Source organism: Oceanisphaera sp. W20_SRM_FM3, from assembly GCF_052119705.1.
In the GTDB taxonomy this organism is placed as follows: domain Bacteria; phylum Pseudomonadota; class Gammaproteobacteria; order Enterobacterales; family Aeromonadaceae; genus Oceanimonas.
Genome location: NZ_JBGQOP010000014.1, coordinates 1 through 57,671 on the forward strand (window position 1 = coordinate 1; position 57,671 = coordinate 57,671).

Genomic DNA, 57,671 nt, shown 5'->3' on the forward strand with positions numbered 1-57,671 from the left:
TGACCGTGTCTCAGGTCGGGATGCGTATTCTACGCAATCCGTAGTGTTCGTCAAGTGTTTGTTTCAAACTTAATTTCTGTTTTCTCAAACCTTTGTGACCGTAAGCGCCTTGCTCCGTGTCAGTGGGGTGGAGTATAGAGATCTCAGCTTTTGGCGCAAGTCGTTTATGGCAATAAAATTACAATTCACGACTGACCGCTCAAACACCCAGCAAGCGCACAACTTACTCACAGAGTTATGCACATTAAGGCCGTGAGGAGTGAAGTGTAAGGGGGTGATGAGAACGAGATTTAAGTGCGTTCAACTAGGGTCAATAGTCATTTTTGTAGATCCAAGCTTAAATTACGGGGGGAGATTCACAGCTCAACGCGGACAACTGTGCTTCTTATGTAGAAGCCGCTAATCTTAGCTATCACTTTACGACGGGTATTAATGATGACGGCATTGAAAAGCTATAAGGGTATTAGCCCACAGCTTGCAAAAGGTGTGTTTGTGGAAGCGTCGGCGGTTTTGTATGGCGATATTAAGGTAGGTGAAGATTCCAGTATCTGGCCATTGGTGGTGGCGCGCGGAGATGTGCATAAGATCCGCATTGGCGCGCGCACTAATATTCAAGATGGTTGCGTGTTGCATGTGTCACGGCCAAGCTCAACATTACCGACTGGCCTGCCTTTACTAATAGGTGATGATGTTACCGTAGGCCATAAGGCCATGTTGCATGCCTGCACTATTGGTAATCGAGTGTTGATCGGTATGGGCGTGATTGTATTAGATGGGGCTAATATAGACGATGAGGTGCTGGTGGGTGCCGGCAGTTTGGTGCCGCCTGGTAAGCAATTAGCATCCGGCTACTTATATATGGGCAGCCCCGCCAAACAAGTGCGGCCGTTAACGGCTGCAGAAAAAGCCTTATTCTCTGAGTCCGCCGCTAACTATGTGCGCCTGAAGGATGAGTATCTGGCGGCCTTATAAAACGAGACATGAGATGTAAGGCTATTACGCCTCACGTTTTACTCTTCACTTATTTACAGCGTCAGACTGCCATCTGGACCAAAGGCTTCTTGGCCGACCAGCTCGCTCACCTGCTCTTCTATATCAAAGCGCACCGACTCAAAGGCCAATATGATATTGGCCTCATCCACTAATGCTTGGCCGCTAAGATGCTCGAGCCGAGATAAACTGAGGTAACAAATCACTTGGCCACCAAACCACTGGGCGCTAAACGCCAGCCGCTGTTGCTCTGGCTGCCAATTAAGGTCGTCGTTAACGATCACATCCTGATTCATGTTAATACCTGCGAAGGGTGAGGAGTGAAGTGTGAGGAGTAAGGGCTGAGATAAAAATCCCCCCCCTCTTACTCCACACTGCATGTTATTTTACAGCCACTAACTGCTCACGCAACGCTTCGAGCACAGGCATCACTTGGGGCCGAACGCCACGCCAAACATAAAAACTTTCGGCGGCCTGGCCGACCAACATACCTAAGCCGTCATATCTGTGTTCAAGCCCTTGCTCTCTGGCCCACGCCAGAAACGGCGTTTCTGTGGCACCATACATCATGTCGTAAACTCGCGTATCGGGGTTGCACACCTGATCGCCGAGTGACAGCGTCTCGCCCTGCAAGCTGGCGGAAGTGCTATTGATAATAATATCGAAAGGCTGATCTAAGGTTTCGAGCGGTGCACTCACAATATTGCCTAAATGCGCAAAGTGCTGAGCCAACTCGTCTGCGCGAGCCGGCGTGCGATTAGCCACCACCAATTTTGCAGGCTGCTCCGCTAATAACAGCGCCAAGGCGCCACGTGCCGCCCCTCCTGCACCTAATAATAGGATATTGGCGCCCATTAAGGTGCAGCCGAGGCGTTTGAGATCCATCACCAGCCCTGCGCCATCCGTGTTATCCCCAAGCCATCGACCGTCGGCTAATAAATGTAGCGTATTCACAGCACCCGCCAATTCGGCTCTCGGAGTCAACTCATCGGCTATGTCCAAGGCTTGAGTCTTGAACGGGACCGTAATATTGCAACCTTTGCCGCCCTCGGCTGCAAAATGACGCAAACTATCGGCAAAACCATCTAACGGTGCCAGCAGACGTTGATAATCAAGCAACTGTCCCATTTGCTCGGCAAATTGCTGATGAATAAAAGGAGATTGGCTATGTTTGATGGGATGCCCGATAACGGCATATCTGTCCATGATGTTTGCTCTCGCTGACGATTTGACGACTGAAATAAGTACTATTGAGTCTTAAGTAGACGGTAAATGCACTGATATTGCCAGTACATACATTTTTTGGTTGCAAAAATTACTAAAACGAATAGATTTTGCGCTAACGAACAAAAATATTGTGGCTGCCTTGGATACTGAACTATTAAAAACCTTTCTAGAAGTTTCGCGTACTCGCCATTTTGGCAAGGCTGCGGAGCATCTGTACCTGACGCCGTCGGCGGTCAGTTTTCGCATTCGCCAGTTAGAAAGCCAGCTGGGCGTGACGCTCTTTACGCGGCTGCGCAATAATATCCAGCTGACGTCTTCGGGTGATGCGCTTATTCCGCATGCCGAGTCCATGCTGTTGGCGTGGGCACGGGCACAGCACGAAGTGGCGTTAAGCGAACGACAAACCCAGCAACTGGCGGTGGCCGGCACGGCCAACTTGTGGGACGCTTACTTGCAAGAGGGCTTACATCGCCTGTATTGCGAACTGCCGGCGTTGTCGTTGCGCGCCGATATTCGCACGCCCGAGCAAATGACTCGCGCACTGCTGAGTCGCACCTTGGATTTGGCTTTTTTAACGGATCCGGCGCGCATCGAAGGCGTACACCACGTGGCTATTCACACCATGGAGCTGCAACTGGTGTCGTCTCATCAGCATTTGGATACCGCTAAGGCGATGGCGGAAGATTATATCCGCATCGACTGGGGTACGGCATTTAATACTCAGCATGCCAAACTGTTTAATGCCAGCACGCCGCCCATCTTGCACACCGGGTCGGTGCGCATTGCGCTTGAGTATTTATTGCATCATGGCGGCAGCACTTTCTTGCCCAGCTCCATGATCAATACCTACCAACAGCAAGAACAGCTGTTTGTGGTGGCCGATACGCCGTCCATTAGCCGCAAAGTGTATGCGGCCTATTTACCCGGTGGGGAGCGCCAAGACATAATCGATCAGGTGATCTCCTTGTTTGCCCCCCAAGCTATTGCGGATTAAATCCAGACTCTGGGCACTAAGAAGTCATATAATTTGGCCTCATTAGTGCCCGGCTCGGGTTGCCAGTCATATTCCCAACGCGCCAGCGGTGGCATCGACATTAAAATAGACTCGGTACGACCGCCGGTTTGCAGACCAAATAGCGTGCCTCGGTCGTAGACCAAGTTAAACTCCACATAACGACCGCGACGATACAGCTGGAACTGGCGCTCTTGCTCGGTGAAAGGCGTATTTTTACGCTTTTCGATAATCGGCAGGTAGGCATCTAAGTAACCCTCGCCCACCGCTTGCATAAACGCGAAGCAGCGATCAAACGGCCACTGATTTAAGTCATCGAAGAACAAGCCGCCTACGCCACGGGTTTCATCTCTGTGTTTGAGATAGAAGTACTCATCGCACCATTTTTTATATTCCGCATATACCTGGTCGCCAAAGGGTGCGCACAGGTCATGAGACACTTGATGCCAATGCTGGCAGTCTTCTTCTACCGGGTAAAAAGGCGTTAAGTCAAAACCACCGCCAAACCACCACACGGGATCGGCTCCTTCTTTTTCGGCGATAAAAAAGCGTACGTTGGCATGGCTGGTAGGCACATGCGGATTGTGCGGGTGGATCACTAGCGACACGCCCATGGCTTCAAACGAGCGACCGGCTAGCTCAGGCCTATGCGCCGTAGCAGAGGCGGGCATCGCATCGCCGTGTACATGAGAAAAGTTAACGCCACCTTGCTCAATCACGCTACCGTTGCGCATCACGCGGCTACGACCACCACCGCCTTCGGCGCGGTCCCAACTGTCTTCAATAAATTGACCAGTACCGTCGGCCGCCGCTAAACCGGCACAAATATTATCTTGCAGCTGCAGTAAAAAGGCTTTTACGGCCTGAATATCGGGTTGTGTGCTCATTGCTTTCTCTCTTAATAAAATTTACGCGGGACGCAACTTAAGTCGCAAGCAACTTAAGCGGGGCGCAATACGGCACCGGTGCCGCCATCGCGGATCAAGGAAGGGTTAGCGAGACCTTGAGTGTTGCCGGGTAGAATATAATCCAGCTTATGACCTAACTGTTGTTCAAGCTCCACGGCACTGCGCGCTGGCGGCTGACCGGCGATATTGGCACTGCTGGACACTAAGGGTTTACCCAAGGCCAAGCACAGATCGCGCACCTGCGGATGCGCCGTTACGCGCACCGCCAGTGAGTCGAAGCGCCCTTTAAGCCAAGTGGGTACTTCAGGCTTGGCAGGAATGACCCACGTATTGGGCCCAGGCCAAGTATTGAGGATCTCACTTAAACGCCCTTCTGGTAACTTGCTCAAGTCTAAATAAGGCATCAATTGGCTAATATCGGCCGCCACCAAGACTAAGCCCTTCTCAATAGGGCGCTGCTTGATGTCGAGCAAGCGCTGCACCGCTGCACCGTTATCGGGGTCACAGCCCAAGCCGAAGACAGCCTCGGTGGCATAGCCAATCACGCCGCCTTGGCGCAGTTGTGTTAGGGCTAACTGCAGGATGTTCGCGTTCATCTTTATGAATTCCTTGGCCTTATGCGGGATCAGAGCGTTTCAACAAACGGTAATTTACGATAACCACAGCCTTTCTTCGGGCAATGCAGTTGGCCTTTGCGCTCCACTAAAATGGCAAAGCCACAGTCGGGGCAGGTCTCTGCCACCGGCTTATCATTACTGATAAAGCGGCATTGCGGATAGTGATTGCAGGCATAAAAGCGTTTGCCATAACGGGAGGTTCTGGCCACCAGCAGCCCTTTCTTGCACAGGGGGCAGCTGGGTTCGGCGTCACCTTGATCGTTAATATCGGCAATGTGATGACATTCGGGGTAATGAGTGCAGCCGATGAAGAGGCCGAAGCGGCCTTTTTTAAGCGCTAAAGGGTGCTGGCACAATGGGCATTCGCTGCCCTCCAGCACTTTTTCAATGTCTTGATCCGGTTCTACCACCTTTAAGGGGCGCAGGTAATCACAGGCAGGATAAGTGGCGCAACCAAGAAAGGCGCCATGTTTGCCATGGCGTAATTCAAGAGCAGCACCGCATTGCGGACAGGGAGTGTGCTCCCATTCAGGGGCCATTTCTTTGGTACTAAATAGACTGGAATCAATTTTCGACATACCGCGCCTCCGAATGCATTACTGCGATTCTATCAGCGCGGCGCCTGTCAGTGAACCACCCCTTCTGGCTGCTCAAAAATAAGCTCTTCCAGTTGGTGATAAGCGGACTCGCCACCGGGCACATTAAACAGCACCATCATGGCCACCCATTTGAGATCTTCTAACTCAATTTCCGGTGGATCCAGCTCCATGAGTCGCTCAATTACGATTTCACGGGTTTCTGCGTTCAGTATTTGGATCTGTTCTAAGAACAACAGAAAACCTCGGCCTTCTGCATCGATTTTATACGTTTCTTCAGCGGTGTAGATGCGAAATGAACTGGGTTCAGATTTAGCCCAAGCAGGTGTTTCTTCTGCTTCTTGTAAATCAGCCAAACGTTCTAGCCAAGCTAGCGCCTTGAGGATCTCTTGCTTATGAAAGCCCGCTTGGGTTAATTCATCGGCGAGAGCATCCTGTTCTACCATGGTCTCTACATCGGTGTGGATGTAGCTTTCGAATAAGTACATGAGTACCTCGAACATGATCATCCCCTCCTCGCTCTGACATAACCCCCGGGTACAGATGCCACCCAGCCAGCCAACTCCAGCTCGACCAACCGAATAAGCACATCCTGCACCGGCTGCTGACAACGACTGGCAATCACATCTAACGCCGTTGTCTCTATTCCTACGTTATCCAACAACTCAGGATAAGGCAATAATTCGTCTGAATTTGCAGCAAGAACTTTGAGCTCGGCCACTGAAAAGGCTCTGAGCTCTTCTAATATGTCATTGGCATCCAACACTAATTTAGCACCTTGCTGGATCAGCTGATTACAGCCCTTTGCTAGCGGATTTTGCCAAGCACCAGGAATAGCGAACACCTCGCGCCCTTGCTCAAGCGCGTAGCGTGCCGTGATAAGCGAACCACTGCGCTCGGCCGCTTCCATTACTAATACTCCTAAACTTAAGCCGCTGATGATGCGATTACGTCGTGGAAAATGATGAGCCAGTGGCCCCACCCAAGGGTAACATTCGGAAATTAAAGCGCCGCCCGATTCTATAAGATCAAAGGCCAAGTTCAGATGCCGTTTCGGGTAAATTTTGTCTAATCCAGAACCCAGCACGCCTAAACTAATACCGCCCGCGTCTAAGGCGGCTCTGTGGCTGAGTCCATCTATGCCCAACGCCAAGCCAGAAGTAATAACCGCACCCGCCGCCACTAAAGCCGGGATCAGATTTTTAGTATTTTCTTTGCCCACATAAGAGGGATGCCGACTACCCACCACGGCTATTTGCGACTGGATTAGCGCATCGAGCTCACCTTCAACAAACAAAATGAGCGGTGCCGCCGGTGTGGCTTTCAATTGCGTTGGATAATCAGGGCTATCCCAACTCAGCACATGCCGATGAGCTGCGCCTTGCTGCCACGCCAGTATGGGTTCGAGCAGATCAAGGTGTGCGGTTTGTAATTGGTTTAACTGCTCGGCGCTCACTTTCGTGCGCTGCAGATTTTCCGGCAGATACCAGTGCTCACCTAGAGTGTGGTAGAGCTTGAGGGCACGCACCGGCCCTATACCTTGGGTGTGTTGCAAGGCCAACCAAGGTAACAAAGGGTGTTGAGCCAGTGCTACTGCCATCTGCCACCTCTCCATAAGTCTGGTCATATTAATACAACAAAAAAGCTAAGATTAGCGCCATTCTGGCCCTTGTTTGTCCGCTTGTGGTGGCTTGCGTTAACTCTTGCTGTTTTTTGTGCGCCGACATGGTTAAAATACTACCAATATCGATAGATAAAAGAGCTAACCTGTTATGGCAAAAGTATTACCCGTATTACGTTTTCCCGATGAACGCCTGCGTACCATCGCCCAGCCCATCACCGAATTCACCCCTGAATTACAGCAAATTGTAGATGATATGTTTGAAACCATGTACGCAGAAGAAGGCATAGGCCTAGCTGCGACTCAGGTGGATATTCATCAACGTTTGATCGTCATGGACGTGTCGGAAGACAGAGCCGAGCAATTGGTGCTGATCAATCCGGAAATTTTAGAGCAAAGCGGCAGCACAGGTATCGAAGAAGGTTGCTTGTCGGTGCCGGGCGCCCGCGCCTTGGTAGAAAGATCCGAGTTTGTGACGGTGCGCGCCCAAAACGTCAAAGGCGAGACCTTTGAATTTGAAGCCGACGAGCTGCTAGCCATCTGTATTCAGCATGAGATGGATCACTTGATTGGTAAGTTGTTTGTGGATTATTTATCGCCACTGAAGCGCCAGCGTATTCGCCAGAAAATGGAAAAGCTGACCAAGCAAGAAGCCCAAGATCTGCAATCGTAAGGACGCCTTTTGAGCTCACTCAATATTATTTTTGCCGGTACGCCGGATTTTGCTGCCCGCCATTTGCAGGCTTTGCTAGGTTCTGAACATAAGGTAGTGGCCGTTTACACCCAACCGGATCGCCCTGCGGGCCGCGGTAAAAAATTAACGCCCAGCGCCGTAAAAGTGGCGGCTGAGCAGGCTGGCATTCCGGTGTTACAGCCGCCAAGCTTGCGCGATGAAACCGCACAGCAAGCCTTAGCCGCACTGAATGCGGATATCATGGTAGTGGTGGCCTACGGTTTGATCTTGCCCCAAGTGGTACTAGATGCGCCGCGCTTAGGCTGCATTAATGTGCATGGCTCCTTATTACCACGTTGGCGCGGTGCCGCGCCCATTCAACGAGCCATTTGGGCCGGTGACGAGGAGACAGGCGTTACTATCATGCAGATGGATAAGGGCTTAGATACCGGCGATATGCTGCACATCGCTCGTCTGCCCATCGAAAATACCGACACTTCGGCCACTCTGTATGAAAAGCTAGCCGAAATTGGCCCGCAAGCACTGCTGGAAAGTCTGAGCGTGATTGCCAATGGCCAAGCACAACCTGTGGTACAAGACGATGCGTTGGCGAACTACGCCGAAAAGCTGTCTAAAGAAGAAGCCCTCATCGACTGGCAACAGTCGGCGGCGCACCTTGAGCGTTGCGTGCGTGCCTTTAATCCCTGGCCGTTTAGCTACTTCTTAGTGGGCGAGCACAATATTAAGGTCTGGCAGAGCCAAGTGCTGGCGGAGCAGGAGTGTGAATCCTCGAACGCCACGCCCGGTACTATTATTAACGCCAGCAAGGCGGGCATTGATGTGGCCACCGGTAATGGCGTGTTGCGCCTGCTGAGTTTGCAGCCGCCCGGCAAAAAAGCCATGAGCTGCCAAGATTTGCTCAATGCGCGTAAAGACTGGTTTCAAGTAGGCGCCATTTTAAACTAGCCATTGTTTTAAGCTGGGCATAGTTCTTAGCTAGGCTGGACCTAGCTAAGAACATTTCCCGCCTAAGCTAGTTCTCAGCTAAATACGACTCTCGCCTAAACATCCTTAATCTTAATGGTAATTCTATGAAAACCCGTGCCGCCGCCGCCAATATCATTCATCAGGTGCTTAACCAAGGTCAGTCCTTGTCTGGCTTACTGCCTCGCTATCAGCAAGAAGTGGCACCTAAAGATCGCGCTCTGCTGCAAGAGCTGTGTTTTGGCACCTTGCGTTGGTATAGCCGACTCGATGCCATCGCCAAGCAACTGGTAGAAAAACCGCTCACCGGCAAATACAAGGTGGTGCATAGCCTGCTGTTGGTGGGTATTTATCAGTTGTTGTATACCCGCATTCCCGCTCACGCGGCACTGGCCGAAACCGTGGCCGCTTGTAAACTAGTAAAGGCCGAACCGTTTAAAGGCATGGTGAACGGCATCTTGCGCAACGTACAACGTCAGCAAGACGAGCTCACCGCCAAGGTAGATGCCTTGCCACAATTGCGCTTGGCGCACCCTAATTGGCTGGTGAAGCGCATTCAAAAAGCGTATCCCGAGCTGTGGCAAGACATTCTCACCGCCAATAACCAGCATCCGCCAATGTGGATCCGGGTGAATCAAAGCCAACATACCTGCGAAGCGTATTTGGCGTTATTGGCCGCCGCCGAGATTGAGGCAACGCCAGATACGATGGCAGACAGCGCGCTGTGCTTAGGCCGGCCATTAGACGTAGCGCTCTTGCCAGATTTTGAGCACGGGGCAAGCTCGGTGCAGGACGCCTCGGCGCAGTTGGCCGCTCAATTGTTAGATGCCCAAGCCGGTGAGCTGGTGTTGGATGCCTGTGCGGCACCGGGCGGCAAGACGGCGCATATTTTAGAGCGCCAGCCCAATCTAAAACAATTAGTGGCGGTGGACATGGACGGCGAGCGCCTAAAGCGAGTGCATCAAAACTTAGAGCGCATCAATCTTCAGGCCACCGTTATCGAAGCCGATGCGGCAGAGCCTGACACTTGGTGGCAGGGTGATGATTTTGATCGCATCTTGCTCGATGCGCCTTGCTCCGCCACCGGCGTTATTCGTCGTCATCCGGACATTAAATGGCTGCGCCGCGCAGAAGACATAGCGCAGCTGGCCAAGTTGCAAGCACAGATCTTAGATGCACTTTGGCTAAAGTTAGCGCCCGGCGGCACGCTTTTGTATGCCACTTGCTCGATTTTGCCTGATGAAAACAGCGAGCAAATCATCAATTTCTTAGGCCGTACCCCAGATGCTCAACACATCCCACTGCATGGTGACGATACCCCAGCCATGCCAGGCTGGCAGATTTTGCCCGCGGCGGAGCAAGGCGATGGCTTTTATTATGCAAAGCTCACTAAAAAAACAAGTAAACTAGCATGAAGATCATCATCTTAGGCGCGGGGCAAGTCGGCGGCACGCTAGCGGAAATTCTCGTTAGCGAGAATAACGACATTACCGTAGTCGATACCAATGCCGAGCGACTACGAGAGTTGCAGGATAGGTTCGACTTGCGGGTCATTAACGGCCACGGCTCTTATCCTAACGTGCTGCGCGATGCCGGTGCTCAAGATGCGGATTTGCTGGTGGCGGTGACCAGCAGCGATGAAACCAACATGATTGCCTGCCAAGTCGCCTACTCCTTATTTAACACGCCCAATAAGATAGCGCGTATTCGCTCACCGGAGTTTTTGGCGGAGCGCGAGCGCTTATTTCTTAATGAAGCGCTGCCGGTAGACAACTTAATAGCGCCCGAGCAACTGGTCACCGAATATATTTATCGCCTGATCCAGTACCCGGGTGCACTGCAAGTAGTGGACTTTGCTCAAGGTAAAGTGGGCTTAGTGGCCATTAAAGCCTATTACGGCGGCCCATTAGTGGGCAATGCGTTGTCTAGCTTGCGCGATCATATGCCCGGCATAGACACCCGAGTAGCAGCCATTTTTCGCCAAGACAGACCAATACGCCCACAGGGCACCACCATCATTGAAGCGGACGACGAGGTGTTCTTCGTGGCTGCTAGCGGCCATATCCGGGCCGTAATGTCGGAGCTGCAGCGGGTAGAAAGTGACTATAAACGCATCATGATTGTGGGCGGCGGCCATGTGGGCGCAGGATTGGCCAAACGCTTAGAAAAAAACTATTCGGTGAAGCTGATTGAGCACAATCTCAAACGCGCCGAGCAATTATCGGAATTGCTAGAGCACACCATCGTCTTTTGTGGCGACGCGGCGGATCAAGAATTATTGATTGAAGAGCATATCGAGCAAATCGATGTCTTTATTGCGGTCACCAACCAAGACGAAGCCAATATCATGTCGGCTATGTTGGCGAAGAAACTGGGCGCCAAGAAGACCATGGTGCTTATTCAGCGCAGTGCCTACGTCGACTTAGTACAAGGTGGCAGCATAGATGTGGCCATTTCACCGCAGCAAGCCACCATATCGGCGCTGTTAACTCATGTGCGTAAAGCCGATATCGTCAATGTGCATTCATTGCGTCGCGGTGCCGCCGAAGCCATTGAAGCCATAGCCCACGGCGATAGTGCTACCTCTAAGGTGGTAGGCCGCCAAGTGGGCGAGCTAAAACTACCGCCGGGCACCACTATCGGCGCTATCGTGCGCGGCGACGAGGTGATCATCGGCCACAACCAAACCGTAATCGAGCAAAATGACCACGTGATCTTGTTCTTAGTCGATAAGAAGTTCATTCCCGAAGTAGAGCGGTTATTCCAACCTAGTCCCTTCTTCCTCTAATATTCTTCCTTTAACATACGGCCCTAAGAGCGGAGCTTGCGATGTTTAGCATCAGACCCATCGCTTTAATTTTAGGCTTAGTGCTCTCTAAATTAGCGCTCTTTATGTGGCTGCCCACACTACTAGCGCTATTCACTGGCGGCGCTAGCTTTCAAGAGTTTTTATTAGCCACCTTAATTACCCATATCACGGCAGCTTTACTCTGGCTGCTTGGCCGCGGCGCAAAAGTGAAGCTCAGGGTGAAAGAGATGTTTTTGCTCACCACGCTGGTGTGGCTGAGCGTGTGTGTGTTTGGCGCCCTGCCGTTTGTCTTTATTAGTCATATCAGCTTTACCGACGCCTTCTTCGAGACCATGTCCGGCGTCACCACCACAGGCTCCACCGTGCTCACCGATTTAGCCCACACCCCGCCCCCCATACTGTTATGGCGTTCCATCTTGCAATGGCTGGGCGGTGTGGGCTTTATTGTGGCGGCAGTGGCAATTTTGCCCAACCTGAACGTGGGCGGCATGAAGCTTTTCCAAACCGAATCCTCCGACTGGTCAGACAAAGCTGCGCCGCGCGCCGCCACTATGGCCAAGCGCATCGTCGTGCTCTACGTGACGCTTACCTTCGCCTGTGTGTTGAGTTATTACGTGTTATCCAACATGAGCGGCTTTGAGGCCATTAACCATGCCATGACCACCTTAAGTACTGGCGGCTATTCCACCTCAGATAAGTCGATGAATCACTTTTCGGTCGGCGCCCACTGGGTGGCCATCGTCTTTATGTTTATTGGCGGCCTGCCTTTTTTATTGATGGTGTACAGCCTGCAACAGCGCAATTTTCATCTCTTTAAAGACGCTCAAGTACGGGGATTTTTCATACTGGTGTTAGTGGCGTGCGCTATCTTGAGCCTCTACTTATCACTCACCGAACGTTATCCCTGGCCAGACGCCATTCGCATCAGTTTGTTTAATTTAGTGTCTGTGATCACCACCACCGGCTTTGGCTTAGAAGATTTTGGCAGTTGGGGGCCATTTCCCTTGCTGTTGTTCGGCTTACTGATGGCCTGCGGCGCCTGCTCAGGCTCCACGGCGGGGGGCTTTAAGATCTTTCGCTTTCAGGTGGGTATGGCGTTATTTAAGAGGCAGCTGTATTTGTTAATTCATCCCAGAGCCATGGTGGGTCAGCGCTATAACGGCCGTCACTTAGACGATGAAATCGTGCGCTCACTAATCACCTTTATCTTCGGCTACTTCGCTACCATAGTGCTGTTGGCGTTATTACTCGCGCTCATCTCGCTGCCGCCACAAGTGGCTATTTCCGCGGCCATTACTGCAGTGGCCAACGTGGGCCCCGGCATAGGCGACATTATTGGCCCTAACGGTAACTTTGCCAGCTTGCCCGCATCTGCCAAATGGCTATTAGCCATCGGCATGTTGATGGGTAGGCTGGAGATCATGACGGTGATGGTGCTGTTTTTTCCGAGGTTTTGGCGAAGCTAGTCAAAAAAAGCGCTACGTCTTACGCTGTACGCCATAAGTTAAAGATCAAGACTCAAAATTTATTTGTCACGGAAAAATAAAGATAAGAGCGATCACGACCTGAGAGACGATTTTATAAAAAACTTTATACATCAAACGGCAAATGCTTTTCTCTTTTCGTTATTGAACTAGCTCTTGTCTGTGGCTTCAGTGGCAAGAAAGTCTTGAGCTTTAAAGGCTTCTGCAGATAGACGCTCGGTACTGGCTCTTTCACGTAGGTGTTCGGGCAGCGGCTTAGTGACTTCTACGCCTAATTCACGAAAGGCTTCTGCTTGGCGGATCAGGTTGCCTCGGCCGGTGCTGAGCTTCTTCATGGCGCGCTGATAATGGTCTTCTGCCTTATGCAAAGATTGGCCCACGGCTTCCATATCTTCGGTAAAAGAGCGCAGTTTTTCATAGATTTTACCCGCCGATTCGGCAATCTTGCGCGCGTTCTGATTTTGCCGCTCGACCCGCCATAAGTTTTCTATGGTGCGCAACGCCACCAATAAGTTGGTAGGGCTGACCAGCAGGATATTATTATCTAAGGCGTATTTGATTAAGGCAGGCTCGGCTTCTACCGCCACCAAAAATGCCGGCTCCACCGCCACAAACATCAGCACATAATCGAGGGTGCGCACCCCTTGCAGCTGCTGATAATCTTTACGGCCTAATTCGCGAATATGGCCGCGCACCGAGTTTACATGCTCGCGCAAGGCTTGTTCACGCGCCTGCGCATCCTCGCCATTGTAGTAACGCTCATAGGCGGTGAGCGAAACTTTGGCATCGATAATAATGTCTTTCTCTTGCGGCAGATGCACCACTACGTCCGGCTGATAACGCTTACCTTCGGCATTATTCAAACTGAGCTGGGTGCTGTATTCATGGCCTTCGCGTAAGCCGGATTCTGATAATACCCGCGACAACACTACTTCGCCCCAGTTGCCTTGTTGCTTACTGTCGCCTTTTAAGGCCCGAGTGAGTGCCGAGGTATCTGCGCTCATCTGCTGATGCAACTCGGCTAGGCGCTCAATTTCAAATTTCAGGCTGTGTCGTTGGCGACTTTCATCGGCGTAGGTTTCTTGAATATTGCGCCGAAAGCCGTCCAGTTGTTCGCGCAGCGGCGTCAGTAAACCGTCCAGGCTATGCTGATTAAGCTCTCGAAAATTATGAGTTTTTTGCTCAAAAATACGCTGCGCTAAGTTTTCAAACTGTTGGGCAACCCGCGCTTCGCTGGCCTCAAACTCAATTTGCTTGTCGGCGGTAACTTGCCGCTCTTGACGCAACAGGGTTTCGTATTCTTTGAGTCGGCCATTCATTTTTAATAACAGTTGTTGTTGCTGATCCAACTTTTGCCGAGTGTCTTGCAGCTCTTGGTGTTTATCTTGCAGCGCGGTTTGCCCATGTTGCACTTGTTGGGCTAACAGCTGCAAGCGGGTGCCCAACTTTAAGCGCGTAAATCCCCAGCCCAACAGCAAGCTAACACTCGCCGCTAACGCATAAGGCCAAACAAGGGTGAGGGGCAACATATTAGCGCCTGCGCTGTTCAAGGAGGGCTTTAACGTAGCGATTTACGCGAAACCACACCAAGACGTAAAGCAGATAGATTAATACAATCAGCCACTTATGTTGATTAACGCCATTATCGAAGTCAGAAAAAACCACGCCTATCACCTCTACGTAGAGTACTAATAGCAGCGGAAACATAAAAAATACCGACCAACGCCAGCACTGGCCGAGCAAGGAGATAATGACACTATTATTTAAGGCACTGTTATTCAGAGGCATGATTACTCAAGGTATAAGTTCAGGGTGCTATCAGCCTGTAGCTTAACAGCGCAGGCCACAACATTCAGCCCTCAACCGCATTAAGCTCTCAGATAGTATGCAGGTAATGTTTGAGCCGCTCACTGGGGATAGAGCTACTGGACGATAAGGTATAAGCCGCCCATTGGCTGGCTTGTGCCAGTGCGCTGGCCATGGGCAACCTTGCGAGCAAGGCATTGATCAGACCGCCAGCAAAAGCATCGCCGGCACCGGTCGCATCCACCACTGACACCACGGGCGCCGGCACTTGAATATGCTGAGTCGCAGAAAACGCCTCGGCGCCCTGCTCCCCATTAGTGACCACCAACCATTGCAAGCTATCACCGGCCAACTGCTGGGCATGCTGCCAAAGAGGGTCTCGATGGGCAGATAGTTCGACTCCCAAGCCGACGGCTAAGTCTGCGTAAGAGGCGATCATTATCTGACAGGGCCTTGGCCAGCGGCCCCCTTTAGGATATTGACTCACCACTAAGGTTTGCCCCAGCGCCGCCGCCATATACGTCGCCGCATCCGCGCCATCGTAATTTACATACAAACAATCCACGCTTGAGCTGGGTAGCTCGTTGGGCAGTGCAGGTAAGCTGTGTTGACGCAAAATGGTGCGCTCGCCAGCCCCATCCACCAACACTAATAGCTCGCCGGTTTCACCCACAAACTGCTCCACTTCGCTAATGTCGAGACCGAGCCGAGTGGCAGATTGCAGCAGCCAAGCACCCGTTTCGTCATTGCCCACCCGCGACAAAATACGCACGTTGTGGCCCGCCCACAGTAAACCTATGCCGGTATTAGCACCACCGCCGCCTAGGCGTCTGCCTTGATCTCGATACTGCAAGCGGCTGCCGGCAGTCAGCGGTTCATCTAATGCCAATACATGATCGCAGTTTAAGTTGGCCAGTAACCGTATGTTTGCCATTAAGTACCTTGTGCCCTGTAGGTGTAATATCCGGCTCCGATGCCACGCCTATTTATTAAGGTGAAACTGCATATTAACCAACCGCAGCGGCAGGTGCCAGAGCCGCAAAACCCTTTCTCTTAGGCCTTGGCTTAGACCGTAAATATTTACATCTATTACCATGATCTTTATCAATAAACATACATATTTAACTGTATATCTTACCTATGAGCACTGCTAATCTGGGTTTCGGTTGACTCTAATTGTCAGCCGCACAATATAACAATAAGCACGGGACGCTTAACCTGATGAATGGAATATCAACATAACCTTGTTTATGCCGATGTCATTTCTGATCACAGACAACCTTCTGTCCACAGCTTCAATACCACATCACTAATGGCAATATATTGCCTAGTCGGGAAGGATGGACATGCAATTACTAAATAACCTCAGTCTGCGCTATAAATTACTGGCCATGGTCGCCAGCTTATTTATCGGTATTGTGCTGGTACAAGGCTCGGCCTTGATAGGGCTGCGCCATGAGCTCATGGAAGCACGCAAAGAAAGTGTGCGCGAACAGGTAGAAACCGCCGTTTCCTTGGTCGAGCATTATTATGTACAAAGCCCACGACTAGGCGTAGAAGAAAGCCAGCGCCTCGCCAAAGTGGCGCTGGGTACGCTGCGCTATGGTAATGGTGGCTACATGTGGATCAACGACATGGAGCATCGACTGATCTTGCACCCCATAAAACCCGAGTCTGAGGGCAAAGACATGACTCAGGTGACCGATGCCGATGGTCAATATCACTGGCAAGCCATGGTGCAAACCGTAAAACAACAGGAGGCGGGCTTTGTCGAATACAGCTATATGGCTCCTCAAGCTAGCTCCTCACAACAAAAAGCCTCTTATGTACAAGGCTTTGCTCCTTGGGGCTGGGTAATTGGCAGTGGCATTTATTTAAGCGATGTAAATACCCTGTTCTGGCAACAAGCCACCAAATCACTGCTGTTAACCGGATTGGTGATGATACTGGCCCTGATCATAGTGGTGCTAATTAGCCGTTCACTCACTTTTTCGGTGGCGCGGGTGCAAGAAGTGGTAGAACAATTTGGTAAAGGCGATCTCAGTGCGCGCACCAAGGCCACCCGCACCGACGAAATAGGCCAACTTTCTCGTGGCGTCGACAGCATGGGCGAGCAGCTGTGTCAGTTACTGTTAAAGGTGCGCCATGCCTCCAGCACCTTGGATGGCGAAGCAGAAGGGCTGAGCGTAAAAAGCCAGCAGACCCGCGCCAGCATGCAAGCTCAGTTCTCTGAGGTTGATCAGGTGGCCACCGCCATGAATGAAATGAATGCCACCGTGCAAGAAGTGGCACGCTATGCCAATGATGCCTCACAAGCCGCCGATCACGCCAACAACGAAGCACGTATGGGCAACGAGGATGTGGCGCGCAGCATAGAGTGTATGCTGCAATTGGCAGAGTCGGTGTCTAAAGCGGATCAGGCTATGCGTGAGCTAGAAACGCAAACGCAGCAAATTGGCTCTGTGGTCGAGGTGATTAGCAATATTTCCGAGCAAACCAACTTACTGGCTCTAAATGCGGCCATTGAAGCGGCACGAGCCGGTGACTCCGGTCGCGGTTTTGCCGTGGTCGCCGACGAAGTACGATCTTTGGCGCAACGCACGCAGGAGTCGACCGGTGAAATTCAGCGCATGATCCAGCAACTACAAAACCATGCCAGCACAGTAGTAGAACATATGCATATCAGCCAAAAGCAGGCAGGAAGCAGCGTCGAGGTGGTGCGCGCCGCGGGGCAGGATTTAGAAAGAATTTTGGAAGAGGTACAGCGCATTAATGATATGAATGCCCAAATAGCGACCGCCTCGGAAGAGCAGTCCGCCGTGGCCGAAGAGATTAACCGTAACCTCACACAAATCAATAAAGGCTCACAAGAAGCCGTCCAAGTTAGCGATCTCATTTCACAAACCAGCCATCGAGTGCTGGGGGCGTCTCGAGATCTCAGCGTACAAATAACCCACTTTAAGCTACAAGCCGCCGACGTACAGCACACGCCGGAACCCATCAAGGGCAAAACCCAAATCGCCTAATATCAAAAAGCCGCCCGAAAAGGCGGCTTTACTATAACGACGGCTTACGCCACCTCAACGCATTTTAACCTTGTAGCACTTGATCCAGCGCTTGCTCAAAGGTAGCAACAGTAGCGGCCACATCTTGCAGCTTTTCTAGCCCAAACAGGCCAACGCGAAAGGTCTGAAAATCCGCAGGCTCGTCGCACTGTAATGGCACGCCGGCGGCAATTTGCAGGCCTTGAGCCATAAACTTAGCGCCACTTTTAATGGCCGCATCTTGGGTGTAACAAACAATCACGCTGGGGGCGGCAAAACCGTCGGCGGCCAGGCTCTTAATACCACGCTTGGCCAGAGCGGCGCGCACTCGCTCGCCCAATTGCTGTTGGCGTAATTTCATTTCCTCAAAGCCTAAACCCGCAGTCTCGGTAATCGTATCGCGAAACTGCACCAAGGCATCGGTGGGCAAAGTGGTGTAATAAGCATGACCGCCTTGCTCGTAGGCTTCCATCACTTTTAACCACTGCTTTAAGTCACAAGCAAAGCTGGTGCTTTGGGTTTGCTCGGCGCGTTGACGGGCGCGAGCACTCAACATCACCAAACCGCAGCAAGGTGCGCTGCTCCAGCCTTTTTGTGGCGCGCTAAGCAACACATCTATGCCACAGGCTTTCATATCCACCCAAGTGGCACCGGAGGCGATGCAATCCAGCACAAATAAGCCGCCCACTTCATGAGTGGCTTGGCTAACCGCTTTGAGGTAATCATCCGGTAGTATCATGCCGGCGGCAGTTTCTACGTGTGCGGCAATCACCACACCGGGTTTATTGGCCAAAATGCTGGCGACCACCTCTTCAATGGGTGCCGGTGCAAAGGCCGCCTGAGAGCCGGCTTCGATGGCGCGCGCCTTGAGCACGGTTTCGGAGGCGGGAATATTGCCGGCGGCAAAAATTTGGCTCCAACGATAGCTAAACCAACCATTGCGAATAATCAGGCAATCTTGGTCTGTGGCAAATTGGCGAGCAACCGCCTCCATGCCAAAGGTACCACTGCCAGGGATCACCGCCACTGCGTCAGCTTGATACACCTCTTTTAAGGCGCCAGAGATATCACGCATCACCTGTTGAAAGCGTTGTGACATATGGTTAAGCGCACGATCGGTATAAACCACTGAAAATTCCCGCAGACCTTCAGGGTCCACATGGGGCAACAATCCGGACATAAGCACCTCTAATTTCTAAAAACTAATGTAACAAGCTCGCGGCATTAAGGATAATAATCAGCCCGTAGCTTGGTTCCGATATCCAGACTTACAGCCGACAACGGTGAACATTTAGCCCATGCCGACCTATGAATAAAGGTAAGCAACAAGAGAAATGGCGAAGTCAGCTAAACCGAAGGGCGATTGATGAGTCTGCGCTGACCTACATCTTAGGCGATAAGCTAAGAATAGGTTAAGCGTGAGTCCGTTAATAATGCCTAATCTGCGGGTAAATAACAAAGATCTAATACACAAATCTTCTCTACTAACCTCTGCCAGCAGACCCTTGGTAGGTGTTACTATAAATACCCTATTTTAAACTGGCACGTTAACTCGCATACGTAAGGCAAAACTCGATGAAAGAAACATTTAGCTTAGAAGGTAATCCCTTTATTCCGCTGCACAACTTACTCAAGGTGCTGGGCTGGTGTGAGTCTGGCGCCATGGCCAAGGATGTGATTGATGTGGGCTTAGTAACGGTAGATGGCCAAGTAGAACTGCGTAAACGCTGCAAAATACTCGCAGGCCAAGTGGTGCGTTTTCAAAAGCAAGAAGTCGCAGTAACGGCTTAACGCGCAGGGTAAGCGGTGAGGAATAAGCCGTGAAAAAAATCTCACGTGCAGCCTCAAAACTGCGCCTCACGCTTCAAATATCACCCTCAAGCCCTGCGCTCGCCTAAGGTTCGCGCAGCGGTTTAGTGCCAACACCTCCCAAAAATTACGTCGGTTTTTATAGCGTGCAGGCTGGGTTTAGTGACTATTATGCTAATGACTTAGCTTTGCTCTTGAAAAGTAAGCCGTTGCTGTTCACTATTCTTACATCATCGGATCCGATAATGCCTAATAACAGACCGCCATGGTCATCGGTTTCGAATAATAACAATATTAAAGGATCCATTATGAGAATTGCTATCTTAAGTGCCAGCGCCCTGTTATTGACCGCCTGCAGTAGCGGCCCCGCTGAGGTCGTTAACTCAGAGCTGCAGCATCATCACTGGACCTTAAGCGCCATTGATGGTGTGGCCATCTCCTCTGACATTAAGTCGGATTTAGAAGTTGCTGAACACTTGACCATTAACGGTTTAGCGGGTTGTAACCGCTTCTTTGGCAGTGCCAGTATTGAAAAAAATCGCCTGATTGCCGAGCCATTAGCCACCACTATGATGGCCTGTTCACCGGCAGAGCAAGTCGTCGAGCAGGCGGTATTAGAGACCTTGGGTAAAGGGGCGACCATCAATAATCAAGGTACAGAGCTGACGCTGACTGGCGACAAACATACTCTGACGTACACCTTAGCCGACTGGATGTAAGCCGACGAAGATATTGGCTATTAGAGTGATACTGGACTGAGAGTGAGACTGAGTGATGACTGCATCCGCTATCTTGATTTGCCCCGCCTGTCAGGCTAAAAACCGAGTACCCGAAGCGCGCTTAGTTGAGGAGCCACAATGTGGCAAGTGTCAGACGCTGCTATTACCCGCCGAGCCACTGACGTTAAACGCCAGCTTGCTCAATCGTTTGTTGACGCACGAAACGCTGCCTTTAGTCGTGGACTTTTGGGCGCCTTGGTGTGGCCCCTGCCAACAAATGGCTCCCACCTTTGCCGCAGCCGTGGACAAGGTTCAAGGTCGGCTACGTTTGGCTAAGTTAGATACCGAAGCGCATTCGGCAGTCGCCGCCCAGTGGGCGATTCGTTCTATTCCCACCTTGATTGCGTTTCATCAAGGTAAAGAAATTGCTCGTCAGTCCGGTGCGCTTTCCGCCGGCCAATTGCAACAATGGCTGCAAAGCTTGGCGAGATAATGCCTCCACTGCAGGTTTATTTGCTAAGCAAAATGGCCGTAAGGCCCCAACAACTTAACATCATATAATGCGAACAGTAGGCAAGCTCAGGGCTTCCTTTCTCTAATGGCGCTAGCCGTGTCTTGGGCACGCACAGCCGATAACTTTCGGTCATGAAACGGGCCGGCAACTTGATATAGCGAGATTTTATAACTGTGGAATACATAATGAACCAAGCCGAACAAACGCGCTTAGCACGTATTTTAGAGCAGACTCGTAGCATAGCGCTGGTGGGTGCCTCTAATCGCCCAGAACGGGCCAGTTATCAAGTGATGGACTACCTATTGCAACAGGGTTTTATTGTGCATCCGGTTAATCCGCAATTAGCGGGTGCGGTTATATTGGGACAAACCTGTGTGGCCGAGCTGGATGAGCTAGCACAGCCGGTGCAATTGATTAATGTATTTCGTCGCGGCGAGTTTGCCGCTCAGCTTGCCGAACAAGCCATAGAGCAAGATGCCCAATGTTTGTGGTTACAAGAAGGCGTGGTTTGTGAAGCGGCGGCAGAGCTAGCCCGTGAAGCCGATATGGATTATGTAGAAGATATCTGCATCAAGAAAGTACATCAGCAATTGGCAAAGCATTCTTAAATATCCGTGACGACGGCATAAAAAAGGGCTCATAATGAGCCCTTTTTATTGGCTAATACATCGCCAACTATTATCTAACTGCCATCTGCTTAATGGCTGTGATGATCGCCTTGATCAGCATTGCCATGGCCAGCATGATCATGTGATGTTGCATCTACCGCCTGCTCCGCATCTACCGCCACTTCAACTTCGACTTTACCGGCTTGTTTAAAATGCAAGGTCACTGGAAACTTAGTATCGACGGCGGGCACTTCTTTAAGACCCATCAACATTAAATGTAAGCCACCGGGTGCCAGTTTCTGCTCTCCGTGTGCCGGAATGACTAAGTCCTCAACTTGGCGCATCTTCATCACATCACCCTCTTTAAGGTGGGTATGTATTTCTACCTTATCGGCAATCGGGCTCTCGGCACTGAGCAGCACGTCATCGGTATCGCCTTTATTGGTCACGGTAAAATAAGCCACGCCGACCTTAGCAACAGGCGGTAAAGGTCGCGCCCAAGGATGAGCAATGTCGAGCTCACCCGCATGATATTCGTGCGCCATCACCACGCTTGAGCCGAGCACACTTGAACCCAGTACCAATGCCGAAGCCAATAACATTTTTAAATTTTTCATTAGTCATCCTCTATTAATGGTGGCCAAGCCTGAGTGTTCAGCCCTAGCGTCCACAATTAAAAATCTGCAAGCCCGTCATTTTATACAAGGCAGATTTGCAACATACAAGCGCTAAACAAGACGTCGTCTTTCACGTTCGCGGGCTGAATCACAGAGTTTGATGGCTAAGCGAACGCTAAACCGACATTAGACTCGCCGCTTAAGTTAAACTGGCCACTTACTCATGAGTCATACCAGCCTTGAGCAAGGCAAAGAAATCACTTACCGGCATGGGCCTGTGGTATTTAAAACCTTGTAGATAATGACAGCCTTGCTGTTGCAACCATTGTTCTTGATCAATATTTTCGACGCCCTCCGCGACCACGGCCAAGCCTAAACCACGAGCCATACCCAAAATCGACAAAGTAAGGGCACAATCATCAATATCATGGGGTAGGTCTTGAATAAAGGAACGATCAATTTTTAACTTGGTGAAAGGCAAATTTTTCAGCCGCAACAAAGATGAATAACCGGTGCCAAAATCATCAATCGACAACTTAATGCCCATGCGCACCAGTTGCGCTAAAGTATCAGACAAAGTGCTGGAGTCACCTTTAATGGCGTCTTCGATCATTTCCAGCTCTAGCTGGCCGCCCTGAATTTGATAATGCTCAAGCAAATTAAACACCTTATCCGCCAATAAAGGATCCATCACGGTATCGGCAGATAAATTCACGGCCACGGTTGGCATACACAAGCCCTGAGTCCGTGCCTGTTTAATGTCTTGGCACACGCGTTCTAGCACCCAAAGGTCTAGTTCCGTCATTAAACCGGCTTCGTAGGCTAAGGGTAAAAACTCGGCGGGTGATAAGAAACCGGCGCGGGGATGAGACCAACGCACTAAGGCTTCACAGCTTACTAGCGTCTGAAGATCCGCAGACATAATCGGCTGATAAAACACACTCAAGCCATTATTGGCGAGGGCATCGATTAATTGGCTCTCTAATAAAAACCGGGCCTTAGCAGAGACAGAAACAGCTTGATTATAAAATTGCGCCTGGCGGCGTCCGCAAGCCTTGGCGTGATACATGGCCGACTCACTGCAGCGCAATAAACTATTAATATCATCCGTATCTCTAGGGTAAAGCGCCACCCCTACGCTGGTCGTCACGACCAACTTTTGCTGACCGATATAAATCGGTTGGTGAAGCGTATCCATAATAGACGCCACCGTTGCGGCAAGCTCAGAGTCATCGTCGGGCCAAGCATACAGCATGGCAAACTCATCCCCGCCCACTCGCGCCACCATGTCTTTGCCCGGCAGTAACAGACCCCGTAATCGGGCTGCCACTTCACTGACCACAGCATCGCCCACTTGATCCCCTAGGCCATTATTAATGGTATTCAGTCGGTCAATATCAAACCACAACAAGGCAAAGTGATTAGGGACATCTTTTTGGATCAGCTGCTGCAGGCGATGCTCCAAGGAATGGCGGTTTTGTAGGCCGGTAAAATCGTCGTGGTGAGTGATGTAGTCCAGCTCTTTGCGGCTGTTGAGCCAAGCTTGATGGGTGTTGGTCAAACTGACGGTATCGGCGAAAGCGGTGGCACAAGCAATATCCGGTAAACTCCAGTGCCGTTGCGCTGCACTTTCTAAACATAAAACGCCATAGAGACGGTTACCATCATAAATAGGCACATCCAGCATAGCCGCCACGTCCGAGCCGTGCCCCACATAAGTGCCTCTCAGTGACTGAGTGCGCGGGTCTTGAGTCGCATCGTGAGTGACTAATATTTCCGCCTCTTCTAATACTTTGAAGTACAAAGCATGTTCCGCCCGCGTCAGTGTATAAGGAAGATAATGATGACCAGACTGCGGCTGGTAATAAAACTCCCGATTGAGGCTAGCGCCACAGGAACTCATACTCCAAATAGACACACTGTCGGTCTTGAGTAAATCACCACACAACGTCAGCAAGGCTTCCAGTTTTGTACGCTGGCTAAGCGCGCTGAAGCCGGCACTGTGCAGCAATTGCATCAAGGCCTTGTGATAGCTAAAAAATGTCTTCACATGTTCCACAGATAATCCATTAACTGCTGAGTGTCCAAGGCATAATGTCAAACTCATTTGAAGCTGTCCAACCTAATAAACACCGTTTAGAGAATGCCGAATCTCCGCTGTTGATTTACTCTTCGCGGGCGATCACGACCTGACTAAAACCTAACTTAACAAAGTATTCTTCCCGAAAATCTTTCATGGTTTTACGGTCGTTGCGGCAGACATTGGCCAGCTGATTTTCCATGCGATGAAATTCCGCTAAATCTACGCCCTCTGCTAAGGCGATAGCGTCATACACGCTGTGGTGTTTGTCGTTCGCATACCCGATTTCTTTTTGTAGGTTGCGATAGAGGTAAGTAATACGATAAGCCATGGGAAAACCTTTGAGCAAAACACTATTGTCCCTGCATCCGCGAAGCGACTCAAGCATTGCTTAAGCGAGCGGCGCCATTGTACTCACCACCTAAGGCTCAGCATTAGCTTGAGCGAGCTCACAACTGAGCCAAGGGATTTGTATCTGGCCAAGATATGGCATACTAAAATACGTTAACCTACTGTCATTATTAATTTTTGTGGAGTAAGCCGCCTGTGATCAGCGTTGAGCGTAAAGATGGTTTTTCTCTCAAAATATCCCGTATTCTGCGCGAGGCTACCGAGCACAAATTTGATATTTATTTTTTTGTGCCCGGCGAGCTGGGCCTCAACACTAAAGTGGTACCAGAAGAGGAGTTTTACCACAATGCCATTCATGTGCAGCGCACCTACTTTAGTGATCGCCCCTATTTACCCTTAGTCCACAGCCGGCTGGCGCGCCGCGGCGAGCTGTCGTCGGAGCAATATCGCTTAAGCCTCAGTTTGTATGCCTATCAATATGCCATCGGTCTTGAGCAGTCTTGCCATGAGTTACGCAACGAAAAAGACGGCACTAATCAGACCAACATCGAAGAGCTGATAGCCCTAACCCAAGATATATTACGCCGCTTGCGTCGTAATAAGCCTGAAGATCCAACATTACGTAAGTATTACGCCAATATCGACAACTACTTATCTTGGTTTACCGAGCAAAGATTATTGTCATTGGTGGCACACTTGCCACGCAGCGGTGATTATAAAACAGTCAAAGGCCTATTGCTGGAAGTCTGTGATAGCGAGTATGCACACCGCAATCAACAACAATACAACTCTAATTACACCACAGAAGCGCTGTCGCGTATTTCAAATAAGATGCGCCTGTTACGTCGCTTAATTGAATATCCTGTGACCTTAAAAGAAAAAACCCGCGAGCTGGGCGGCGGCGAAGAAAAAGCCCTTAAAGCCGGCGTCACCGCCGTGGTGATGACTGCCATGTCATTAGCGGTATTTGAGGTACGAGAAACCTTAGGCAGTATTTCGTTGTTGGTGATTTTAACGCTGGCACTGTTGTATGCGCTGCGCGAAGTCTTTAAAGATGACTTGCGTAATACCTTGTGGCGCTGGCTGCGCAAAGGTCGCCCTAAATGGCGACGCCAATATTTCGATGTGCACAGCAATCAAGTGGTCGGTCGCCAATTAGAATGGTTTGACTATCGCAAACCCGCGAGGCTCAGCGAGGAGATCCTCAACGCGCGCCGAGCCAACATTAGCCAAAAAGAAGAAATCATCATGCATTACGGCAGTCACTCGCGCATGCTGCCGATCCGTTTCTTAAGCGGCTATGAGCAAACCCGTGAAACCTTGCAGCTGGACTTAACTTTACTCTCTAAGCTGATGGAAAAGGGTTCCCATCACGTATACCAATTAAAAGAAGGTCAGGTATCGCGCCATGCGGTAGAAAAACGCTACCTCATCAACTTAGTCACCCGCGAAATTCAAGGCCAAAAACCGCCGGTGATCCAGCGCTGGAAGCTGGTGATGAGTCGTTCAAAAATCGTAGAAATAGAAGAAATAATACGCCCCGGTACCACTAAAGCCGCGACCGAAACTCAACCGTCATCAGCCAGTACCGAAGAAAACAGAGCAAGCGCCGAGGGTTAGCAAATGGTGATTAGCAACAGTTACCTCTGCTAAGTAGATCGGTACAACAGATGTGGAAATGAAAAAAATATTTTTTGCCACGGAAGAACACGGAACTCACGGACGCAGTCCACGTGCGACAAGCGCCCAAAAGCCTTTGATGGATAAGAGCTACTTTCAGATCTGATCACTATTTTTCAGTGGATTCCGTGGCAAAAAGTCTTTCGTTTTTAAAGAGCAAACTAACCAGAAAACTCCACAGAAGTGATGAGTTATTACTCAATCATTATAATGTAAATTTTTCCTTCCTTTATTCGCCATTTTTCTTCATTAACAACTGCTAGATATTAGATTTCAAAATTCACAGAGTTTTTTATCCCGTCATTTTCATCAAGCTCTAGTATTAACGTTTTTATCACCGTATTAAGTAAGCACTGTGCTCTGCCCAACAAATAGCACATTAAGTATTTGCGCTCCTATCACTAAGTCCCCATGATAACCGTATCATCATTGCCTGTGAGCGAGAATGGACTCTGTCTCTGTATTAACCGTCACTCGGCGTCTTCTGGCTTTTTTTCGGCTCACCAGCTATCCCGTGTGGGCAGGCCTATTACTATTACTGCTACTAGTCCAGCAGTTGAAAACGACGGCAACTCACGTGCCGCTCACCGTGACCGAGCAGGCTTATATTAGCGCGCACCCTGTATTGTCGGTGTGTGTAGATCCGGACTGGTTACCTTTTGAAGGCATAGATAACAACCAACAGCACGTCGGCATTATTGCTGACTTACTGCCACTGGTGGCGAGCAAAGCTGGATTACAGATACAGTTGCACCCCACCAAGAGTTGGGAAGAAAGCCTGCTCGCTTCAAAAAGTGGCCAATGCTTGGCCCTCAGTGCACTTAATCAAACTCCAGAGCGCGAACAATGGCTGATCTTCACCGAGCCGCTGCTAGAAGATCCCAATGTGTTGATCACGCGTGACGATCATCCTTTTATCTCCGATATCGCCAGTCTTAACAATAAAACCATTGCCTTGCCAAGCGGCACCGCCATGGCCGAATTGTTCGCTCGGGACTTTCCTAATCTCACCATTGTTTATACGGATTCCGAGACACAAGCGATGCAAATGGTGTCCGATGGCAAAGTGGATCTGACGCTGCGATCCCTCATTATTGCGGCACACACCATTAAAAATGCCGGCTGGTACAATCTAAAAGTGTCGGGCCAAGTGCCCGGCTACAGTAATCAGTTGCGTATTGGCATTTCTCAATCGGAACAAACGCTGCGCACTATTCTTAACCACGGCATAGCGGCTCTTAGCGAGCAAGAGCGGCAACAAATCATGGATCGCTACTTGAGTCTGCAAGTCGTGTCAGAGGTGGTGACCGACTACACCTTAGCTTACGGGCTAGGCATATTACTGCTGGCCGTGATCGGCACTAGCCTGTTTTGGATGCGCCGCCTTAGTGCCCTAAACCAGCAGCTTAGCGTGATGGCGCAAACCGATGCGCTCACCCAACTAACTAATAGACACGGTTTAAATTTAACCCTAGAAAAGGATCTAGAGCGTGCACAACGCTACCAGCACCCACTCTCGGTAATGATGATAGATATTGACCATTTTAAGCGAGTGAACGATCAATATGGCCATCTCACGGGCGATAAAGTACTGGTGGCATGCAGCCAGCTTTTAAAAGATAACCTGCGTAAATCCGATATTATTTGTCGTTGGGGTGGAGAAGAGTTTTTGGTGCTCTGTTTCGAAACCTCTCAAGAACAAGCTGCCCACTTAGCCGAGTTGTTACTGGAAAAAGTACGCCAGCATCATTTTCCTGAGGTAGATAGCGTGACCATGAGTGCCGGTGTCACTCAGGCCATGGCCACAGATAATCCAGAAACCTTGACCCAACGGGCAGATACACTGCTCTACCAAGCGAAAAATAATGGCAGAAACCAAGTGTGTGTGGACAGTGGCATAGCTGACCTGCAACCGCACACTCCCGCAACAAGCGCGTAATGAGCATCATAGGCGCACAATTAATGCCCTAAACCACAGAATTTACTCAAGCCTCTTAAGTGTTAGGGGCTATCTGTCATACAATGGCGTCCGTGTATTCACTGCAGCGCTATCCCTTTGCCACGACTCAGCTTTAAGTCGCGTGCCACTAGCCGCTGCCTCCTCCATGTTTAAGCAGGGAAAGAGCGAAATAATGACCACTAAAAAATCGACCATAGTTTATACCTTGACCGACGAAGCGCCGGCCTTGGCCACCTACTCTTTGCTGCCAATAGTGCGCACCTTTGCCAACAGCGCCGGCATTGACGTGACCTTAAGCGATATCTCTTTGGCGAGCCGTATTTTGGCCGCCTTCCCCGAGTACCTAACCGAAGCCCAGCGTGTCACAGATGGCTTAAATGCCTTAGGTGAGCTGACCCAAGACCCACACGCCAATATCATTAAGCTGCCTAACATCAGCGCTTCTGTGCCCCAGCTGCGCGCCTGTATAGCCGAGCTGCAAGGCCAAGGCTTTGCCATTCCTAACCTGCCAGAAGAAGCCAAAACCGAGGCAGAAAAATCCGCTCTTGAGCGCTACTCGCGCATCATCGGCAGTGCCGTCAACCCAGTATTGCGCCAAGGTAACTCAGACCGTCGCGCACCGGCAGCCGTTAAAGCGTTCGTGCGTAAATATCCACACTCCATGGGCAAGTGGAGCAAGGCTTCTCGCTCTCATGCAGATTATATGAAAGGCGGCGATTTCTTCTCTAGCGAACAGTCTGTGACCTTGGATAAGGCACAAACAGTACGCATCGAGTTCGTCGATAAAGCCGGTAAGGTGACCGTTAAAAAATCCTTACCGATGCAGCAAGATGAAGTGCTAGATGGCATGTTTATGAGCGCCAAGGCATTGTCGCGCTTTTTTGAGCGCACGCTCAAAGACTGTAAAGACACAGGTGTAATGTGGTCGCTGCACGTAAAAGCCACCATGATGAAGGTGTCGCACCCCATCGTATTTGGCCATGCGGTAAAAGTGTTTTATCGTGACGTGTTTGAAAAGTACGGCGAGCTGTTTGACGAGCTGGGCGTGAACCCCAATAACGGCATGAGCAGCGTGCTGGAAAAAATTAAGGCGTTGCCCCAGTCGACCCAAGAAGAAATTGAGCGCGCCATTCACGACTGCTACGAGCATAGGCCTAAAATGGCCATGGTTGATTCAGTGAAAGGCATTACCAACCTGCACGTGCCAAGTGATGTGATAGTGGACGCGTCAATGCCGGCCATGATCCGCAGCTCAGGCAAGATGTGGGCTCGCGATGGCAAGCTCAAAGACACCAAGGCGGTGATGCCAGAAAGTACCTATGCCCGCATCTATCAAGAAGTAATCAACTTCTGTAAGACCAACGGTGCCTTCGACCCTGTGACTATGGGCTCGGTACCGAACGTTGGCTTAATGGCGATGAAGGCCGAAGAATATGGCTCTCACGACAAGACTTTTGAGCTGACCGAAGACGGCACCATGCGCATTGTCGCCGAAGACGGTACCCTGCTGATGCAACATGACGTGGAAAAAGGTGACATTTGGCGCGCCTGCCAAACCAAAGACGCAGCAGTACGCGACTGGGTAAAACTGGCAGTGACGCGCGCTCGCCAGTCTAATACCCCAGCCGTGTTCTGGTTAGATGCAGATCGCGCTCATGACAATGAGCTGCGTAAAAAAGTAGAACTTTACTTGCAAGATCATGACTTGAACGGGCTAGATATTCAGATCATGTCTTACAACGAAGCGATCCGTTTCTCAATGGAACGCATCATTCGCGGCCTAGACACCATTTCCGTGACCGGTAACGTGCTGCGCGACTACCTCACCGACTTGTTCCCTATTCTAGAGCTGGGCACCTCCGCCAAGATGCTGTCTATCGTGCCTATGTTGGCCGGTGGCGGCATGTACGAAACCGGTGCTGGCGGTTCAGCACCTAAGCACGTGCAGCAGCTGTTAGAAGAAAATCACCTGCGTTGGGATTCATTAGGAGAGTTCTTAGCGCTGGCCGTGTCATTAGAAGAGCTGGGCATTAAAGAAGGCAATGCCAAGGCCAAAGTCTTGGCTAAGTACTTGGACAAGGCCACAGAGCTGCTGCTGGATAACGGCAAGTCACCCTCACGCAAAGCCGGTGAATTGGACAACCGTGGTAGCCATTTCTACTTGAGCTTGTACTGGGCCGAGCTGTTGGCCGCGCAAACCGAAGACGCCGAGCTGGCCGCACACTTTGCACCATTGGCAAAAGCCTTGAGTGATAATGAGCAGCAGATAGTAAACGAGCTCAATCAAGTACAAGGTTCAGCTGCGCCATTGAGTGGTTATTACCATATGGACGCCGCCGCGTTAAACAAGGTAATGCGCCCCAGTAACACCTTTAATCAAACACTGGCTAGCTTAAAAAAATAAGCGCCTAGTTCGGTTAGTCACATTCGGTTAATAACGCGCTGTTAATAACAATCAAAACCCAGCCTCGGCTGGGTTTTTTTTAAGCTAGATGAGAGGTGAAACGGCGGGCGCATAAGCACGTTTGATCACCATCATTATTTGCTCCTTCAGGAGCTAGCCTAATGAGCTTTTGCTACAGCCAAACAGCTCGCCCAAAATGGGCGCTATGTTTAAGGTTGGCCAGCATTTCAGCCCGGCAACCTGTTAAACTCTCACCCGTTCAGACACTTGAGCCTACGCTTAAGGTCAGTAAAAATATTTTTCCCGTGCGGCGCTTAAGTGAATAATCGCCAAACACCCAACACTTAATCGGAATTTATTACCTAGTTAACACAGGAATATCGTTTATGTCTCGCTCACTCGTTTACACCTTAATTTTGACGCCTCTGCTCGCCGCTCCGGCGCTGGCAGCATCGCCTTGGAATGGCAGTATCGGCGTTGGCGCAACACTCGCACCAGATTATTTAGGCAGTGATGATTATAAGAGCCGCCTCACCCCGGACTTTAATATTAAATACGGCGATCTGGCTTATTTAAACTGGCGCGACGGTTTAGGCATTAATGCGGTCCGCACCCAAAACTGGACATTATCGCCCTTTATTGGTTATCACATCGGCCGAAAAAATACCGGTGATTTAAGCAGCTTTGATAGAGTCGATGACGGCTTAACCGCCGGCGCTAAGCTCACCTACCGCCCTAATCAATGGGCCTATAGCCTAAAAGCAGAAACACCTTTTACCGGTGATGTAGACGGTTACAAGCTGACCTTACGGGCTGATTGGCGCGACCAAATTGCACCCAAGTGGTCTGTGGGCGTAAGCCCAAGCTTGGTATACAGCAGCTCAGAATGGACTCAGGACATGTTTAGTGTATCGGCCCGAGATGCAGCTCGCAGTGGTATCGAGCAGTATGATGCGAGCTCTGGTTATTGGCGTTTGGGGTTAGCCGGCAGCGTCACTTATCAATTTGCCACCGACTGGTCACTGACCGGTATCGCCGGTATTACCCAGTTAACGGGCGACGCCAAAGACAGCTCAATCGTGCGCCAAGTGGGTTCGGCCAGCCAAACCTTAACCGGTGTGGTACTCAGCTATCAGTTTTAAGCTCGGCGACCAGTGTTAAGCTCGAACAAATAAGGCAAGGCGTCGCTTAAATAAAGAATCGGCCGCACCCATAAGGTTGCGGCCGATTTTTTTGTTTACGGTTCACCGTCTTCTGTACTCAGTCTTTCAAGCCTAAGCGCTTAGCCAACTTATGCAGATTACTCGAGTCCACTTCCAGCATGCGGGCGGCTTGCGCCCAGTTGCCCTTGCTGTGCGCTAAGGCCAGCTCGACGGCTTGCCGTTGTGCTTGCGCGGTGGCCAGTTGCAGACTAATAGCCGGGCCGCTTTTATCAATGACAGATTCGCTATGGCTAACCGTATTGACATCGTAAGCAGACAGGTTTGCCTCTCCTCCCCCATTACCCTCCAAGGCGCAGACGTTAATTGAGCCCAGCGCCAAGTCTAATAACTCGGGTTCCAAGGTAATAATATCTTCGCGCACCGCGCCTTGACTGATGGCCTTGATCGCCGCCCGGCTGATCACATGCTCCAATTCCCGCACATTACCCGGCCAACTGTACTGGCATAAGGCCTGCTCCGATGCCTGCGACAAGCGCAAACTGCGCACCCCTAAGCGAGTACGATTCAGCTCTAAAAAATGCCCCGCTAATACCAACACATCGCGGCCACGCGCGCGCAGCGGCGGTATCGGCACCGGATACACAGAAAGGCGATGATACAAGTCCGCCCTAAAATGCCCTTCGCGTACGCTATCGGGTAAGTGGCGGTTAGTGGCGGCAATCACCCGCACATCCACCTTGCGCGGCGTATCTTCACCGAGGCGCTGAATTTCACCATTTTGCAGGGTGCGCAATAACTTAGCCTGAATACTCAGCGGCAGCTCGCCCACTTCATCCAAAAACAAGGTGCCGCCATCCGCCGCTTCAAAGCGCCCCGCTCGCGCGTGATGCGCCCCCGAGAAGGCTCCTTTTACATGACCAAATAATTCACTCTCGGCCAACGACTCCGGCAAGGCGGCGCAATTCACCTGCACTAACGGCTGGTGGCGACGACGAGATAACTGATGCAGTCGATGAGCAAACAAGTCTTTACCCACGCCAGTTTCTCCGGTGAGCAGCACGGGTAATTCGGAATCCGCCACCACTGCTAGCTCGCGCAGCAAGCCTTTAAGGCCGCTACTTTGACCCAAAATAAGGCTTTGCCGTTGATCGCTTTCTTGCTCGGGTGCATCTTGGCGTACCAATCTTAAACTGCGAACTTCTTGCTCGAGGCGCGTCATGCGAATCGCCGCCGCTACCGCCAGCGCCAAGCGCTGTAAGTAGTCTTTAGCGTCGCCATCAAAGGTGCCGGCCCGCGGTGCATCTAAGGTAAGCGCCCCCCACAAGACGCCCTCTACATACAGGCTGATGCCCATGCAGTCGTGCACATGCAAGGCTTGCCCAGCCTTGTGCTCTAACAGACCGTCATAAGGATCCGCAAGTGTGGAATCTGGCGCAAAGGAAACCGTGCCACGCTTGGCCAAAATAGCCGCCAATCTGGGATGTTTGGCCACCACAAAACGCCGACCTATGGCCTCTTGTACTAAGCCGTCGAGAGCCACAGGGCTGAGTGCATCTTCTTCTAAGCGCAGTAAACACACGGCACCCGCACCAAAAAACTCACGCAAGGTGCGCACTAAACTTTGTAGTCGCACCGCGCTGGGTAAGTCTGCGGTTAAGTCCGCCAGTAAGATCTCATATAGCACAGGGTATTTTTTACCTTAACAGGGTTTAAAAGACCTTAATGGAACAGGGTTATATTTACCATCACTTTATTAAAACAAACAATATCAACAACTTAAAATATGGCACAAGACTTGCTATCTAAGTAGGCAGGTACACGATATTTTACCAAGAGGAAAGGAAGATGCAGCCAGCAGCGCAAAATACATGGCACGCAGACGGAACAGATTGGGACGCTGCAGGCCCGCTCATCGACCATATCTTGGTGCGATATCATGCTGTGCACCGAGCGCAGCTCACCGAATTAAGCCGGTTAGCTCGGCTCATTGAACGCGTACACGCCGACCACCCCTTGTGCCCTCATGGCTTGACCGAGCATCTTGATGTGCTGTACCAAGAATTAGAGAGCCATATGCAAAAGGAAGAGCAAATTTTATTTCCGTTACTGAAGCGCGGCTTAGGCGCATCTGCCGGTGGCGCATCTTTAGGGGGCCCAATGGCCGTGATGCGCCGCGAGCACGACGGTCACAGCGTTGGGGTGTCGCAATTGCAATCACTGACTCATGACCTGACGCCGCCCAACGGCGCTTGTGGCAGCTGGCAGGCACTTTATCAGGGGTTAGAGACCTTTATCGACGACCTTAATCAACACATTTACCTTGAGAATAACATCTTGTTTGAGCACGACTTTCTTAATAATAATCCATCATCACCGGAGGTGAATCATGGCTAACTATCGCCGTCTCTGGACGATATTAATCATCGTTCTAACTGTTAGCTTTGCCGTACTTGGCTATTTTGGCCGAGAAGTCTATCGTACCGCGCCGCCTATTCCTGCCCAAGTGGTCAGTGAAAGTGGCACCCTGATCACCACCAAAGATGGCATTTTAGATGGTCAAACCGCCTGGCAATCTGTGGGTGGCATGCAGTTGGGCTCTATTTACGGTCATGGTGCCTATCAAGCGCCAGACTGGACTGCCGACTGGCTACACCGTGAATTGGTTGCTTGGTTAGACATCGCCAGTGTCGAGGAATACGGCCAGCACTTTGCGGACTTAAACGACGACCAACAAGCTGTGTTGAACAGCCGTCTGAAAAAAGAGTACCGCACCAATACCTACAACATCGACACAGACGTATTAGTGGTCTCAGATCGCCGCGCCCAAGCCATGGCCGAAACAGCTGCCTATTACCACAGCTTGTTTGGTGATGATCCTGAATATCAGAGCTCGCGTGTTAGCTTTGCCATGAAAGAAAATACCTTGCCGAGTGCCGAACGTCGCACCGATATGACCCATTTCTTCTTCTGGACCGCGTGGACTGCGGGCACCGAGCGCACGCTAGGTGCCGCCACTTACACCAATAACTGGCCACCTGAGCCTTTGATTGACAATAAACCCACCGCCGAAAATATCGTGTGGTCGTTAATCAGTATCGTGTTACTAGTGGCCGGTGTAGGCGGTTTTATTTGGGCCTGGTCTTTCTTACGTAACGAAGATGAGAAATCGCCTGCGGCACCGATGCAAGATCCCTTAACCACCTTTAAGCTGACGCCGTCGCAAAAATCCTTGGGCAAATACCTGTTCTTGGTCGTGGCGCTGTTTACCTTTCAGATCATGATGGGTGGCGCTACTGCGCACTACACGGTAGAAGGTCAGCATTTTTACGGCATAGAGCTGTCTAAGTGGTTCCCTTATAGCCTGTTACGTACTTGGCACTTACAAAGCGCCTTGTTCTGGATTGCCACCGGCTTCTTGGCGGCAGGCCTGTTTTTGGCGCCCCTTATTAATGGCGGCAAAGACCCTAAGTTCCAGAAACTGGGTGTAGATATCTTGTTCTGGGCACTGATTGCGGTCGTGGTCGGCAGCTTTGCCGGTAACTACTTGGCCATAGCGCAAATCATGCCGCCTAATCTGAACTTCTGGCTGGGTCACCAAGGCTACGAATACGTAGACTTAGGTCGCGCTTGGCAGATTGGTAAGTTTATCGGCTTAGTATTGTGGTTAGTCTTGATGTTGCGCGGCATGGTGCCCGCACTGCGCCAACCCGGCGAAAAGCACATGCTGATCTTGTTAACCGCCTCGGTTATCGCTATCGGTCTGTTTTACGGTGCCGGTTTCTTCTACGGCGAGCGTACCCATATTTCTGTCATGGAATACTGGCGCTGGTGGATAGTGCACCTCTGGGTAGAAGGCTTCTTTGAAGTGTTCGCCGCCGTCGCCTTGGCCTTTATCTTCTACAACATGGGCTTGATCTCTAAGCGGATGGCGACCGTTGCCAGTCTTGCGTCTGCCTCTTTGTTCTTGATTGGTGGCGTGCCCGGTACTTTCCACCATATGTACTTCTCCGGTACCACCACACCAGTGATGGCGGTGGGTGCCACCTTTAGTGCTTTAGAAGTCGTGCCCTTGGTGGTGATGGGTTACGAAGCTTGGGAAAACTGGAGCTTAAGAAAGAGCGCGCCTTGGATGGAAAAAGTGAAGTGGCCGTTAATGTTCTTCGTGGCCGTGGCCTTCTGGAACATGTTAGGTGCCGGCGTAATGGGCTTTATGATAAACCCACCCATAGCGCTTTATTATATCCAAGGTTTAAACACCACGGCTGCCCACGCGCATGCCGCCCTGTTTGGGGTATATGGCTTCTTGGCATTGGGCTTCACGCTCTTGGTGCTGCGCTATATTCGCCCCAACATGGTGTTTAACGAGACGCTGATGAAAACTGGCTTCTGGTGGTTAAACGCAGGCTTAATACTGATGCTGTTCACCAGCTTGTTGCCGGTCGGTTTCATCCAGTTTGTGGCCAGCGCCAGCGAAGGCTTGTGGTATGCCCGTAGCGAAAGCTTTATGCAGCAAGGCTTGCTGCAAACCCTGCGTTGGGTACGTACCTTCGGCGATATCGTCTTTATCGTCGGTGCCTTGGCCGTGACTTGGCAGGTGGTAATTGGCCTTTGGCCACGCGGTAAGCAAGTTGCGCAAAGTGTTAGCGAATTCGCTGCTAAATAAAACTCGATATTAAATTAATAACAGTTAGTTAATAAAAGACCGCTGCGGCGGTCTTTTTTATTGGCTGTTTGTTGCTTAAGTAATGCCTCGAAACTAATGTGGATTTTGTCGCAGCTTGCTTTAAAGACTCAACACCTCTTCGCCACGGAAGAACACGGAACTCACGGACGCAGTTCACTTGCGACAAGAGCACAAAAGCCTTTGATGGATAAGAGCTACTTTCAGATCTGATCACTATTTTTCCGTGGATTCCGTGGCAAAAAAGTCTTTCGTTTTTAAAGAGCAAACTAACCAGAAAAATCCACAGAAGTTATGAGTTATTACTTAGTTTTTTCTTTCCTACTGAGCAGCAACATAAAACCACGTATGTTACGCCGAACTACTTATGCCATCCGTTTATACTTAAAGTTATTAAATAAAAATTGGATTAACGAAAGATATTGCGTATTGCCAAGGTCAAAACTGGTCTGTGCTATTCGTTTTTAGTACCAAAATTATCACCATTAGCACAGCTAATACCTAGAGAGGCACACATGCTCACCGTATTTTATGATGGTCGCTGTGGCTTATGTGATCGAGAGATTGCCTTTTATCGCCGCCACGCGGATGCCGATTCAGTACTCTGGTTAGATATTTGGCTACACGAACCCTTGCTGTTAGCGGCGGGATTAACTCAGGCTCAGTGTCTGCAAAAGCTACATCTATTAGATGAACACAACCAGCTGCACACAGGCGTTGATGCTTTTTTGTTGTTATGGCAAACCGTACCTAAGTTACGCGGCTTGGCATGGTTAGCCCGCTTTGCGCCGTTTCGCGGGTTATTAGCATTTGGTTATCGGCTGTTTTTGGTTTGGTATAAACGTCAACCTCACGTACAAGCCTGCCTACTGGCAGATAAAAAGGAATAACATGAAACCCAGTATTGCTATTATCGGAGCCGGTTTAGCCGGGTTAACGCTGGCGCGTGAATTAAGCGCTGTTGCCCACATTACCTTGTATGAAAAAGCGCGCGGCTTAGGCGGTCGCATGTCGACTCGACGCAACGACACTCATCAGTGGGATCACGGTGCGCAGTTTTTTACCGCGCGCAGCCAAGCCTTTAAAGCCATGCTTGCGCCTCTTATTAGCAGCGGCACAGTCGTGGAATGGCAGCCAAACATTACCACCTTAAGTCCAGACCAAGCGCCCTTTAAGCGCCCTTGGTTTGAGCCTCATTATGTAGCCGCACCCGGCATGAATAGCCTGCTAAAAACCTTGGGCCAAGATTTTAATATCCAGTTAAGCACCCGCGTTGAGCAAGTGGTGGCGCACAATGGTGGCTGGCAGCTATTGGATGATAACGCCCAGCTATTGGGTGAATTTGATTGGGTGGTGAGCTCGGCACCATTACCACAAACCCAAGAATTACTGCCCGCTCGCATCTTAGGCGACACCTTGGCCCGCTATCAAATGCTGCCGTGTTACAGCTTGCTGTTGACCGTAGATGATACCGATTTGCCCCATTTTGATGCGGCCAAGGTGAATAACGCGCCATTAAATTGGATTAGCTTTAACCATCGCCTACCGGGCCGCAACATCAAGGCGGGCACTGTGGTGGCGCACACCAGTTATGAGTGGGCAACCGAGCATTTAGAAGATGATCAAGATGCGGTAAAGCAGCAGTTAGTCGAGAATTTTTGCGCACTGACCGGAGTTAAGGCCGCCGCCATTACCAGTGCCCAACTGCACCGCTGGCGTTATGCCTTAAGTGCCGAAGTGGCCGATCCCGATAGAGAATTTGTATTAAATGCCCCCGCTAAATTAGCCGCTTGTGGTGATTGGTGTTTAGGTGGTCGTGTAGAAGCGGCCTTTACCAGCGCCCAGCAACTGGCTAAGGCGTTAATTGAAGAGCTAGCGTAGCGGCGGTTGCAGAGCGCTATGGGTATAGAGCTCGATGAGGAAGGGTTAAAACGTTTAAAGGAGCGAACCGCTCATGCCGTATCGCTCCTTTGGTTGTAGTGGCACAGGTATTTTTTATTGGGCTTGTGCCTCAAAGCTAAGTAGGTAATTCACCACCGCCTGATCCGCTAATGGACTGTCTATCTTGCGCCGCATATTGGTGCTCAGCAAATGGGGGCCAGCCAATTCAGGCGTGAAGTGCACTACACCCTCTTTATCTGTCACTAGATCTAGCTGTTGGCGAGCATCGCGATAAGCCGTGCCATTCGCGACTACCTCTACCTTTAGATCCTTCAGCGGTTCACCGTCATAGGTAAACTTAAAGCGCGCTTCTTCACCAACCACCACATCGCTGGGATGCGTCAGTGCCTGCAGCTCAAAACCTTTGCCTGTGTTCATTAACACCTGTTTGCTTGGTGTTTTTTGCGTCACATAAAAACCACTTATGGTCTGCATGGCTAAGGTATTCACTTCCCGCGCCGCCTTGGGCAGCTGGCTGGCGGCGTCGATTTTATTGGCAAACGACCGCTGTGGCGTGCTTTGTTCATCAGTAACATACTGAGTTACATAGCGAGTCGGATTTTGTAACTCGACTTTATAGGTGCCCACCGTATTTAATTCCATATCGAACACGCTGCGCCTATGGCCTTTAAAATACGCGCCAATCCGGCTCGGCTCATTAGCCGGATTATAAATCGTCACCCCATCCAGCCCGATGGGTTTATCGACATTAAACACCTCGTTAGAAGCGCTGGCATCTACCGTTACCCAGCTTGCGGCTTCGCTCGATAGATTAAATTCACTAGGCAGCATCCATACCGGATGGGCACTCGCCGTGCCGGCGACTAAAGCCAAAGCCGCCAGTAATGAAGTCCGTTTATTCATGATAATGATCCTATTTGTTGTTGGTGCGTAGCCCGCGTTCTTGAGTAGCGGCTTTATTTAAGCGTAATAATGACCTCACCCAGCTCGGCGCTGGGTTTAATAGTAAAGGTTTGGTCTTTGCCGCCCAGCGTGATGCTTTGCTGCACTAAGCTGCGGCTGCCATGCTCGCGCGCCGCTTCGATATTAATTTGATAATCACCAGCCGCCACTGGCTTACCTTGGCTGTCGGTGCCATCCCAGCTCAAGCGATATTGGCCAGGCCTGCGGGTAGCCGCCGTGACGCCGTCTAACTCGCCTTGGTCATAACGGCCTACCTTGCGCCACCACAGGCGCAGGTCTTTCAGCCAGTCAGACTCCTTCTGCCACACCGCCAGCGTCTTTAGCGGTACTTGCTCTGCATTGGCCACCCACACAGCTACATAAGGGCGATGCTGATTGCCTTTAGGTAAGGTCAGTTCAATGTCGACCTTAGATGCCAACATAGGCGACGATACCGGAGCTGCCTGCACCTGAGTCCACATAGCGGTCAGCATTAATACACTCAACCATGGTTTATTCATCCGTATCTCTCTTTTACTTAGTAGCGCATCCAAAAATACAGCCCGACCATGAGTACGCCGCCAAGCCCTGAGCACCACAACAGGCGACCACGACGCCGACGCATCGGCAGTACCAGCCACAAACCGGTTAGCGTAAACAGCAAGATGACACCGGCGGCAATATCGATAAACCAGCGCCACGCCAAGCTGGCATGCCGCCCCATGTGCAAGTCATTCAAGATGGCCAACGTGCCGTAGGCTTGCTCTGAGATAAACACGGTTTGCTCAATCAGGCTCACTTCAATCAAGCTGTAACCGCCGGGCCGCTGCACATCAATCGACAATAACTGTTCGTCCGCTACCCAATCAAAGTCCACCTCACCGCTTACTTGCCGCTGCTCTTTTTGCAACCACAGCCATACCTGACTCGACGCCAACAAAGGGTCTTGCTGCCACAACTGGCTTTGGCCTAAAAAGGCCGGCAACGGCAGCTCGCGGCTAGTTTCTGGCGCGGCTTTTGGCAGCCACTGACGATTATTCAGCGTCAATCCGGTCAGGGTAAAAAACAGCATTATGATAAGCATCAACATAGCGCTGTAAGTATGTAGAGGCCGCACCCAACGCGGCGTTGAGCTAACCGCTAACGACTTGGTCGACATCAAAACGCGTGTTCTCCGTGAACAGAAAGGTACTCAAAAAGGACAAGATATTCATGCAACTGATAATCATTGTCAATCGTATTTATTAGGATTGAGCCCTATTTCTTTTTGACTCGCGCCGTTTATGGTCGGAGATGTTCGGCATCATGGCTTCCAATCGTGTCCGTTATGATGAATAATTAGCCAAGATTTTCGGCTTTATTAAGAGGTGTTTATGAATATTCAATCGCCATTTTCGAACGGTATTCAAGGTTATCAGCGCGCCGCTGACAGCGTGACCGACGCTTCTCTTAATATCAGCCGCGCCAATATTAATACCCTAAGTAATGAGTCTTCGACACCCGCTTCGGTCAATCCGGATCAGTTTGTCGATGCCAGTAAAAAAACCGTCACCGACAGCCTTATTCAACTCAAAGAAGCCGAGCTGCACGCAGGTGCCAATGCGAAAAGCATTAAAACCGCAGATGATATGCTCGGCACGCTTATTGATATACGGGTGTAATTATGCAAATACCTAACTCTGCACTGCACGCCGCACAAGCCAGCATTAGCTTTATGCCGCCGCAAGCGGGCGAGCTAATTCAGCAAGACAATCAAGCGCGGCCCTTAATCGAGCCGGCAAGCGACGCCAAAGGCGCACAATCCCAAGCATTTGGTGGGGCCAAGCAAGACTCACAGCCTGAGCTTTATACTCGCCAAGGACGCCTCCCCGAGGCGAGCAAGACGGATGAAGTCGCCACTGACGATGCCAAGAATACGGCTGCCGATAGTACGGACGACAAGAGTACGGATGACAAGAGTACCGAGAACAAGAGTACCGAGAACAAGAGTACCGACGACAAGGCACTCGCTGACGCGCCCACCAAAAATGTGGCAGGCAAAGAGTTAACGATCGAACAACAAGAAGAATTGCTGCAATTACAGCAGCGAGATCAAGAAGTGCGAGTGCACGAACAACAGCACGCCAGCGTGGGCGGCCAACACACGGGTTCGCCGAGTTACGAATATGACACGGGTCCCGATGGCAAACAGTATGTCGTTGAAGGCTCAGTATCCGTGGACTTGTCGCCTATCGCCGGCGACCCTGCGGCCACTATCGACAAGATGCGCCAAGTAAAGGCCGCCGCACTTGCGCCCGCTCAGCCTTCTACTGCCGATAAAAATGCCGCTGCCGCCGCCGACTCGCACATCGCCCAAGCCACCGCCGAGCTGATGCAAGCCACCGAGGCTGAGGCCAAGGTCAATGAAGCTAATGATGAGACTAAGGCCGATGAGCCTAAAGCAGGCGAGACAAATGCAGCCGTTCAGCCACTGGCTGCACAAGCCAATAATGCGCCATCAGCCACGCCCGCGACTAAATCACAGTCTGCTATTGCGACCGATACGCCAACGGCCAAAGATGCCAATGGCCAAATGGAGCACCGAAATCAGGTGATAGCCGGTGTTTACGGCAAGGCTGCCCAAGCACAATCTCAACAGCAACTGCTGAGCCTAGCCTAACCTTTTTATTCATTGTTGATAAAATGAGCGCCTTAAACCGGCGCTCTTTTTTTGGCCTCGATAAAATGGTAATAGGTGAAGTGCAAAGAGTGACGTGTAAAGAGTGAAGAGAAAAACAGCTCCCCTACAGATACATGCCCTTTCTATGGTCTTGATACTATCCCGCCCTCTTTATCCTTTGCTCTTTACACTTCACCATTTATTCCCCATTGACACACTTGAGTGACAATTAGCTGTTTGAATAACGGCTGGTACAATACTCTGCTGTGCGCGGCTATGGCTCTGGCTCATGTTTGAGTCATGCTCCCTAATGTGATTTAGGATCTTAAATGAAAAAAATACTTATCTGGTGCCTAACGCTCACACTCTTGTTGCTCGGCTTATACGCCTATTTTGGTAGCGACTGGTTAGGCAAATCTCAAACCGCGCCCATGACGGTGACCGTTGCAAAAGGTGACTTATTAGACCAAGTCACCGCCACCGGCACCTTGCAGCCCAGCGGTTACGTGGATGTGGGCGCGCAGGTGTCAGGCCAGCTAAAAGTCATTGCCGTAGAAGTGGGCGATAAGGTTGAGCAAGATACCTTGTTAGCCGAAATAGACCCCACCGTGTATGTGGCACAAGTGGACGCCAGCCGCGCCCAATTGCGCGCTCAACAGGCGCAACTTAAAGACCGCGAAGCCCAGCTGACCTTGGCAAAAATTCAACATACTCGCCAACGTAACTTGCTGGCCGCCGACGCCACCGCCAAAGAAAGCGTACAAAGTGCCGAGGCCAGCTTGCGCTCGGCACAAGCGCAAGTAGAAGCGCTCACTGCACAAATTGCCCAAACCGAGTCCAGCTTGCGCGCCGATGAAGCCAACCTCAGTTACGCCAAGGTGGTGGCGCCCATGGCCGGCACTGTGGTGCAAATAGATGCCCGCCAAGGCCAAACCTTAAACGCCAGCCAGCAGTCGCCGGTTCTGATGCGCATCGCCGATTTAGCACTAATGACGGTGGCCGCTAAAGTCTCAGAGGCAGACGTGAGTAAGCTAACGCCCGGCATGAAGGTTTATTTCACCACCCTGGGTGATTCTCAGAAACGCTGGTACAGCACCTTGCGCAAGATTGAGCCCACCCCTGTTATCGAAAATAATGTGGTGCTCTACAATGCCTTGTTCGATGTCGAGAATCCCGATGGTGCCTTAATGTCACAAATGACCACCCAAGTCTTCTTCGTGCTCACAGAAGCCAAAGATGCGTTATTAGTGCCCATGTCGGCGCTGAGCTTTACCGATCCCGCCGATCGCACTCAAGCCAAAGTGACTGTGGTGAATGCCAAGGGATTGCCTGAAACACGCACGGTGCAGGTGGGCGTCAGCAATCGTATTCATGCCGCTATTACCGAAGGGCTAGCCATAGGTGAGCAAGTGCAGACTCAAGCCGCCAGCAGCAACAAAAACAACGCCTCCGCCCGACCCGCAGGCCGGATGCGCATATGAGCACGCCATTAATCCAATTAACGGGCATCACCAAAACCTATGGCAGCGGTGAGCTGGCCAGTACAGTGCTCAAAGGCATAGATGTCATTATTAATCGTGGTGAATTTGTGGCCATTATGGGCAGCTCCGGCTCTGGCAAGTCGACCTTAATGAATATTTTGGGCTGCTTGGATAAACCCACTAGCGGTGAATACCAACTGCTGGGTCGAGATGTGGCCAGCCTCAGTCGTGACCAACTCGCCGAGCTGCGCCGCGATACCTTCGGCTTCGTGTTTCAAAGTTATCATTTGTTAGCTGGCGTCAGTGCGCGTGATAACGTGGCGGTGCCGGCCGTGTATTCCGGTTTATCGCGGGCCGAGCGCCAACTCAAAGCAGAACAATTACTCACCACCTTAGGCTTGGCCGAACGCTTAGCACATAAACCTAATCAACTCTCCGGCGGGCAACAGCAGCGGGTGTCGATTGCGCGCGCACTGATGAACGGCGGCGAAATCATCTTAGCGGATGAGCCCACGGGCGCGCTCGACAGTCAAAGCGGTAGTGATGTAATGGCATTACTCACCCACTTGGCGCGCTCTGGCCATACGGTAATTTTGATTACCCACGACCCCAAAGTAGCCGCCCTTGCAGATAGGCGCATCGAGATCAGTGACGGCCTGATTGTGGCGGACCCCGGCCCCAGCGCTCAAGCCGCAGTGCCGGCGCTACCGGCTAAGACCCGCGGTCACAGCTCTTTGAGCGCCGAATTATTTGAAGCCGTGCGCACCGCACTCGGAGCGCTCAGCAGTAATTTATTTCGCGCCGCCCTCACCTTGCTCGGCATAGTGATAGGCGTGGCGTCTGTGATCACTATGCTGGCCATAGGTAACGGCTCCCAGCAAGAAATAGTGCAAAGCATCAGCGCCATGGGCAGTAATTTATTGTCGGTGCGCCCCGGCGCACCCAATCAATTTGGCCGCCGCACCACCTCGACCTTAGTGGCCGCCGATATGGAGGCCATCAAAGCGCTGCCCAATATCGATGCGGTGGTGCCAGAAATTGGCGGCACCGCCACCTTACGCTTCGGCAATCTGGATCACAGCCCAGAAATTAACGCCACCTCGGCGGACTTTCCCCGCGCCCGCCTCTGGCCTCTAGCCGAGGGCACCTTTTTTACCCACGCCGATGAGCAAAGTTATGCCACGGTCGCCGTGATCGGAACATCCGTGGCCGAGGCACTGTTTCCCAACCAAGACCCCTTGGGGAAATATGTCACCGTGAATACCAACCTGTTTCAGATAATTGGCGTAATGAGCGCCAAAGGCGCTTCGCCTTGGGGGCAAGACCAAGACGATGTGGTGTTTGTGCCCTATACCACAGGCGGCTTACGCTTGTTTGGCCAGCAGTTTTTACGCAACATTACCGTGTCTGTGGATAACGTCGCGTACATCAATGACACCGAAGCCGAGATCAAACGCTTGCTGATTGCTCGCCACGGCGGGGAAGATTTTCAAATCCGCAATATGTCCTCCATCATAGATACAGTGTCCGCCACCACCCAAACCTTTACTTGGCTACTGGGCTCCATTGCCGCTATTTCGTTATTCGTGGGCGGCATTGGCGTGATGAATATTATGCTGGTCAGCGTCAGCGAACGAACCCGAGAAATCGGTATTCGTATGGCGACCGGCGCCCATACCCGGCATATTTTGCAGCAATTCTTAATTGAAGCCTTAGTGGTGTCGGCCTTAGGCGGCGCCATAGGCGTGGCATTGGGCTTGGCAGCCACCGCCATCTTAGGCGGCTTTGGTATTCCCGTTTATTTCTCACTGGCACCGGTATTGCTCGCCTTTGGCTGCGCCTTTGCTACCGGTTTAGTCTTTGGCTGGCTGCCGGCACGTAAAGCCGCGCAGTTAGACCCTGTTGTTGCGCTTTCTTCAGAATAAGCTTCTGAATAAGCCGTCTGCATAAGTTTCGGAGTTACTATGTCTCATTTATCACGTCATTCATCTTGGGCTTTATCACCGCTATTCTGTGCCCTGCTGTTGGCTGGCTGTGCCAGCACTAACACGGCCGAACGGCCCGCAATCGTCTACAAGATGGCCAGCCAGTGGAACACGCATACATCTAACCAAAGCCAAGCACTGCATCAGGCTTGGTGGCTGGATTTTAATTCTCCTGCCTTGACTGACTTGATCACCACAGCCCTTAGCGATAATCCAGATGTGTTGATTGCCGCCGAGCGCATCACACAGGCCGAAGCCCAAGTGCAAGGCGCCAATGCCTCTTTGTTTCCGAGCTTGAACCTCGGCGCAGGCAGCGATAAAAGCTGGCTGGAAAATGGCCAGCAAGAAAGCAGCCGAGCCAACCTGGGCATCAGCTATGAACTGGATTTATGGGGCAAGCTAAAGGCCGAACGCCAAGCGGCCGCGGCCGGTTTGGCCATTAGCGAATATGACTTGGCCAGCGCCCAACTCATGCTGACCACAGGCGTGGCCAACGCTTGGGTACAGCTGCTTGCGCTGGATGAGCGAATTCGCATCAATGAAAAAAACTTGGCCACCGCCGAGCGTAACTTCGCCATCGTCGAGGCTAAATATAAGTATGGCGCCGCCACCTTAAGTGATTTTTATCGCCAACGAGGAACCGTCACCAGCCAGCAGGCTAACTTGCTGCCACTGCGTGAACAACGCCGCCAAACCGAATCGGCGCTGGCCATATTGCTGGGTCGCGCGCCTCAAGGCTATCAGTTGGTCTCGCAACCGTTAGCCGAGCTTGCTCTGCCGCGCCTTGCACCCGGCCTGCCCAGTGAATTGCTCACTCGCCGCCCAGACTTAGCCAATGCCGAAGCGCAACTGCAAGCCGCCGATGCCAATGTGAGTGCCGCCCGCGCCGCCCTCTTGCCCTCGGTGCAACTCACCGGCAGTGGCGGTTTGGCCAGCCAAGCCTTATTGTCACTGGCCAATCCTATGCAGACCTTGGGACTCGGTGCCAGCCTGAGCCAAACCCTGTTTGATGGCGGGCGCCTGCGCAGTCAGGTAAAAATCAGCGAAGCGCGCCTTCGAGAATTAGTACTTAATTATCAAAAAACCATACTACAGGCCCTAAAAGAAACCGAAGATGCGCTGGGCAATCTCGCTTTAAGCCAAGCACAAATAGCGCAACAACAGCGTATAGTGGATGATGCCCAGCGCACCTTAGAGCTCACCGATATTCGTTATCGGGCCGGTGCCGACGAGTTATTATTATTACTGGATGCCCAGCGCACCTTGTTTAGCGCCGACGAACTGCTGGTTAACTTACAGCAAAGCCAATTTAGCGCCACCATCGACCTGATCAAGGCGCTGGGTGGCGGCTGGAAAAATGGCGTGAAGGGTGAGGAGTAAAGCGTGAAGCGGACGAGATAAGATCAAACACTCAAACCTAGGGCTATTTTTGCCACAGAATCCACGGAAACCACAGAAAAATAGAGATAAGAACGAAAAGTGCATTTTTAGTGAGTACGACTTTTCCCATTACATAAATAGTCATTTGTGGTTTTTGAACTTGCTCTTGTCCGTGTTCTTCCGTGGTTTCCGTGGCAAAAAAATGTTTAATCTCACTCTTTAGGTTTCACTTTCAGCTCTCAGCTTCACACTTCTAGCTCTCTTAAGGATAAAATCGGTGACTACCTTAAAATATATCGCTCACTATCCAGAGCAAATTCAAACCCAAGCGGGCTTGCTGATAAGCCAAGGCCGCTTAGGCGCTTATCTAGAAAAAAAGTATCCAGACTTGCATCAAATACAAAGCGACAAGGCCTTGTATCAATATGTGACCGAGCTAAAAAATCAATATATGCGCAAGTCCTCGCCGCTATCTCAGGTGAGTTATGACAGTAAGTTACAAATCGTTAAGCACGCCTTGGGGTTGCACACCTATCAGTCGCGGGTGCAAGGCAATAAGCTAAAAGCCCATAACAGCATTAAGGTAGCCGCGCTGTTTAAAAGCGCACCGGCGCCATTTTTACGCATGATAGTGGTGCACGAGTTGGCGCACTTTAAGGAAAAAGAGCACGATAAGGCGTTTTATCAATTATGTTGCCACATGGAGCCTGATTATCATCAGTTAGAACTAGATACTCGTTTGTGGCTACATTGGCGTGAGCAGCCAACTACCTGAGCCACAAAATTGTGACGAGTTTGTGAACTAGGCGTATGTATTCATGATGTTCTACTAAGGTTATGTGGTATGTACGTATATCGTCTGCACCCCGACCCTCCTAGAATACGCTTGGAAGCATAACGTCAGGATAATAATTATGAAAAAACTCGTATTCTTCGCCAGTGCCCTGGCAATCACAGCATTTTCGGCTCAGGCTGATATGCCACCTCAGGCAGGCGCTTGTGTCGCTTGCCATCAAGCCACAGGCCTAGGTCTGCCCAACTTAGCACCTTCGATTGCCGGCATGCCGGCGGCCTATTTGGCCACTCAGCTTAAGCACTTTCAAACTGATGCGCGCCAAAACGCCATTATGAAACCCATGGCCATGATGTTGGATGATGCCGGGGTTAAGGCCGTCAGTGAATGGTTTGCCAGCCTGCCACTCGCACTACCCAAAAACCCGGCGTTTCGTGGTGAGAAGTCACCGGCCACCATCACAGACGTGGGCGAAAAGCTGGCGTATTTAGGCGATTGGCAGCGTGACTTACCCAGTTGTGTGTCTTGCCATGGCCCTGAAGGCGTAGGCGTGGGTGAGGCATTTCCTCACCTAGCGGGTCAGCATGCGGACTATATCGAAAGCCAGCTGCACGCTTGGCAAAACGGTACCCGCAGTGGTGATGCGAACGGCATCATGGGTGTAATGGCTAAGAAGCTAACGGCGGAAGAAATCACCGCAGTTGCCCAGTACTTTGCCAATGTGGAGGCCAAATAATGCTGAAATTAACGTATTCATCACTCTTGGTCGGTTTAGCCTTGGCCGGTGCTAGCTCGGTGTTTGCCGCACCCGCCGATACCGATAAACTGGCAGTGCAAGATCAGCTGCCCAGCCAAACGGCCACCGAGTATCCACGCCCACCGGGTTGGGATAAATTACCCCAAGGTGAATTTGGCGAGAAAGTATTACGCGGATATAAAAACTTCGTCAATACCCAGACCTTATCACCCCAATATGTAGGTAATGGTCTAAATTGCGTGAACTGCCACACGGATGCCGGCCGTAAAGAAAACTCGGCACCACTGTGGGCCGCTTACATGAGCTATCCGGTGTTTCGCGCTAAAAATAACCGCATCAACTCCTTTGAGGAGCGGCTACAAGGCTGCTTCCAGTTCTCCATGAACGGTTCACCGCCTGATTATGGTTCAGAGGCACTCATCGACTTATCTGCCTACGCCTATTGGTTGGCCCAAGGCACGCTGACTGGCAAAGACTTTGATCCTAAGGACATGGAAGTGCCCAGCGATGAGGACTTACTTAAAGGCGGCCTGCGTGAAGATTTCCCGTTCATGAAAGCCTATCTGGATAAGGGCGGCAGCAAAGAACCGGCATTACCGGGTCGCGCCTATCCAGAAACGCCTACAACTGCGCTCGCGCCCGACATTGCCCGCGGCAAAGTCGTGTTTGAGCAAGAATGCTCACTGTGCCACGGTGCAAACGGCGAAGGCCAGCAAGTGAATAACCGTTATGTGTTCCCACCACTGTGGGGGCCAGACACCTATAACTGGGGCGCGGGCATGCAGCGTGTGAACACAGCCGCCGCCTTTATTAAGCACAATATGCCGCTGGGTCAGCCAAATAAGCTTACCGATCAGCAAGCTTGGGACGTGGCCATGTATCTGGATACCCGTGACCGCCCACAAGACCCACGTAATAAGGGTAATGTGGCCGAAACGCGCAAAGAGTTTCACGGCAAAACCAGTTATTACGGCACCGAAGTAGATGGCAAAATTTTGGGCAGCGAAAGCTTCCCTAACCATCCGAACAAGCCTAAATAACGGCTAAAACCTCCATATAAAAAAGGGCCGATAGGCCCTTTTTTATTATTTATGACTCAGTGTCATTAAGCCCAGTATCATCACGCTTGGCGCTGTAGCGGCTCCCTAGCCAATGATCGCAGGTCGTAGCCGGTGGGCGCCTGATGGGCGCGCAAGCCAAATTCTGGCAGCACGGCAAAGATATGGTCGAAAATGTCCCCTTGAATGGCCTCATAATCTAACCACTTAGTGGTATTGGTAAAGGCGTAAATTTCCATCGGAATACCATTAGGCGTTTGCTCAAGTTGGCGCACCATAATAATCATGTTCTGATGAATAAAGGGGTGCTGCTTGAGCAGCGTGGTTAAATAGACGCGAAAGGTGCCAATATTGGTGAGTCGACGGCCGTTCACTAAGGATGACAAGTCGAGCTGCTGCGTTTGGTTATGCTCAGTCACTTCTTTTACTTTTTCATCTAAATACGGCGCTAATAACCGACCACGGCGTAAGCGTTCTAGATCGCTCTCCTGCAAAAAATGCACACTGCTGCTGTCAATCAGTAAGCTGCGCTTCAGGCGCCGTCCACCGGACTCACTCATGCCACGCCAGTTCTTAAAAGAATCTGAGATCAGCGCATAGGTGGGAATAGTAGTAATAGTGTTATCCCAGTTTCGCACCTTAACGGTGGTAAGACCTATATCTATTACCGCACCATCGGCGCCGTACTTGGGCATCTCTAACCAGTCGTCCACCGTTAACATATTGTTGGCGGACAATTGAATGCCTGCCACCAACCCCAAAATGGGATCTTTAAACACCAACATCAGTATCGCCGTCATGGCACCTAGGCCACTGAGTAAGATCAGCGGCGATTTGCCAATCAAGGTCGAGATCACCAGTAAGCCGATAAAAATACTGGCCACCAGTTTCAAACCTTGAAAAATGCCGCGCAGCGGAAAGTTACGCATGCTGGGCTGGTGCTGAAAAATATCCAGCAAGGCATCGAGTAAAGAAAACAGCGATAACATGCCGTACAGCAAGATCCAGATGTGCGCGACCGTCTGAATAATGGGCAACAAGTTGCCATCGGCTTCCAGCCAGATCCCCGCTTGGATATAAATAATAATGCCTTGCAACATTAAGGCGACGCGACTGAACAACTTACGCTCAAAGAAGGCTTTGCGCCAAATACGCCGATCGCCTTTGGCGCGTCCGCCCACCCAAGTGATCACCACGCGGTGTAACACAAAGTGGATAAGCCCTGAGATCAACACAATTAAAAGCAAGACGGTGCCCGTATAGAACACGTCTGAATACTGGGGAATATATTTATCTAGCACTGGCATCACCAGCTCTTCTAGATCGCTCACTTCGTCCATTATCACTCCGGTTATGGTGGATGGTGTTTAGCTCTGATTTAATCTTGATGTTTAACTTCTGGCTTCTAGCTTACGACTGACCGCTATGTCTTAGGCCCATAACGATAATCTCCGCCTTTGGCTAAGGCGCGCAAGTAGGCAGGCCTAGCTTGCAACTGATCCACATAGGCTTTTAAACGAGGGTAAGCCGCCGCCCACTTAGGGTTATACATGGCCGCTTCTAGTGGAAAGCTCATTTGAATATCTGCGGCGCTAAAATGCTCACCCAACATCCAGTCATGGCACGATAAGTGATCCGCCACAAAGTTAAGTTGGGAGTGAATTTGCTGATGCAAAAACGCCTTATCAACACCCGCTACTATTTTGCTAATGATAGGCCGTACAAAAAACGGCACAGGCGCGGCTTGTACCTTGTCGAATATCAAGCGCATTACCAGCGGTGGCATTAAGGAGCCTTCGGCATAATGCAGCCAATACACATAATCCCACCAAGCCGCGCTGTCTTTCTCCGGCAATAACTGAGCCCCGTAGCGCTGAGCCAGATAATCAATAATGGCGCCAGATTCGGCGAGTTTTAGCTCTTGGTCGACGAGCACAGGCGCCTTCCCCAATGGATGCACCTTTTTTAGGCTGGCTGGTGCCAGATCTGTGTCTATATCTCTTTGATGCTTAACAAGTTCGTAGTTTAATTCCAGCTCTTCGAGCAGCCAGATGATGCGCTGAGAGCGTGAATGATTGAGATGATGCAGCTTTATCATGGATTGAACTCCCGAGTGTACGGCAGGTAAACGCTTAACGCTGGCAAAACCATATCATAAATAGCGTGCACACGGCGGTACGCTTTACTCTGACAGTGAAAGTGAGGAGTGAGATGTAAAGCGGGAAACCAAGACCAAACCATTCTGCTGCGCAGAACCCATAGCTGATTGCTGACGGCTTAATAAAATGTTTCAAAAAGGTTACGACTTATGTCCAATAGAACAATTTGATAACAGCTTCTAGTATCCATCGAGTAAAGGACGCCATACAGATGGTCATTATCAAGGAGAAGCCTGTGTCAAACCAAGACCCCTCAAGCTATAGCGCCCAGCATAAGCCCAGCCGTGACTTTGATACGCGCGCCGCCTATCTGGAAAACGAACTCTTGATCATGAAGCCCAAACGCTGGCGCATCAACCTGCCCCTTAGAGACTATCGTTTCGAGTTTGAAGACTTGGTGCCCGCCTTGGCGGCCACCATTGGCAAGATAGTGATGGTGGCCGCAGTAGCAGCCGCCTTTGCCGGCCCACTGGGCTTATCAGACGAGTTTGTGGTGGAGAACGTCCGCTTTGAGATGCTGATTGCCGCCGTTTTATTCGTTATCTTATTTTCTGGCTTACTTAACCCCAGAGCTAACTTGGCAGGCACGCATGGCCCCATGATACCGCTGATCCCCTTAATAGTGGCATCCGGCGGCCATCCGCTGGCGCTCGGGCTCTTAGTTGGTTTCTTTGGTTTATTGCTCAGTATCAGTAAAGGCGGCAGTAAACTAATGGCGCTCACCAGTGAGGGGGTGCGCGGCGGCTTGCTGATTTATTTAGGTGCCATCGGCTTAATCAGTCAGATCTCGGCACTTAATGCTTGGGCAAAGGGCTTTGATATGGCCTATATCGCCTTCGCTGTCATTTTAAGCACCATTATTATGTATGCATTACTCGCCCGCTTAGAGATGCGCTGGTTGTCGATTCCTCTGGGCTCCGGCATCGCCTTTGTGATAGCACTCGCCTTAGGCGCACCCTTTGAGTTTGTAACCGAGCCGGGCATGCCGCACTTAAGCCCCTCTTACTGGTGGGGTGAAACGACAGGCTGGCAGCTAGGTTGGCCACAACTCCATCACTTTGTTAGCTCGGCCCCCTTTGCCGTATTAGCCGTCGCCATGTGGTCGCCGGACTTTATGGGGCATCGCGTATTCCAAGAGCTGAACTATCCGAAAAAAGCCACTAAGGTACTGATGAACGTGGATGACACCATGGGCATAGCGGCGGTGCGCCAAGCGGTAGGTAGCGTATTGGGCGGTGGTAACCTCACCTCATCTTGGGGGACTTACATGATACCGGCGGCCATCGCCAAGCGCCCTATTCCGGCCGGTGCCGTATTAACCGGCGTTATGTGTATAGTGGCAGCCATTTGGGGGTACCCCATGGACTTAGCGGTATGGGCTCCAGTATTGCGCGTAGCCTTAATCGTGGGCGTATTTATGCCCTTATTAGAAGCCGGCATGCAAATGACCCGTAGTACCAGCAGCAGTCAGTCGGCTGGCATAGTGGTATTTGCTTCCGCCTTCGTAAATCCGGTGTTTGGCTGGTCACTGACTATGCTGCTCGATAACTTAGGCTTAATCGGTGATAAAGAGCGAGGTAGAACCCTGCGCCGCACCGACCGCTGGGTAATACCGGGTATTACTTTTATTATTCTGCTTAGCATCATGGCCGCCGTTGGTATGCTGCCGGGCATACCCGGTCTTATCACCCACTAAATAAGCGGGCTAATTTAAGCTAAAAAATACCGAATCTGCCCCCGCAAGTTCGGTATTTTTGTATACAAACACAACGAACATAAAGCTATTTTTGCAACGAAATCCACGGAAGAACACGGAAAAATTAAGCTGAGATAAAATCGAAAAAGTACACAGATACTTTCGGCTTTCTTGGTAAGAGCGGAACATATCGTCCGCTACCCAGCTAGACAAAGTGCGGCATCTTGTTTTTGTAGCCGCCAATTTATTCGACAGTCCTGCGCAGCAGGATGGTTTGGTCTTACCTATAAAAATCCCTTTCAGATTTAATCTCTATTTATCTCCTCTCATTCCGTGCTTCTCGCTACAAAGAGCCGTTGCAGAAAGAATCTTTAAGCTCTTTATTTAGCTGGGCGCCTAGCGCGGGCGCTATGTTTTTCGCCTCACGGTTTACACCTCTCGCCTCACAGCAGTTAAACCGCAAACTCAGGCGCTAATCGGCTTAGGCCTAAGCCTTGGCTCTTAGTGAGCTTAATCTGCACCGGCACTCGCTCCTTAAGCGCTTCTATGTGGCTGATCACGCCTATCATTTTGCCGCTGGCATTTAAGGCATCGAGCGCATCCAGCGCCACTTCTAAGGTTTCTGAGTCTAGCGTGCCAAAGCCTTCATCCAAGAACAAAGAGTCAATACGAGTCTTGCTGCTCACCAAGTCCGACAGCGCCAGCGCCAAGGCCAAACTGACCAAGAAACTTTCGCCGCCAGATAGGGTTTGGGTATCCCGGGCCACGTCGGCCTGCCAGGTATCGATTACCGATAACTCCAGCTCGCCGCCGGCGGTGCGCGCCAATTGATAACGACCATGCAAACGCACTAGGCGCTGATTAGCCAAATGCACTAAGTGCTCCAGCGTCAGGCCTTGGGCAAAACGGCGATACTTGGCGCCATCGGCAGAGCCAATTAAATGATTCAGCTGCTCCCATAACTGCAGATTCTGCTGCTGAACCGCTATATCATCAAACACCGCCTGTTGGCGCGCTCTTCGCTCAGCATCTGTGTCGAGCCGCGTGCGCCAGCCACCAATTTGCTGTTGCTTGGCATTAAACTCGGCTTGGCTTTGTTGCAGCTGGTCTTGTAAGGCCGCTTGCGCTGCGGGATCCAGCTCACCCAATGCCAGCTTGGCTGCATCTGCCGCTTGCGTGGCCTGCTCACACAGCGTTTGCGCGCGGTGCAAGGCTTGCTCAAGCTGGCGCTGTATCTGAGTTAAACGCTCGAGCTCTGATTCACTCAAGCATGCTGCCAGCAAGGCGGCTTCGTCGCTAAAAGGGCTTTCTGCCAACTGCTGCTGCCAAGCCTCCAAGCGGCTTTGCAACTCAGCCTCAAGCTCAACCGCTTGCTGATGCAAGGTGTCAAGGCGTGCCGTTTTTTGCTGTAGTTGCTGTTGGCTAGCTTGCCACTGCTCAGTCAAATCTGTCAGCTCAGTTAATAAGCCCAGCTCGGCACTGGCATCCCTCATGTCAGCTAAGTCAGGGAGAGCAAGTAGCGACCAGCGTTGTTGCCACTGTGCTTGCTCGGTGTGCGCTTGCTGTAATTGCCCCACCAACTGTTGACGCTCAGCAATAAGCTGCTGGCCGCGCACTTGCTGGTTTTTCCAGGCTTGCCATTGCTGCTCACAATCCGCCAACCAAGCGGTCCAATCACTGGGCACTGTCCAGTTAAGCTCAGCCAGTGAAGCTGCAAGTGCCGCTTCTTGTTGAGCGACTAACGCTTGTTGCTCAGTTAATACTTGTTGCTGCTGGACTATTTGCTCACTTAAAGCGTGTAGCTCTTGGCTCTGCAAACTCTGCTGGGCTTGTAGCCGCGCGAGCGCCTGTTCGGCTTGCTGTGCTTGCTCTTGATAGCGGTACACCGCCGCTTGTTGTTGCTCCAACTGATTACATTGCATCGTAAGCGCTTGCAGTTGCAGCTGGCGTTGTTCCAGCTCAACTAGCTGGGATGCGGGCTCGAGGGCCGTCATCTGTAATGCGGTTAACAAGGTGCTTAGCTGGAGCTGCAATTCGCTAAGCTCAGCGGCCAAGATCTGTACTTGGCGCTGATTTTGTTCCACTTCGGCTTGGCGCTTAGCAAAGGCTTGGCTTAATTGCTGGCCTTGTTGCTCGCGCTCGGCACGCTCTTGCTGCTTTTCGGCCAGGCTAAGCGCGGTGGCATCATCGAGTGCCTGATACGCCGCAATGGCCGGATGGCTTTCACTGCCACATAAAGGGCAGGCTTCATCGGGTTGCAGTCTGGCTCTGTGTGCTTCCAGTGCCCGAATACGTTGTTCTTGCTCCAGTAACTTTTCTTTATCGCGGATCTGCTCTTGCAGACGTTTATATTCTGCGCGCGATTGGGTTAATTGCAGCTCCAGTTTCGTCAATTCTGGCTCTTGGAGGGCCAGCGTGTTCTGAAGATCAGCATGAGCCTGCAGCTGTTTCGCCTGCTGTATCCAAAGCTGGCGTACTTGGCTCCACTGCCCTTGCTGCTGGCTAAGGGTGTGTAGTTTTTGCCGAAGCTCAGGCAAGGATTGTCCGGCTAATAATTGCGCCAATTGCTGCTGTTGTGCATCCATGGCCAGCTTAGCTTGTGCGACTTGTTGCTCCACATCCGTCACTTGCAACTGAGCTTGCTGACGCAATTGTTCCAGCGTATCGCGCTTGGTTTGCAACTTAGCTTGGGCCGCTTGCCCGCGGGCTAAACTGGCCTGCTCGTTGGCGTTATTCTGAATTTGTTCGCGCCAGCCTGCTAAATACTCCCCCAGCCGTTCAGCGACGGGATTAGCGGCCATCTGTTGGCTTAACTGAGCCTGTTCTTCACTCAGGCGTTGCTCGGCAAGCGTCAGCTGTTGGGTCAGTTGGCCGCTCACTTGCCGTTCCTGCCAGCATAGCTGCTGGCTCTGCTCATTAAGCAGCCCTAACTCCACCTGTTCTTGGCTTAATTGACGGGCAAAGCTCTGCACCCGAGTACGGGCATCTTGCCACTGCTGCCAATAAGGCAGTAACCGATTGGCCGGCACCGCGAGCGCTAATTGCTGGCGCTCAGAGTCTTGGGCTTGCCAAGCCAGCGTTGCCGCCTGCAGCGCCTGCTTGGTTTGCGCTTGGCTTTGCTGTGCCGTTTGATAGGCGCCAATACGCTGCAGGCTAGTTTGAGTTTGCTCTAAGGCTTGATATTGCTGCGCTAACTCCAGCTCGGCGCCAGCCATGTCTGTTTGCACTTGCTGGCGCTCAGCATCATCGAGCAACTCCATGCCTTGGGCTCGGGCCTTAAGTTCATTTAAGCTGCCTTGTTGGGCACGGGTTTGCTCAAAGACTTGCCGCGAGAGTTGGGCGTAAATATCGGTGCCGGTTAGCTCTTCCAGTAATTCGGCGCGCTCGTTGGCATTAGCATGCAAGAAGGCGGCAAAGCCTCCTTGGGCCAACAACATCGACTTAGTAAAACGGCCAAAATCCAAGCCGCTTAAGGTTTCGGTGAGGCGCAGCTTGTCCTGAATTTTAGTGGTGAGAATGGTGCCATCTAACTCGGCCAGCTCGACTTTAGGTGCTTGCAGCTTGCCATCAAGTTGGTCGCGAGAGCGGCGCTGGCTCCAAAAGGCGCGATAGCCTTGGCCTTTAATTTCAAACTCCACTTCCGCTAAACAATCTGCGGTGTGACGCGTCATTAGCTGATTGCTACTGGCAGACACCGACTTCATGCGCGGCGTTTCATGATAGAGCGCCAAGCAAATGGCATCGAGCAGCGTGGTTTTACCCGCACCCGTGGGGCCGATAATGGCGAACAAGCCGCTGTCGCGAAACGGCGGCTCTCTAAAATCAATTTTCCACTCGCCTTTTAAGGAGTTAAGGTTTTTTAGCCGCAGGCTGAGGATCTTCATGCTTCTTGCTCCCGCTCACTCAATAGCGCTTGATATAAAGACTGCAATGCCTGCTCGCGTTCTGGCGCTAGCTCCTCGCCCGCTAAGCGCCGTGCAAAAACCTGCAAAGGCGAGAGCTCGCTGAGCGTGATGCGTGCGTCACTGGTTAAGCTTGCTTGCTGGGTCGATCGCTGGCGGCGCACCAGTAAAATTTCCAGCGCTAAGCCGTCGGCTAAGTGTTCGACTCTGGGTTGTAAGTCGCTGAGGTAATCATCTTCGGCCACCGTCACTTCTAGCCAGACGTTTTTTGTTTGGCCTAATGAAATTTGCTCAGCTGCCACGGCTTTCATGGCGATTGCCAGCTCCGCCAAGTTGCCTTTCACTCGCGCTAACGACTGAAAGATGGGCACCGCTAATGATGTGATCGCCCTCAAACCGCTTTCGTCCACATCAACCAATAACACTTCTTTTTGCTGGCCTACCTCGTCGAAGCTCAGCGCAATGGGCGAGCCGCAGTAGCGCATATGCTCATGGCCGCCCACTTTTTGCGGGCGGTGAATATGCCCCAGCGCCAAATAATCCAACGGCGGAAAGGCATTGGCCGGAAAGGCATCCAGAGTGCCGATATAAATTTCCCGC

Annotated in this window: 52 protein-coding genes (1 of these 52 running past the window's edge); 29 read left to right on the forward strand and 23 right to left on the reverse strand. The window is 51.2% G+C overall.

The window, feature by feature from the left end; genetic code table 11:
* The first annotated feature begins 432 nt into the window (after positions 1–432).
* Positions 433–972, forward strand: a complete 540-nt coding sequence (locus tag ACEN2G_RS09005) for a gamma carbonic anhydrase family protein (RefSeq protein ID WP_442021153.1) — start codon at positions 433–435, stop codon at positions 970–972.
* 53 nt (positions 973–1,025) lie between these two features.
* Here the strand turns inward: ACEN2G_RS09005 and ACEN2G_RS09010 are convergent, their stop codons facing one another.
* Entirely contained in the window at positions 1,026–1,286 is a 261-nt protein-coding gene (locus ACEN2G_RS09010) for a DUF1488 domain-containing protein (RefSeq protein ID WP_442021154.1), read from the reverse strand.
* Between the two features lie 85 nt (positions 1,287–1,371).
* Positions 1,372–2,196 (reverse strand): shikimate dehydrogenase, encoded by an 825-nt coding sequence (gene aroE / locus ACEN2G_RS09015; RefSeq protein ID WP_442021155.1) that lies wholly within the window; start codon positions 2,194–2,196, stop codon positions 1,372–1,374.
* Between the two features lie 160 nt (positions 2,197–2,356).
* Between aroE and hdfR the strand changes: the two genes are divergently transcribed.
* Positions 2,357–3,211, forward strand: coding sequence for an HTH-type transcriptional regulator HdfR (hdfR, locus tag ACEN2G_RS09020; RefSeq protein WP_442021156.1), 855 nt, complete (start codon positions 2,357–2,359; stop codon positions 3,209–3,211).
* Here the strand turns inward: hdfR and hemF are convergent.
* From hemF to dprA, 5 genes are read right to left on the reverse strand one after another with little or no spacing between them, the layout of a single operon-like run.
* On the reverse strand, positions 3,208–4,116 hold the full coding sequence (gene hemF / locus ACEN2G_RS09025) for an oxygen-dependent coproporphyrinogen oxidase (RefSeq protein ID WP_442021157.1): 909 nt from the start codon (positions 4,114–4,116) through the stop codon (positions 3,208–3,210). The two genes, hdfR and hemF, sit on opposite strands and share 4 nt — an antisense overlap.
* A 53-nt stretch (positions 4,117–4,169) precedes the next feature.
* Complete coding sequence (locus ACEN2G_RS09030) at positions 4,170–4,733, reverse strand: Sua5/YciO/YrdC/YwlC family protein (protein WP_442021158.1); 564 nt, start codon at positions 4,731–4,733, stop codon at positions 4,170–4,172.
* A gap of 29 nt (positions 4,734–4,762) precedes the next feature.
* Positions 4,763–5,332, reverse strand: coding sequence for a topoisomerase DNA-binding C4 zinc finger domain-containing protein (locus tag ACEN2G_RS09035; protein ID WP_442021159.1), 570 nt, complete (start codon positions 5,330–5,332; stop codon positions 4,763–4,765).
* 47 nt (positions 5,333–5,379) lie between these two features.
* Positions 5,380–5,853: a DUF494 family protein gene (locus ACEN2G_RS09040; protein ID WP_442021160.1), complete on the reverse strand. Its 474-nt coding sequence runs from the start codon at positions 5,851–5,853 to the stop codon at positions 5,380–5,382.
* Between the two features lie 2 nt (positions 5,854–5,855).
* Entirely contained in the window at positions 5,856–6,950 is a 1,095-nt protein-coding gene (dprA, locus tag ACEN2G_RS09045) for a DNA-processing protein DprA (protein WP_442021161.1), read from the reverse strand.
* Positions 6,951–7,122: 172 nt separating this feature from the next.
* Here dprA and def point away from each other — a divergent pair, with 172 nt between their 5' ends.
* From def to ACEN2G_RS09070, 5 genes are all read left to right on the forward strand, one after another.
* Entirely contained in the window at positions 7,123–7,644 is a 522-nt protein-coding gene (gene def / locus ACEN2G_RS09050) for a peptide deformylase (RefSeq protein ID WP_442021162.1), read from the forward strand.
* A 9-nt stretch (positions 7,645–7,653) separates the two neighbouring features.
* A complete protein-coding gene (fmt, locus tag ACEN2G_RS09055) occupies positions 7,654–8,610 on the forward strand; it encodes a methionyl-tRNA formyltransferase (RefSeq protein WP_442021163.1) in 957 nt (318 codons plus the stop codon).
* A 125-nt stretch (positions 8,611–8,735) separates the two neighbouring features.
* Positions 8,736–10,043, forward strand: a complete 1,308-nt coding sequence (gene rsmB, locus ACEN2G_RS09060) for a 16S rRNA (cytosine(967)-C(5))-methyltransferase RsmB (RefSeq protein WP_442021164.1) — start codon at positions 8,736–8,738, stop codon at positions 10,041–10,043.
* Complete coding sequence (trkA, locus tag ACEN2G_RS09065) at positions 10,040–11,416, forward strand: Trk system potassium transporter TrkA (protein ID WP_442021165.1); 1,377 nt, start codon at positions 10,040–10,042, stop codon at positions 11,414–11,416. Before rsmB ends, trkA begins: the two co-directional genes overlap by 4 nt.
* Before the next feature lie 41 nt (positions 11,417–11,457).
* Positions 11,458–12,903 carry a TrkH family potassium uptake protein gene (locus tag ACEN2G_RS09070; RefSeq protein ID WP_442021166.1) on the forward strand — a complete coding sequence of 482 codons (1,446 nt, stop codon included), beginning with the start codon at positions 11,458–11,460 and terminating at the stop codon, positions 12,901–12,903.
* 167 nt (positions 12,904–13,070) lie between these two features.
* Here ACEN2G_RS09070 and rmuC read toward each other — a convergent pair whose 3' ends face one another.
* From rmuC to ACEN2G_RS09085, 3 genes are all read right to left on the reverse strand, one after another.
* Positions 13,071–14,450 (reverse strand): DNA recombination protein RmuC, encoded by a 1,380-nt coding sequence (gene rmuC / locus ACEN2G_RS09075; RefSeq protein WP_442021167.1) that lies wholly within the window; start codon positions 14,448–14,450, stop codon positions 13,071–13,073.
* 1 nt (position 14,451) lies between these two features.
* Positions 14,452–14,709 carry a hypothetical protein gene (locus ACEN2G_RS09080; protein ID WP_442021168.1) on the reverse strand — a complete coding sequence of 86 codons (258 nt, stop codon included), beginning with the start codon at positions 14,707–14,709 and terminating at the stop codon, positions 14,452–14,454.
* 88 nt (positions 14,710–14,797) lie between these two features.
* Complete coding sequence (locus ACEN2G_RS09085; RefSeq protein ID WP_442021169.1) at positions 14,798–15,661, reverse strand: PfkB family carbohydrate kinase; 864 nt, start codon at positions 15,659–15,661, stop codon at positions 14,798–14,800.
* A 412-nt stretch (positions 15,662–16,073) separates the two neighbouring features.
* Here ACEN2G_RS09085 and ACEN2G_RS09090 point away from each other — a divergent pair, with 412 nt between their 5' ends.
* Positions 16,074–17,753 carry a methyl-accepting chemotaxis protein gene (locus ACEN2G_RS09090; RefSeq protein ID WP_442021170.1) on the forward strand — a complete coding sequence of 560 codons (1,680 nt, stop codon included), beginning with the start codon at positions 16,074–16,076 and terminating at the stop codon, positions 17,751–17,753.
* A gap of 64 nt (positions 17,754–17,817) precedes the next feature.
* Here ACEN2G_RS09090 and ACEN2G_RS09095 read toward each other — a convergent pair whose 3' ends face one another.
* The gene (locus ACEN2G_RS09095) at positions 17,818–18,951 is read right to left on the reverse strand and encodes an aminotransferase class V-fold PLP-dependent enzyme (protein WP_442021171.1); all 1,134 of its coding nucleotides are present in this window, start codon (positions 18,949–18,951) and stop codon (positions 17,818–17,820) included.
* A 395-nt stretch (positions 18,952–19,346) separates the two neighbouring features.
* Between ACEN2G_RS09095 and ACEN2G_RS09100 the strand changes: the two genes are divergently transcribed.
* Positions 19,347–19,562 (forward strand): RNA-binding S4 domain-containing protein, encoded by a 216-nt coding sequence (locus ACEN2G_RS09100; protein ID WP_442021172.1) that lies wholly within the window; start codon positions 19,347–19,349, stop codon positions 19,560–19,562.
* A 187-nt stretch (positions 19,563–19,749) separates the two neighbouring features.
* Here the strand turns inward: ACEN2G_RS09100 and ACEN2G_RS09105 are convergent, their stop codons facing one another.
* Positions 19,750–19,887, reverse strand: a complete 138-nt coding sequence (locus tag ACEN2G_RS09105) for a hypothetical protein (protein WP_442021173.1) — start codon at positions 19,885–19,887, stop codon at positions 19,750–19,752.
* Position 19,888: 1 nt separating this feature from the next.
* Between ACEN2G_RS09105 and ACEN2G_RS09110 the strand changes: the two genes are divergently transcribed.
* The 3 genes from ACEN2G_RS09110 (at position 19,889) to ACEN2G_RS09120 (ending at position 21,421) form a co-directional block, all read left to right on the forward strand.
* The gene (locus ACEN2G_RS09110) at positions 19,889–20,299 is read left to right on the forward strand and encodes an META domain-containing protein (RefSeq protein ID WP_442021174.1); all 411 of its coding nucleotides are present in this window, start codon (positions 19,889–19,891) and stop codon (positions 20,297–20,299) included.
* A gap of 55 nt (positions 20,300–20,354) precedes the next feature.
* Positions 20,355–20,792: a thioredoxin TrxC gene (gene trxC / locus ACEN2G_RS09115; protein ID WP_442021175.1), complete on the forward strand. Its 438-nt coding sequence runs from the start codon at positions 20,355–20,357 to the stop codon at positions 20,790–20,792.
* Between the two features lie 206 nt (positions 20,793–20,998).
* Positions 20,999–21,421 carry a CoA-binding protein gene (locus ACEN2G_RS09120; RefSeq protein ID WP_442021176.1) on the forward strand — a complete coding sequence of 141 codons (423 nt, stop codon included), beginning with the start codon at positions 20,999–21,001 and terminating at the stop codon, positions 21,419–21,421.
* A gap of 89 nt (positions 21,422–21,510) precedes the next feature.
* On the opposite strand, the gene ACEN2G_RS09125 is transcribed toward ACEN2G_RS09120, so the two are convergent.
* The 3 genes from ACEN2G_RS09125 to ACEN2G_RS09135 form a co-directional block, all read right to left on the reverse strand.
* Positions 21,511–22,038, reverse strand: a complete 528-nt coding sequence (locus ACEN2G_RS09125; protein WP_442021177.1) for a copper chaperone PCu(A)C — start codon at positions 22,036–22,038, stop codon at positions 21,511–21,513.
* Between the two features lie 217 nt (positions 22,039–22,255).
* Positions 22,256–24,088 (reverse strand): putative bifunctional diguanylate cyclase/phosphodiesterase, encoded by a 1,833-nt coding sequence (locus ACEN2G_RS09130; protein ID WP_442021178.1) that lies wholly within the window; start codon positions 24,086–24,088, stop codon positions 22,256–22,258.
* Between the two features lie 115 nt (positions 24,089–24,203).
* Positions 24,204–24,449 (reverse strand): DUF2960 family protein, encoded by a 246-nt coding sequence (locus ACEN2G_RS09135; protein WP_442021179.1) that lies wholly within the window; start codon positions 24,447–24,449, stop codon positions 24,204–24,206.
* Between the two features lie 215 nt (positions 24,450–24,664).
* On the opposite strand from ACEN2G_RS09135, the gene ACEN2G_RS09140 reads away from it, so the two are divergent.
* From ACEN2G_RS09140 to ACEN2G_RS09155, 4 genes are all read left to right on the forward strand, one after another.
* Complete coding sequence (locus ACEN2G_RS09140) at positions 24,665–26,089, forward strand: hypothetical protein (protein ID WP_442021180.1); 1,425 nt, start codon at positions 24,665–24,667, stop codon at positions 26,087–26,089.
* A gap of 505 nt (positions 26,090–26,594) precedes the next feature.
* Entirely contained in the window at positions 26,595–28,088 is a 1,494-nt protein-coding gene (locus ACEN2G_RS09145; RefSeq protein WP_442021181.1) for a diguanylate cyclase, read from the forward strand.
* A 193-nt stretch (positions 28,089–28,281) separates the two neighbouring features.
* Positions 28,282–30,513, forward strand: a complete 2,232-nt coding sequence (locus ACEN2G_RS09150; RefSeq protein ID WP_442021182.1) for an NADP-dependent isocitrate dehydrogenase — start codon at positions 28,282–28,284, stop codon at positions 30,511–30,513.
* Between the two features lie 386 nt (positions 30,514–30,899).
* Positions 30,900–31,655: a MipA/OmpV family protein gene (locus ACEN2G_RS09155; RefSeq protein ID WP_442021183.1), complete on the forward strand. Its 756-nt coding sequence runs from the start codon at positions 30,900–30,902 to the stop codon at positions 31,653–31,655.
* A 118-nt stretch (positions 31,656–31,773) separates the two neighbouring features.
* On the opposite strand, the gene norR is transcribed toward ACEN2G_RS09155, so the two are convergent.
* The gene (gene norR, locus ACEN2G_RS09160; protein WP_442021184.1) at positions 31,774–33,360 is read right to left on the reverse strand and encodes a nitric oxide reductase transcriptional regulator NorR; all 1,587 of its coding nucleotides are present in this window, start codon (positions 33,358–33,360) and stop codon (positions 31,774–31,776) included.
* Positions 33,361–33,521: 161 nt separating this feature from the next.
* On the opposite strand from norR, the gene ACEN2G_RS09165 reads away from it, so the two are divergent.
* From ACEN2G_RS09165 to ACEN2G_RS09180, 4 genes are all read left to right on the forward strand, one after another.
* Positions 33,522–34,070, forward strand: coding sequence for a hemerythrin domain-containing protein (locus tag ACEN2G_RS09165; RefSeq protein WP_442021185.1), 549 nt, complete (start codon positions 33,522–33,524; stop codon positions 34,068–34,070).
* The gene (locus ACEN2G_RS09170) at positions 34,063–36,339 is read left to right on the forward strand and encodes a nitric-oxide reductase large subunit (RefSeq protein WP_442021186.1); all 2,277 of its coding nucleotides are present in this window, start codon (positions 34,063–34,065) and stop codon (positions 36,337–36,339) included. Before ACEN2G_RS09165 ends, ACEN2G_RS09170 begins: the two co-directional genes overlap by 8 nt.
* A gap of 533 nt (positions 36,340–36,872) precedes the next feature.
* The gene (locus tag ACEN2G_RS09175; protein ID WP_442021187.1) at positions 36,873–37,247 is read left to right on the forward strand and encodes a thiol-disulfide oxidoreductase DCC family protein; all 375 of its coding nucleotides are present in this window, start codon (positions 36,873–36,875) and stop codon (positions 37,245–37,247) included.
* Between the two features lies 1 nt (position 37,248).
* Positions 37,249–38,238: an NAD(P)/FAD-dependent oxidoreductase gene (locus ACEN2G_RS09180; protein ID WP_442021188.1), complete on the forward strand. Its 990-nt coding sequence runs from the start codon at positions 37,249–37,251 to the stop codon at positions 38,236–38,238.
* Positions 38,239–38,352: 114 nt separating this feature from the next.
* Here the strand turns inward: ACEN2G_RS09180 and ACEN2G_RS09185 are convergent, their stop codons facing one another.
* The 3 genes from ACEN2G_RS09185 to ACEN2G_RS09195 are packed head-to-tail and all read right to left on the reverse strand — an operon-like array spanning position 38,353 to position 40,360.
* Positions 38,353–39,162 (reverse strand): DUF4198 domain-containing protein, encoded by an 810-nt coding sequence (locus ACEN2G_RS09185; protein ID WP_442021189.1) that lies wholly within the window; start codon positions 39,160–39,162, stop codon positions 38,353–38,355.
* 53 nt (positions 39,163–39,215) lie between these two features.
* Complete coding sequence (locus tag ACEN2G_RS09190) at positions 39,216–39,722, reverse strand: DUF2271 domain-containing protein (RefSeq protein ID WP_442021190.1); 507 nt, start codon at positions 39,720–39,722, stop codon at positions 39,216–39,218.
* A 17-nt stretch (positions 39,723–39,739) separates the two neighbouring features.
* A complete protein-coding gene (locus ACEN2G_RS09195) occupies positions 39,740–40,360 on the reverse strand; it encodes a PepSY-associated TM helix domain-containing protein (RefSeq protein ID WP_442021191.1) in 621 nt (206 codons plus the stop codon).
* 214 nt (positions 40,361–40,574) lie between these two features.
* Here ACEN2G_RS09195 and ACEN2G_RS09200 point away from each other — a divergent pair, with 214 nt between their 5' ends.
* From ACEN2G_RS09200 to ACEN2G_RS09235, 8 genes are all read left to right on the forward strand, one after another.
* Positions 40,575–40,862, forward strand: coding sequence for a flagellar biosynthesis protein FlgE (locus tag ACEN2G_RS09200; RefSeq protein ID WP_442021192.1), 288 nt, complete (start codon positions 40,575–40,577; stop codon positions 40,860–40,862).
* A 2-nt stretch (positions 40,863–40,864) separates the two neighbouring features.
* Positions 40,865–41,860 carry a putative metalloprotease CJM1_0395 family protein gene (locus tag ACEN2G_RS09205; protein ID WP_442021193.1) on the forward strand — a complete coding sequence of 332 codons (996 nt, stop codon included), beginning with the start codon at positions 40,865–40,867 and terminating at the stop codon, positions 41,858–41,860.
* 329 nt (positions 41,861–42,189) lie between these two features.
* Positions 42,190–43,341, forward strand: a complete 1,152-nt coding sequence (locus ACEN2G_RS09210) for an efflux RND transporter periplasmic adaptor subunit (RefSeq protein WP_442021194.1) — start codon at positions 42,190–42,192, stop codon at positions 43,339–43,341.
* Positions 43,338–45,266 carry a MacB family efflux pump subunit gene (locus tag ACEN2G_RS09215; protein WP_442021195.1) on the forward strand — a complete coding sequence of 643 codons (1,929 nt, stop codon included), beginning with the start codon at positions 43,338–43,340 and terminating at the stop codon, positions 45,264–45,266. The genes ACEN2G_RS09210 and ACEN2G_RS09215 overlap by 4 nt, the downstream gene beginning before the upstream one ends.
* 39 nt (positions 45,267–45,305) lie before the next feature.
* Positions 45,306–46,706 carry an efflux transporter outer membrane subunit gene (locus tag ACEN2G_RS09220; protein ID WP_442021196.1) on the forward strand — a complete coding sequence of 467 codons (1,401 nt, stop codon included), beginning with the start codon at positions 45,306–45,308 and terminating at the stop codon, positions 46,704–46,706.
* A 277-nt stretch (positions 46,707–46,983) separates the two neighbouring features.
* Positions 46,984–47,481 (forward strand): M48 metallopeptidase family protein, encoded by a 498-nt coding sequence (locus tag ACEN2G_RS09225; RefSeq protein WP_442021197.1) that lies wholly within the window; start codon positions 46,984–46,986, stop codon positions 47,479–47,481.
* A 139-nt stretch (positions 47,482–47,620) separates the two neighbouring features.
* On the forward strand, positions 47,621–48,235 hold the full coding sequence (locus ACEN2G_RS09230; protein WP_442021198.1) for a c-type cytochrome: 615 nt from the start codon (positions 47,621–47,623) through the stop codon (positions 48,233–48,235).
* Entirely contained in the window at positions 48,235–49,296 is a 1,062-nt protein-coding gene (locus tag ACEN2G_RS09235; RefSeq protein WP_442021199.1) for a c-type cytochrome, read from the forward strand. The genes ACEN2G_RS09230 and ACEN2G_RS09235 overlap by 1 nt, the downstream gene beginning before the upstream one ends.
* An 80-nt stretch (positions 49,297–49,376) precedes the next feature.
* Here the strand turns inward: ACEN2G_RS09235 and ACEN2G_RS09240 are convergent, their stop codons facing one another.
* The gene (locus ACEN2G_RS09240) at positions 49,377–50,654 is read right to left on the reverse strand and encodes a mechanosensitive ion channel family protein (protein WP_442021200.1); all 1,278 of its coding nucleotides are present in this window, start codon (positions 50,652–50,654) and stop codon (positions 49,377–49,379) included.
* An 83-nt stretch (positions 50,655–50,737) separates the two neighbouring features.
* Positions 50,738–51,412, reverse strand: coding sequence for a glutathione S-transferase (locus ACEN2G_RS09245; protein WP_442021201.1), 675 nt, complete (start codon positions 51,410–51,412; stop codon positions 50,738–50,740).
* A gap of 296 nt (positions 51,413–51,708) precedes the next feature.
* On the opposite strand from ACEN2G_RS09245, the gene ACEN2G_RS09250 reads away from it, so the two are divergent.
* Entirely contained in the window at positions 51,709–53,169 is a 1,461-nt protein-coding gene (locus ACEN2G_RS09250) for a DUF3360 family protein (protein WP_442021202.1), read from the forward strand.
* Positions 53,170–53,621: 452 nt separating this feature from the next.
* Here the strand turns inward: ACEN2G_RS09250 and ACEN2G_RS09255 are convergent, their stop codons facing one another.
* Both ACEN2G_RS09255 and sbcD read right to left on the reverse strand, forming a co-directional pair.
* Positions 53,622–57,053, reverse strand: coding sequence for an SbcC/MukB-like Walker B domain-containing protein (locus ACEN2G_RS09255; RefSeq protein WP_442021203.1), 3,432 nt, complete (start codon positions 57,051–57,053; stop codon positions 53,622–53,624).
* Positions 57,050–57,671 carry the 3' portion of an exonuclease subunit SbcD gene (gene sbcD / locus ACEN2G_RS09260; protein ID WP_442021204.1) on the reverse strand. Its footprint extends 617 nt past the window's final position, so 622 of the gene's 1,239 nt are visible here — the last part of the coding sequence; its start codon lies beyond the right edge, outside the window — the gene reads right to left on this strand; its stop codon occupies positions 57,050–57,052. The genes ACEN2G_RS09255 and sbcD overlap by 4 nt, the downstream gene beginning before the upstream one ends.

Coding starts and splice junctions, on each gene's coding strand:
- ACEN2G_RS09005 (WP_442021153.1), top strand. CDS start 433: ATGATGACGGCATTGAAAAGCTATAAGGGTATTAGCCCACAGCTTGCA.
- ACEN2G_RS09010 (WP_442021154.1), bottom strand. CDS start 1,286: ATGAATCAGGATGTGATCGTTAACGACGACCTTAATTGGCAGCCAGAG.
- aroE (WP_442021155.1), bottom strand. CDS start 2,196: ATGGACAGATATGCCGTTATCGGGCATCCCATCAAACATAGCCAATCT.
- hemF (WP_442021157.1), bottom strand. CDS start 4,116: ATGAGCACACAACCCGATATTCAGGCCGTAAAAGCCTTTTTACTGCAG.
- ACEN2G_RS09030 (WP_442021158.1), bottom strand. CDS start 4,733: ATGAACGCGAACATCCTGCAGTTAGCCCTAACACAACTGCGCCAAGGC.
- ACEN2G_RS09035 (WP_442021159.1), bottom strand. CDS start 5,332: ATGTCGAAAATTGATTCCAGTCTATTTAGTACCAAAGAAATGGCCCCT.
- ACEN2G_RS09040 (WP_442021160.1), bottom strand. CDS start 5,853: ATGTTCGAGGTACTCATGTACTTATTCGAAAGCTACATCCACACCGAT.
- dprA (WP_442021161.1), bottom strand. CDS start 6,950: ATGGCAGTAGCACTGGCTCAACACCCTTTGTTACCTTGGTTGGCCTTG.
- def (WP_442021162.1), top strand. CDS start 7,123: ATGGCAAAAGTATTACCCGTATTACGTTTTCCCGATGAACGCCTGCGT.
- rsmB (WP_442021164.1), top strand. CDS start 8,736: ATGAAAACCCGTGCCGCCGCCGCCAATATCATTCATCAGGTGCTTAAC.
- trkA (WP_442021165.1), top strand. CDS start 10,040: ATGAAGATCATCATCTTAGGCGCGGGGCAAGTCGGCGGCACGCTAGCG.
- ACEN2G_RS09070 (WP_442021166.1), top strand. CDS start 11,458: ATGTTTAGCATCAGACCCATCGCTTTAATTTTAGGCTTAGTGCTCTCT.
- rmuC (WP_442021167.1), bottom strand. CDS start 14,450: ATGTTGCCCCTCACCCTTGTTTGGCCTTATGCGTTAGCGGCGAGTGTT.
- ACEN2G_RS09080 (WP_442021168.1), bottom strand. CDS start 14,709: ATGCCTCTGAATAACAGTGCCTTAAATAATAGTGTCATTATCTCCTTG.
- ACEN2G_RS09085 (WP_442021169.1), bottom strand. CDS start 15,661: ATGGCAAACATACGGTTACTGGCCAACTTAAACTGCGATCATGTATTG.
- ACEN2G_RS09090 (WP_442021170.1), top strand. CDS start 16,074: ATGCAATTACTAAATAACCTCAGTCTGCGCTATAAATTACTGGCCATG.
- ACEN2G_RS09095 (WP_442021171.1), bottom strand. CDS start 18,951: ATGTCCGGATTGTTGCCCCATGTGGACCCTGAAGGTCTGCGGGAATTT.
- ACEN2G_RS09100 (WP_442021172.1), top strand. CDS start 19,347: ATGAAAGAAACATTTAGCTTAGAAGGTAATCCCTTTATTCCGCTGCAC.
- ACEN2G_RS09105 (WP_442021173.1), bottom strand. CDS start 19,887: ATGGATCCTTTAATATTGTTATTATTCGAAACCGATGACCATGGCGGT.
- ACEN2G_RS09110 (WP_442021174.1), top strand. CDS start 19,889: ATGAGAATTGCTATCTTAAGTGCCAGCGCCCTGTTATTGACCGCCTGC.
- trxC (WP_442021175.1), top strand. CDS start 20,355: ATGACTGCATCCGCTATCTTGATTTGCCCCGCCTGTCAGGCTAAAAAC.
- ACEN2G_RS09120 (WP_442021176.1), top strand. CDS start 20,999: ATGAACCAAGCCGAACAAACGCGCTTAGCACGTATTTTAGAGCAGACT.
- ACEN2G_RS09125 (WP_442021177.1), bottom strand. CDS start 22,038: ATGAAAAATTTAAAAATGTTATTGGCTTCGGCATTGGTACTGGGTTCA.
- ACEN2G_RS09135 (WP_442021179.1), bottom strand. CDS start 24,449: ATGGCTTATCGTATTACTTACCTCTATCGCAACCTACAAAAAGAAATC.
- ACEN2G_RS09145 (WP_442021181.1), top strand. CDS start 26,595: ATGGACTCTGTCTCTGTATTAACCGTCACTCGGCGTCTTCTGGCTTTT.
- ACEN2G_RS09150 (WP_442021182.1), top strand. CDS start 28,282: ATGACCACTAAAAAATCGACCATAGTTTATACCTTGACCGACGAAGCG.
- ACEN2G_RS09155 (WP_442021183.1), top strand. CDS start 30,900: ATGTCTCGCTCACTCGTTTACACCTTAATTTTGACGCCTCTGCTCGCC.
- ACEN2G_RS09165 (WP_442021185.1), top strand. CDS start 33,522: ATGCAGCCAGCAGCGCAAAATACATGGCACGCAGACGGAACAGATTGG.
- ACEN2G_RS09170 (WP_442021186.1), top strand. CDS start 34,063: ATGGCTAACTATCGCCGTCTCTGGACGATATTAATCATCGTTCTAACT.
- ACEN2G_RS09175 (WP_442021187.1), top strand. CDS start 36,873: ATGCTCACCGTATTTTATGATGGTCGCTGTGGCTTATGTGATCGAGAG.
- ACEN2G_RS09180 (WP_442021188.1), top strand. CDS start 37,249: ATGAAACCCAGTATTGCTATTATCGGAGCCGGTTTAGCCGGGTTAACG.
- ACEN2G_RS09185 (WP_442021189.1), bottom strand. CDS start 39,162: ATGAATAAACGGACTTCATTACTGGCGGCTTTGGCTTTAGTCGCCGGC.
- ACEN2G_RS09190 (WP_442021190.1), bottom strand. CDS start 39,722: ATGAATAAACCATGGTTGAGTGTATTAATGCTGACCGCTATGTGGACT.
- ACEN2G_RS09195 (WP_442021191.1), bottom strand. CDS start 40,360: ATGTCGACCAAGTCGTTAGCGGTTAGCTCAACGCCGCGTTGGGTGCGG.
- ACEN2G_RS09200 (WP_442021192.1), top strand. CDS start 40,575: ATGAATATTCAATCGCCATTTTCGAACGGTATTCAAGGTTATCAGCGC.
- ACEN2G_RS09205 (WP_442021193.1), top strand. CDS start 40,865: ATGCAAATACCTAACTCTGCACTGCACGCCGCACAAGCCAGCATTAGC.
- ACEN2G_RS09210 (WP_442021194.1), top strand. CDS start 42,190: ATGAAAAAAATACTTATCTGGTGCCTAACGCTCACACTCTTGTTGCTC.
- ACEN2G_RS09215 (WP_442021195.1), top strand. CDS start 43,338: ATGAGCACGCCATTAATCCAATTAACGGGCATCACCAAAACCTATGGC.
- ACEN2G_RS09220 (WP_442021196.1), top strand. CDS start 45,306: ATGTCTCATTTATCACGTCATTCATCTTGGGCTTTATCACCGCTATTC.
- ACEN2G_RS09230 (WP_442021198.1), top strand. CDS start 47,621: ATGAAAAAACTCGTATTCTTCGCCAGTGCCCTGGCAATCACAGCATTT.
- ACEN2G_RS09235 (WP_442021199.1), top strand. CDS start 48,235: ATGCTGAAATTAACGTATTCATCACTCTTGGTCGGTTTAGCCTTGGCC.
- ACEN2G_RS09240 (WP_442021200.1), bottom strand. CDS start 50,654: ATGGACGAAGTGAGCGATCTAGAAGAGCTGGTGATGCCAGTGCTAGAT.
- ACEN2G_RS09245 (WP_442021201.1), bottom strand. CDS start 51,412: ATGATAAAGCTGCATCATCTCAATCATTCACGCTCTCAGCGCATCATC.
- ACEN2G_RS09255 (WP_442021203.1), bottom strand. CDS start 57,053: ATGAAGATCCTCAGCCTGCGGCTAAAAAACCTTAACTCCTTAAAAGGC.